35 protein-coding genes (1 of these 35 running past the window's edge) are annotated in these 57,671 nt (G+C 59.3%); 17 read left to right on the forward strand and 18 right to left on the reverse strand.

Annotated elements, in window-relative coordinates; all coding sequences use genetic code 11:
- Positions 1-359: 359 nt before the first annotated feature.
- From HNR46_RS16720 to HNR46_RS16730, 3 genes are all read left to right on the forward strand, one after another.
- Entirely contained in the window at positions 360-662 is a 303-nt protein-coding gene (locus tag HNR46_RS16720) for a hypothetical protein (protein WP_184020855.1), read from the forward strand.
- A gap of 63 nt (positions 663-725) precedes the next feature.
- Complete coding sequence (locus HNR46_RS16725; protein ID WP_184020857.1) at positions 726-2,069, forward strand: BNR-4 repeat-containing protein; 1,344 nt, start codon at positions 726-728, stop codon at positions 2,067-2,069.
- Positions 2,070-2,132: 63 nt separating this feature from the next.
- Complete coding sequence (locus tag HNR46_RS16730) at positions 2,133-3,071, forward strand: AEC family transporter (RefSeq protein WP_184020859.1); 939 nt, start codon at positions 2,133-2,135, stop codon at positions 3,069-3,071.
- An 18-nt stretch (positions 3,072-3,089) separates the two neighbouring features.
- Here the strand turns inward: HNR46_RS16730 and HNR46_RS16735 are convergent, their stop codons facing one another.
- Positions 3,090-3,725: a hypothetical protein gene (locus HNR46_RS16735; protein ID WP_221285235.1), complete on the reverse strand. Its 636-nt coding sequence runs from the start codon at positions 3,723-3,725 to the stop codon at positions 3,090-3,092.
- Positions 3,726-3,955: 230 nt separating this feature from the next.
- Here HNR46_RS16735 and HNR46_RS16740 point away from each other — a divergent pair, with 230 nt between their 5' ends.
- The 9 genes from HNR46_RS16740 to HNR46_RS16780 are packed head-to-tail and all read left to right on the forward strand — an operon-like array spanning position 3,956 to position 14,615.
- A complete protein-coding gene (locus tag HNR46_RS16740; protein WP_184020860.1) occupies positions 3,956-5,704 on the forward strand; it encodes a hypothetical protein in 1,749 nt (582 codons plus the stop codon).
- A 24-nt stretch (positions 5,705-5,728) separates the two neighbouring features.
- Complete coding sequence (locus tag HNR46_RS16745; protein WP_184020861.1) at positions 5,729-6,478, forward strand: vWA domain-containing protein; 750 nt, start codon at positions 5,729-5,731, stop codon at positions 6,476-6,478.
- 24 nt (positions 6,479-6,502) lie between these two features.
- On the forward strand, positions 6,503-8,101 hold the full coding sequence (locus HNR46_RS16750; protein ID WP_184020862.1) for a phosphate ABC transporter substrate-binding/OmpA family protein: 1,599 nt from the start codon (positions 6,503-6,505) through the stop codon (positions 8,099-8,101).
- Positions 8,102-8,126: 25 nt separating this feature from the next.
- Positions 8,127-9,020, forward strand: a complete 894-nt coding sequence (locus HNR46_RS16755) for a hypothetical protein (protein ID WP_184020863.1) — start codon at positions 8,127-8,129, stop codon at positions 9,018-9,020.
- A 12-nt stretch (positions 9,021-9,032) separates the two neighbouring features.
- Positions 9,033-9,863: a coiled-coil domain-containing protein gene (locus HNR46_RS16760; protein ID WP_184020864.1), complete on the forward strand. Its 831-nt coding sequence runs from the start codon at positions 9,033-9,035 to the stop codon at positions 9,861-9,863.
- Between the two features lie 37 nt (positions 9,864-9,900).
- Entirely contained in the window at positions 9,901-10,941 is a 1,041-nt protein-coding gene (locus HNR46_RS16765) for a type 2 periplasmic-binding domain-containing protein (RefSeq protein WP_184020865.1), read from the forward strand.
- A 37-nt stretch (positions 10,942-10,978) separates the two neighbouring features.
- Complete coding sequence (locus tag HNR46_RS16770) at positions 10,979-11,827, forward strand: ABC transporter permease (protein ID WP_184020867.1); 849 nt, start codon at positions 10,979-10,981, stop codon at positions 11,825-11,827.
- On the forward strand, positions 11,824-12,789 hold the full coding sequence (locus tag HNR46_RS16775; RefSeq protein ID WP_184020869.1) for an ABC transporter ATP-binding protein: 966 nt from the start codon (positions 11,824-11,826) through the stop codon (positions 12,787-12,789). The genes HNR46_RS16770 and HNR46_RS16775 overlap by 4 nt, the downstream gene beginning before the upstream one ends.
- A gap of 2 nt (positions 12,790-12,791) precedes the next feature.
- Positions 12,792-14,615: an AAA family ATPase gene (locus tag HNR46_RS16780; protein WP_184020871.1), complete on the forward strand. Its 1,824-nt coding sequence runs from the start codon at positions 12,792-12,794 to the stop codon at positions 14,613-14,615.
- 75 nt (positions 14,616-14,690) lie between these two features.
- Here HNR46_RS16780 and HNR46_RS16785 read toward each other — a convergent pair whose 3' ends face one another.
- The gene (locus tag HNR46_RS16785; RefSeq protein ID WP_184020873.1) at positions 14,691-16,754 is read right to left on the reverse strand and encodes a Calx-beta domain-containing protein; all 2,064 of its coding nucleotides are present in this window, start codon (positions 16,752-16,754) and stop codon (positions 14,691-14,693) included.
- Positions 16,755-16,929: 175 nt separating this feature from the next.
- Positions 16,930-18,507 carry a SulP family inorganic anion transporter gene (locus HNR46_RS16790; RefSeq protein ID WP_184020875.1) on the reverse strand — a complete coding sequence of 526 codons (1,578 nt, stop codon included), beginning with the start codon at positions 18,505-18,507 and terminating at the stop codon, positions 16,930-16,932.
- 150 nt (positions 18,508-18,657) lie between these two features.
- On the opposite strand from HNR46_RS16790, the gene HNR46_RS16795 reads away from it, so the two are divergent.
- The 3 genes from HNR46_RS16795 to HNR46_RS16805 all read left to right on the forward strand — a co-directional run bounded on the left by HNR46_RS16795 (position 18,658) and on the right by HNR46_RS16805 (position 22,166).
- Positions 18,658-19,911, forward strand: coding sequence for a hypothetical protein (locus tag HNR46_RS16795; RefSeq protein WP_184020876.1), 1,254 nt, complete (start codon positions 18,658-18,660; stop codon positions 19,909-19,911).
- 81 nt (positions 19,912-19,992) lie between these two features.
- Positions 19,993-20,952 (forward strand): alpha/beta fold hydrolase, encoded by a 960-nt coding sequence (locus tag HNR46_RS16800; RefSeq protein ID WP_184020877.1) that lies wholly within the window; start codon positions 19,993-19,995, stop codon positions 20,950-20,952.
- A 38-nt stretch (positions 20,953-20,990) separates the two neighbouring features.
- On the forward strand, positions 20,991-22,166 hold the full coding sequence (locus HNR46_RS16805; protein WP_184020878.1) for a hypothetical protein: 1,176 nt from the start codon (positions 20,991-20,993) through the stop codon (positions 22,164-22,166).
- Positions 22,167-22,172: 6 nt separating this feature from the next.
- On the opposite strand, the gene HNR46_RS16810 is transcribed toward HNR46_RS16805, so the two are convergent.
- The 15 genes from HNR46_RS16810 to HNR46_RS16880 all read right to left on the reverse strand — a co-directional run bounded on the left by HNR46_RS16810 (position 22,173) and on the right by HNR46_RS16880 (position 43,153).
- On the reverse strand, positions 22,173-23,234 hold the full coding sequence (locus HNR46_RS16810; protein ID WP_184020880.1) for a zinc-binding metallopeptidase family protein: 1,062 nt from the start codon (positions 23,232-23,234) through the stop codon (positions 22,173-22,175).
- A gap of 57 nt (positions 23,235-23,291) precedes the next feature.
- A complete protein-coding gene (locus tag HNR46_RS16815) occupies positions 23,292-23,636 on the reverse strand; it encodes a hypothetical protein (protein ID WP_184020881.1) in 345 nt (114 codons plus the stop codon).
- A gap of 77 nt (positions 23,637-23,713) precedes the next feature.
- A complete protein-coding gene (locus tag HNR46_RS16820) occupies positions 23,714-25,546 on the reverse strand; it encodes a beta-L-arabinofuranosidase domain-containing protein (RefSeq protein WP_184020883.1) in 1,833 nt (610 codons plus the stop codon).
- Positions 25,543-27,813 (reverse strand): MGH1-like glycoside hydrolase domain-containing protein, encoded by a 2,271-nt coding sequence (locus HNR46_RS16825; RefSeq protein ID WP_184020885.1) that lies wholly within the window; start codon positions 27,811-27,813, stop codon positions 25,543-25,545. The genes HNR46_RS16820 and HNR46_RS16825 overlap by 4 nt, the downstream gene beginning before the upstream one ends.
- A gap of 148 nt (positions 27,814-27,961) precedes the next feature.
- Positions 27,962-29,230, reverse strand: coding sequence for an MFS transporter (locus tag HNR46_RS16830; RefSeq protein WP_184020886.1), 1,269 nt, complete (start codon positions 29,228-29,230; stop codon positions 27,962-27,964).
- A 162-nt stretch (positions 29,231-29,392) separates the two neighbouring features.
- Entirely contained in the window at positions 29,393-30,112 is a 720-nt protein-coding gene (locus HNR46_RS16835) for a discoidin domain-containing protein (protein ID WP_221285236.1), read from the reverse strand.
- A 49-nt stretch (positions 30,113-30,161) separates the two neighbouring features.
- Positions 30,162-31,490 (reverse strand): Gfo/Idh/MocA family oxidoreductase, encoded by a 1,329-nt coding sequence (locus tag HNR46_RS16840; RefSeq protein ID WP_184020888.1) that lies wholly within the window; start codon positions 31,488-31,490, stop codon positions 30,162-30,164.
- Positions 31,491-31,497: 7 nt separating this feature from the next.
- Entirely contained in the window at positions 31,498-32,016 is a 519-nt protein-coding gene (locus tag HNR46_RS16845) for a hypothetical protein (protein WP_184020890.1), read from the reverse strand.
- 68 nt (positions 32,017-32,084) lie between these two features.
- Entirely contained in the window at positions 32,085-33,293 is a 1,209-nt protein-coding gene (locus HNR46_RS16850; protein ID WP_184020892.1) for a GDSL-type esterase/lipase family protein, read from the reverse strand.
- A 21-nt stretch (positions 33,294-33,314) separates the two neighbouring features.
- Positions 33,315-33,845: a glutathione peroxidase gene (locus HNR46_RS16855; protein WP_184020894.1), complete on the reverse strand. Its 531-nt coding sequence runs from the start codon at positions 33,843-33,845 to the stop codon at positions 33,315-33,317.
- A gap of 52 nt (positions 33,846-33,897) precedes the next feature.
- Positions 33,898-38,955, reverse strand: a complete 5,058-nt coding sequence (locus HNR46_RS21030) for a LamG-like jellyroll fold domain-containing protein (protein ID WP_184020896.1) — start codon at positions 38,953-38,955, stop codon at positions 33,898-33,900.
- 156 nt (positions 38,956-39,111) lie between these two features.
- Positions 39,112-39,555 carry a YkgJ family cysteine cluster protein gene (locus HNR46_RS16865; protein ID WP_184020898.1) on the reverse strand — a complete coding sequence of 148 codons (444 nt, stop codon included), beginning with the start codon at positions 39,553-39,555 and terminating at the stop codon, positions 39,112-39,114.
- A gap of 362 nt (positions 39,556-39,917) precedes the next feature.
- Entirely contained in the window at positions 39,918-40,466 is a 549-nt protein-coding gene (locus HNR46_RS16870) for an SRPBCC family protein (protein WP_184020899.1), read from the reverse strand.
- A 27-nt stretch (positions 40,467-40,493) separates the two neighbouring features.
- Positions 40,494-41,168 (reverse strand): 3'-5' exonuclease, encoded by a 675-nt coding sequence (locus HNR46_RS16875; protein ID WP_184020901.1) that lies wholly within the window; start codon positions 41,166-41,168, stop codon positions 40,494-40,496.
- The gene (locus HNR46_RS16880) at positions 41,165-43,153 is read right to left on the reverse strand and encodes a DUF294 nucleotidyltransferase-like domain-containing protein (protein ID WP_184020903.1); all 1,989 of its coding nucleotides are present in this window, start codon (positions 43,151-43,153) and stop codon (positions 41,165-41,167) included. The genes HNR46_RS16875 and HNR46_RS16880 overlap by 4 nt, the downstream gene beginning before the upstream one ends.
- A gap of 56 nt (positions 43,154-43,209) precedes the next feature.
- Between HNR46_RS16880 and HNR46_RS20720 the strand changes: the two genes are divergently transcribed.
- Together HNR46_RS20720 and HNR46_RS16890 are read left to right on the forward strand one after the other, a co-directional pair.
- Positions 43,210-45,174, forward strand: a complete 1,965-nt coding sequence (locus tag HNR46_RS20720; RefSeq protein ID WP_221285237.1) for a DNA polymerase beta superfamily protein — start codon at positions 43,210-43,212, stop codon at positions 45,172-45,174.
- A 263-nt stretch (positions 45,175-45,437) separates the two neighbouring features.
- Positions 45,438-57,671, forward strand: the 5' portion of a protein-coding gene (locus tag HNR46_RS16890) for a chitobiase/beta-hexosaminidase C-terminal domain-containing protein (protein WP_184020905.1). Its footprint extends 2,634 nt past the window's final position; 12,234 of the gene's 14,868 nt are visible here — the first part of the coding sequence; it begins with the start codon at positions 45,438-45,440; its stop codon lies beyond the right edge, outside the window.

Below are 57,671 nucleotides of genomic sequence, written 5' to 3' on the forward strand. Positions count from 1 at the left end.
GCATCCATCATCGGCACCGGAAACGCAAGGCAGATATCGAGCGCCGATGGAACGGACGGACCGGAATTCCCACCAATTTAACTAAGTAGAACTAAGTGGAATGAGGAAGAGTTGGGATGGGATCGCCCTGATCATTCCTTCGAGTTGCGGGCGTGGAGCGACCAGTTCTACCAAGCTCTCAAAATCACGTCACCCACCCCCTGTCACCCATCACGATGCAACATGGTGGCCCGAATAAGAACATAGGCATTTCAAATTCCAAGGGGATGATTCATGGGGTCACTAGGCTTCGCTAGCGTGGAAATGATAACGCGTTTTGGAATGGACAAAGGAGAGATTCATTTTGGAGGATAGTTGCGATGTTGGATCGAGATCCAGATAAAGACAAACCCGATTGGGATTCCTTTGAGTGTTGGAACGGGGATGAGCGAAAGGAGCGATGGACCGACCGCTGGATTCACGGGGTGATGGTGGTGGTGGCTCTTGCGTTGGTCTTTTTCGTCACGGGCGTGCTGGGGATGCTGATGGGGCAACGACATCTATCGATTGAGCAGGTCATGAATGATACTTCATGGACGTTTTGGAGTAGGTTTGTGATCAGTGGCTTGGCAGGGGTGATTGCGACGATCTGGATCTATTTCCGTAAGATTGGGAGCTTTTGAACCTCCCCGATCGGAGGGGAATGAGTCGTGGACGGTTGAGGTGAGGCGCGGCATGCTGCGTGCATGACTCGTTGGATTCTCGGATGGTTGGTGGCGCCCTGGTCGATGGCGCAGCCGGTGGAAATCGCGCCGGATGGGGCATGGACGTTTTTCAACGATGAACGGGGCGTGTTTCACGAGGGTCTGCTGTATTTGGGATACGTGAAGGGTGATGGTGATGTGGGGGTGACTCGCTTTGACCCGAAGTCGGGGAGTGCTTCTCATGTGGTGTTGGGAAGTGAGGCGGCCCGGCAGCGTGACGATCACAACAATCCATCGCTGACGGTCATGCCGGACGGGCATTTGTTGGCGATGTATGCCCGACATATTGCCGACCCGTTCTATTTTCATCGGCGCTCCAAGGTGAGTTCGCCGGTATCGCTTGAGGACTGGGGGGAGGAAATGCGCGAGCCGGTTGCGGACAAGGTAACCTATTCGAATACGTTCTTTCTCAAGGATGAAGGTCGGGTGTGGGATTTTCAGCGCAGCCTGAATTTCAATCCGGCTTATACAACCAGCGAGGATGGAGGGCGAAGCTGGGCAACGGTGAAACCCTTGGTGAAGACTGGCGGTGGATCTGTGAGGCCTTACTTTCACTACAGTTCCAATGGCTTGGGTCGGATTGACCTCGCCTACACGGATGGGCATCCGCGGAACGTGAAGAATTCTCTTTACCACATCTACTATGAGAAGGGTGCATTTCATCGCACGGATGGGACCGTGATCAAGAAAGAGGAAGAGTTACCTCTGGACCATGACGGGGGTGAACGAGGGACGGTGATCTATTCCTATTTCGAAGGAGAGGAACCGGAATCACGGGACGAGGGTGTGGCCAATGGTCGCGCATGGGTTTGGGACTTGGAATACGATGCAGAGGGGCATCCGGTGTGTGTGTTCCAGCTGCATCCCCACGCGACGAATGATTTTGATCGAACGATTTCAGGGTGGCCGGACAGTCGGATCCGCTACTATTGGGCCCGTTGGGACGGCTCGGGATGGCAGGTCCACTTCATTGCGGAGGCAGGGCGTGGGAAATATCGGAATGAGGACGACTATGCCGGCGGCATCTGTCTCGATCCGGAAGATCCTCGCGTGGTGTATTTGTCGTCGAATGCACAAAAGCCCTTTGATCTGAATCAGCAAGAGGTGCCGCTGTCCGCCCACGATCGCTACGAAATCTATCGGGGAACGACTAGCGATGATGGAGCAACCTTTTCCTGGGAGGCATTGACGGAGAACTCGTCGGAGGATCACCTGCGCCCGTTCGTCGCCAAAGGGCATCCGGGCAAGCGGCACGTGGTGTGGTTCAGCGGCGATTACCGCACGTACATGGACTACCGCTGTCGCGTGCTAGGGATTTTTGAATGAGGAGATCGCTGGGTCGGTGGTCGCACTCTCGACAATTGCAGGCAGCGGGCTAAGGCTGGCGATGTGTCCGCATTGGAGGTACTCACGCAGGTTTTCCCGGTCTATCTACTCATCATTGGGGGGGCACTGGCTCGGTGGGTGGGCTTGGTCAAGCGGGGGAATGACGATGCGATCCTGCATCTGGTTTTCCACGTGATGTATCCCTGCTTCATCCTGGATAAGGTGCTGGGATCGGACAGTGTGCGGGACTTCGGCTCGGTGGCCTGGGGTCTGGGGATGGGCTTCGGGATGACGGTCGTGGGGTTCGGGATTGCCTGGCTGGCAGCCAGTGCTTTGCGCTACCAAAAAGGCCATGGGAAGCGGACCTTCGCGGTGGGGGCCGGGGTGCAGAATTTTGGGTACACGGCGATCCCAGTGGTCGAACGCATGTGGGCGGGAACGGGTGCCATTGCCATGCTGTTCGTGCACAACCTTGGAGTGGAGCTGGCGGTGTGGTCGGTGGGGGTGATGCTGATGTCTGGAGATAAGCGGGTGCCTTGGCGGCGTATCGTCAATGGTCCGACGGTTTCGGTGGTGGTTGGATTGACGTTGGTGGGACTGGGCTGGGATCGTGAGGTGACCGGGCCACCGAGAGAAGCGATGAAGTGGCTGGGTGCTGGGGCCTTTCCGTTGGCGATCTTTGTGACGGGTGCGGTGATGATGGATTTGATCGGCAAGGAGCGGCCCACGTGGAAAGCTTCGTTGGGAGGATCGGTGGTGAGGTTGGCGCTGGTGCCCGTGGTGATGTTGGCTGCAGCGAAGTGGCTGCCGCTGCCGGTGACGTTGAAGCAAGTGATGGTGGTTCAGGCGGCGATGCCGGCGGCGATGACGCCGATTCTTTTGGCGAAGCTTTATGGGGGGCGCCCGGCGGTGGCCGTGGAGGTGGTGGTGGCGACGACTCTGGCGAGCCTCATCACGCTGCCTTTCGTTTTGCTATGGGGACGAGCATGGGTGGGTTTGTAGCGTTTTCAGGGCGGCTCGTTAGGAGATCAATCGTTGGCTAGCAGCGCAATGAGGATAGCGTCTTGCCTCGATGCGGTAGTAGGCTTTCAAGAGATCGATCTCAAGGTTCACGGCCTGGCGCACTTCACGCAGAGGGAGGTCGAGGAGAGGTTGGAAATCCACCTCTTCGAGCGGCAGACAATCGGAGACGTATGCGAGTGCGATGGCATCCTTGAAGACCCTCGCGCCATCTTCGGTGAAGCGATAGGGCTTTGGGTAGAGGAATTGATTGATGAGGTTGAAGAGGGAGCTTTCCTGAGTGGAAACTCGATCCGTGGTGCCCATGGTGAAGCCTAAGACAAAGGCTTCATCCATGAGGGTGAGGCCACGGCCGAGGAGGATGTGGATGTAGTCGTGCTGCTCAAGCGTGACGCGGCCTTTGAAAAACCCGAATCCGCCGAAGTGAAATTTCGGGTTTTCAGTGAGTTGGACGATGAGAGGGACTTGGTCCTGCGAATTGCCGATTTCCATGAGGCTCTCGTAGGCCTCCCGCAGGGTTTTCTGGTCGTCGTCCAGATAGGTGATCCAAGTTTTCAGGAACTCACTGAATTTCTTCTTCTCCGGAATGCCGGGGCGTTCGGCGGGGTTCGAGGAGTCGTCGCAGGAATCAGTCATGAGATTTCGGGCAGGTGGAACGATGAGTTTGACCTACCACGGAGCCTCACTGGAGTGAAGGAAATGCATCGCTATGGGCGCTCCAATCGCCGTCGAATGCTGTAATGGCAGTTGGCGGAGATTTTTCCCAGATTCGCCACCGTGTCATCCCGCCAGCCCGCCCGATTTTGGTTTGTTTTCGATGCGGATCCCGATTGGGTGGGGTGAAAAGTTTGAGACAAACGAAAGCCATGAATATCCCGAACCTTCCTGTGGCCCTCTTGGCCCTGCTCGGTGGTGTCGCCACCTTGTCCGCTCAGCAGGCCGAAATCCTGACTTACAAGCCTTTGGCGGAGGCGGTTCCCGCTCGTTTGAAGCCGGTGGGTGATGCGCATCAGATCCCTGTGATTGCCTGGGGGGCGGATGTGGCGACTCAACTGGCGGCGATGGAAGGTTGGTTGCCCGGGGCGAAGCTTGAGCGGGAGGATAATTTTCCGAAGCAGGTGGAAGCCTGTCTTTCCGGGGAGAGCCCCTATCTTCGTGGTACTCTGCCGATGATTTTACAGGCGCGGAAGGCGTTTCAAAGTGCGGGGACGGATCTGGCGGTGATTTATCAACTCTCTTGGAGCAACGGTGGGGATTGTTTGGTGGTCCGTGACCGCGTGAAATCGATCCGTGATATCAAGTCGGTGGCGGTGCAACTGTATGGTCCCCATGAACATCCGGCCATCAAAGTGTTGCAGGACGCCGGAGTGAATCCGGCTGAGGTCAAATTCTTCTACTTGCCCGAGCTGGCGGCTCCGGTCGATGGAAAGGGTGACAAGATCGCGTCACCGCCGGAGCTGTTCGAAGCTCGTGAGGATGTGGATGCGGTGTGGGTGATCTCTCCCGATGCGGCTGCGTTGACCGAGGGTGACTATGCGGTGAAAGGCGCGAGGGTCTTGTTCACTTCCAAGCAGGCGAGCCGGATCATTCCGGATGTGTATGCGGTGCGTAAGGACTATTTGGACGCCCACCGCAAGGAGGTGGAATCCTTCGTTTCCAGCTTGTTGAAAGCGGAGGAAGCATTGCGTGATCGGGTGGCGAAAAAAGATGAACAGGCGGCGGAGTTCCGCAAGTTGATGGCGTCGTCCGCCGAGTTGTTGCTAGGGGATGCTGGTCTCGTCGGTGATACGGAGGGCATGCTTTCTGAAGCTGAGCTGGTCGGCCATTCGGGGAACGTGGCATTTTTCACCGGTCAGGGGACGACCCGCAGTCTGGAAACGCTGACGGAGGAAATTGAGGTGGCCTTTGAAAAGGCAGGCCGTGGAATCGGTCGGTTCGACATGCCGACGGCCGGATGGGACTGGGTGAAGCTTGGTGCGGGCTTGCGATATGCCGGCGAGGTGAAGGTGGCCAAGTCGGTGTTCAAGTCATCGGAACAGGCACAGCAAAAAGTGGAGGAGTTTCTGTTGGAGAACCCGGAGTTGAGCGAGCGCGACACGGCCTTGTTTGACTTTACGGTGCCCTTTGAGGCGAATCAGGACGACTTCGATCTCAACGATGCCGGACTGCAAAGTTACTTCGGTCACGCCATGGAGATGGTCGATGCATACGCGGGGACGACGATGATCATTGAAGCGCACGCCGACGGATATTTGCTGATGCGACTCCGTGAAGCTCTGGTGAGCAATGATCGGGAGTTGTTGGGCAAAATCCAGAAGGTGCTCCGGCTTGGAGCTTCGCCGACCCAGCAGACGGCGACCTTGTTGGAGCGATCCTTGAAGACCAAATCGGCAGAGCGGGCGGAAGCTCTACGGAATGCCTTCATCCGTTTTTGTGATGGCAAGGGACTGAAGCTCGACGAGAACCGCATTGTAGCGGTGGGGCGTGGGTCGACTGCTCCGATTTATGAAAATGCGGACACGCCTCAAAAGCGCGCTGAGAACCGCCGTGGTGTCATCATCCTCGAACGGCTGGAGGTGCTGGAGGTCGGGGATGATGTGAAGATCGATTTCTAACTACCTAACATTTTTTCAACGATCATGTGCAAAACCATTTGTTTCATGACCCTTGTGGCGGTCTCCTTGGGGGTGACCAGTTGCGACCGTCCGCGCAGTGGAGCGAATCCACCCCCATCGCGGGAGCAAGATTTTGCCAGCCCGTTGGTGTCTTCCGAGGTCTCGGGAAAGGGGGATCCTGAACCGATTCCCAGCACTACGCCGCCGGGATCGCATATGGATCCAAGTTCGAATGCTTACATTGTCTTCGATGGGAGCGGTAGCATGGCAGGGGAGCCGATTGAGGAAGCGAGGCGTGCTGTGACAGCTTTTGTTCAGGCGGCACCGACCGATTTGAATTTGGGACTGTATGTTTTTGATCAGAACCACCAGGGAGGTTCGGAGTTGGTGCCGCTGGGCCGTGGAGAAAAGCAGCGTGCGCAGCTCCGCCAGCAAATTGCGGGGATCTCCGCCGGCGGAGGCACTCCTCTCGGCGCTGCATTGCGTGCGGGGACCGAGTCGCTGATGGCTCGCTTCCAACAGCAGCTGCGCTATGGAGACATTCGCCTGATTGTGGTGACGGACGGGGAGGCCACCGATCCACGAACTTTCGACAAGAGCATCCGCTACGCCCGGGATTACCATGTGCCGATTTACACGGTGGGCTTTCGAGTCCGAGAGGAACATGCATTGCGGCGTTTCTCCGAGGCCTATCTGACGGCCAATGATGAACAGCAGCTGCTCAACGCTATGCAGGAAACGCTGGCCGAGCTGGACGACGATGCGGATTTTTAGCCATCCTCCGACTGACGAAGCGATATGAATGCGGCCACCAAGCTTGCCATCCTGCTGTTTGCGGTTTGCGCCGTGATTGCCGGAGCATGGTTCGCGCTCAAGCCGATGTTCCATGAACATCAGCAGGAGGAAGCTCGTCGCAAAGCCGAAGCTTTTGAGCGTGAGATTTCGGAGGCCAAGGTGGATTCGACCCTGCGGATTGCTGGTGATGGCTATCTTGGGTATTTCTTTGCGTCGTCTTTGGAGACCCGAAAGCTCGCGGTTCGCCAAGGAGTGGGAGTCGAATGGGTGGACGATGGAGGCACGATTTCTGATCGGGTTGAGAAGCTCGCTTCGGGAGAGTATGACATCATCGCGATTCCAGCTGCGGAGTATCTCGTGCAAGGACAGCGCACGGGGTTTCCGGGAGTCATTGCGGTGGCGATTGCCCGTTCCAATGGTGGGGATGGGGTTCTGGCCCGTCGCGACGTGTTGACATCGGGGAACGTCTCGGACCTCAACGACGCTTCTTTGAAATGGGTGTATACCGGAGGAAGTCCGAGTGAGTTCCTCGTCGAAATCACGGTCAAAGACCTCGATTTTTACCAACTGCGTGGGGCGGATGAGTCGGCGGGAGGCTGGCGAGTGCCTGTAAATTCGTCGGAAGAAGTTTATCGGCGGGCGATGAATGGCCGCGGAGATGTTTTCGTGCTCTGGGAGCCCGACATTTCCCGGGCGCTGAAGGAGAATCCGAATCTGACGTATGTGTGGGGATCGGACAAATTTGCTGGCTACATCGTTGACTATTTTGTGGTGAACAAACGCACCTTGGCAGAGCGAGAAGGGGAGGTGTTGGACTATTTCAAGGCCTACTTCCGGGCCTTGGATCATTACCGTCGGAATGCGTCGGAATGCATCGCCGAGATGGCTCGTTGGGGGGGAGTCAGCCGCGAGGCAGTCGAGGAGATCGTGAATCAGCGAAAGATCGACTGGATCGACCTCAGTGACAATTGCCTTCAGCAGTTTGGAATCGAAGGGGTCGACGATGCGGTGCCCGCGCAAGAAGGTGTCATCGACACTCTCCTGTCGTGTGCCGATGTGCTTGCGGATACGGGAAAGCTAGGAACTGGAGACCTGCGGGATCCCTATCGTCTCATCAACACCTCGGTTTTGCAGGCGCTGAAAAACTCGGCTCCACGATCGCTCGGCCAAAGTGATCATGGAGCAACGGACTTCGAGGCGATGACCGAAGCGCAATGGGCTCAGCTCCGGGAGGTGGCCAAGTTGCAGGTGAGACCGGTTCGGTTTCGCAATGGCACCGAGCTGGAAGTCGGAGCGGCAGAGGAAATCGACAAGATCGCCAAGTTGCTTTCTGTCAACTACCCCAACTACCGGGTAAAGATCCGGGGTCATACTGGTGGCGAAGACACCGAGGCGAATCGTGAGCTTTCGAAGCTGCGTGCGGAGGTTGTTCGCAAGCGATTGGTGCTGGTCCACGGCTTTGACGAGGATCGCCTGCAAGTTGAGGGGGTGGGTTCCTCCGAGCCGCCTGAGGTGCGACCGGGGGAGAATCCTCGTTCGCGTGCTTACCGAGGTCGTGTGCCCCGGGTGGAGGCCATTCTTCTGGAGCGAGGAGGACTTTAACCTTGGATCGGATTTTGCCCAACGCATGAGCCCCGAAAATGGTCGACCGCCCCGCCTGAGTTTGCAGGACCTCACTGACGAAGAAGCCATCTTTCAAGCCGTCCGTAATCAATGCATTCAATCCCCTTTTACCATTCTGCCTTTGGCCTTGGCGGCGGGAATGTTGCTGCTGACGGGAGCTTTCAGTTGGGGCTTCTTCGGGGTTTTTGCTGCGGTGGTGCTGGGAGTCGTGGGAGTGGCTGCTTTCGTTTTCAATTTGTGGATCCGCGGCGAAACGTTGGCCAGGCGGCACGTGAAAGGCCTGATGGAGCGGATGAAGAACGAGCGGCAAGCGGCATTGAGCGACGTCGAAAACATGTGCGCGAGCATCGGGCTGGGCGAGGCGGCCAAGGAGGCGCGGGAACTGGGCGAGGCCATCGCGCTGTACACCGGATTTCTCGAAACGCGAGCTGGAGCCACGCTGGGCGATGCCGTGGGCCAACGTTTGGAATTGGTCGAGTCCGCGCGGGCGGCAGGTGTGGCGCACTTGCGAAGGGCTGCCGAAATTCACATGGCGCTCCGTGGCATCGACATGGCTCAGTTGCGAGCGGAGGTGACCGAGTGGGAGGCAGCACTTCACTCGCCATCCGCCCATCGTTCGGTGCTGGAAAGCAAGTTGTTTGCCCATGCTCAGCAGATCGAGCGGTATGGAAAATTGTCCGGCGTCAGGGACGAGCTGATTGCGCGTTCCAACGAGCTCGAGGCGGCGATCAAGAATGCGTATTTGTCGGATGCCGGCCGTTCCGATCTTACCCGCGATGGGGAAATCGACAATCCCGCCCATCGCTTGTCGCGAGTGATCTCCGCCGCCGAGGTGGCCGAGGCGGAACTGCGTGAGTTCCTCCACGAAACCTCATCTCTCTCCCACGAAAGTACCTAACCCACCAACGATATGGACCTGTTCAAAGCAATCGCCCGGTTTTTCACCTTCAAATGGCTGTGGGCCGGCGGCAAGGTCAACAAGGCTGCCGAAGAGACCTTCACCTCCTCTGCTGAGGGAGTGGGGATGGCCTTCGACATTCAAAAGGACAAGGAGATCAAAGACCACGCCGAGTTCATCAAGGCGGTGGCGACCTTGGCTGCCAATGTCGAATCTTCTCGCGAGCGCTTGGAAGAAAGCCTCGAGCGTGAGGAAGCTGCCATCAAGATGCGCGATGCTGCCAAAATTCAGCTCGCTAAGGTGCTCAAGTCTGCAGGGCTTTCCCGCGAGGAAGCGCAGACCCACCCAGAGGTGATGAAGTGGCAGCAAGCTTTCATCGACTACCAGGGCAAGATTCGAACGGAAGATGAACTTCAGGCACGATTGGAGCCGGAGCTAGCCGAGCGCCAGGCGCGGCTCGATCAGCTGAAAACTCAACTCGCGAAGCGGCAGCGGGAGATCAAAGGGCTCGACGATCAAAAAGCTCAAGCGATTGCCGACTTTGTCGATGCCAAGACGACCTCTGAACTCATGGATCGACTCAGTGGTCTTGAGGCCTCCTCGGACCGCTCGGCGATCAACACGGTGACCTCGCGGATTTCCCAAATGAAGCAGCAAGCCCGTATCAAGTCCGAGCTTGAAGGGGCATCTGCCGATTCGATTGAAGTCGAGTTGGAGAAGACCCTGGCTGATCAGGCAGGTCTTGATTTGCTCGACGAAATGCTCGCTGCGGACACTCCGGAATCCGTTTCCGACAAAGCGGCTGCGGACCAGCCCGATTCCGAAGGCGAACTCAAGGCCTGAGTCGCGGCACTCAACCCACTCTCAAATCCAGTAACTCATGAAATCCACTTTTGCATCCCTCGCTTTGGCGGCGGGCCTGTTGACCCCTGCGGTTGCTTCGGCTCAGGCCGATGGAGAATACACCTTCGGTTGGAGCAACTACATTGGCTGGTGTCCGGTGAAATACCTCGCTGATACTGGACTGCTCGAAAAGCATGCGAAGAAGAACGGCATCTCCATTCATGTGGAGGAGTTCGGCTATGTTGCGTCGATTGACGCATTCAAAGCGAAGAGCATCGACGTGGTGCCCGTCACAACGATGGATGCCCTGACTTTGATCAGCCAGGCGGGCATCGATACTTCATTCTTCGTGGTGGGTGATTACTCGAACGGCAACGACATGTGGCTCGCGAAAGGGGCACGCTCGGTGGCGGACCTCAAGGGAACGACGGTTTACGGGGAAGAGTTCACGGTCAGTCACTACTTGGTTTACCGTGGTATCGTGCTCGGAGGGCAAAAGGAATCGGACTACAAGTTTGCCCACCGGGCAGAGAAAGGGATCGTGAGTGGATTTACCACCGATGATGCTGCGAAGAAATCGACGGCGACCTGGAATCCTCATGCCCTAGGCTTGCTGCAGCAACCCGGGGTGGTTTCGGTCTTCGATTCCTCGAAGATTCCGGGGGAGATCCTGGATGGATTCGTGATGCGGAGTGATTTGCTGAAGGCCGATCCGAAGCTGGCCACGGCGATATCAGGGGCGTGGTTTGAGGCCATGGCAACTCTGAGCGGCGGCGGCCAGGACGCGGAGGATCTTATTGCCACGATCGCGCAAGCCGCGAATGTCACGGTGGCGGAGGCCAAGGCGCAGTTGAAGACCACCCACTTCTACACCACTCCAGAATCGATGACGGCTGAACTGAAATCGAAGGCTCATCAGCAAGCGACGACCTTGGTGCGGGACTTCTGTTTTGATCAGGGACTGCTCGGTGAAGATGCCGAAGAGGCAGGATACTTGGGCATCCAATTCGCCGACGGGAAGGTCCTTGGTGATTCAGGAAATGTGAAACTCCGATTTCAGCCGGTGGCTGCGGAGTGAGCGTCCCATTTGAGTTCTCTCCAGCCCGATCACTCGCTTGAATTTTCTTCGCACTGATGCCCGCATTCCCTGGTACGGGCGGCTTGCCTTGATGCTGCTGCCCGTGCTGCTGCTGGGGTTCACCTATGTCCGGAAATCAAGCGAGCTGGAGGCCACCGATCGCGCCCGCCTGATGCCAACCGTGGATAAGTTGGTGGATGCCGCCAAGAAGGTCGCATTGCCGATTCCTGCTCCGGATCGAGAAAGTGAGCGGCGCAAAGAGCTGCGCTTGGAGCGGCAGTTTCTCATCTATAAGGATACGGTTGCCAGCTTCAAGCGGATGGGTTGGGCCGCGATGGTGATTCTCCTGGCCGTGCCGATAGGGGTGATGATGGGGAGCTATCCCTGGGCGGAGAATCTGGGTCGGACGGTGATGGTAATCCTGAGTATGATCCCGGCGCTGGCCCTGCTCTCGATCTTGTTTCTGACCCTTGGCACGGGAGAGGTCGCCAAAGTGGCGTTGATCGTTCTAGGTGTGTTTCCTGTGGTTTGTTTGGACACCTATCTGAGAGCTAAAGCTTTGCCCCGGGAGCAATTCTTCAAGGCGCAGAGTCTCGGTGCCTGTGAGCTGGAGCTTCCCTGGAGGGTGGTATTTCCGCAGATCTGGCCGGAAGTGCTCAATACGATCCGGCTCAATTTGGGAGTGATGGCGGTGTTGATGATTGCCGGGGAATCGATCTCTGCCGAGGCGGGAATCGGCTATCGGATTTTCATCAAATTCTATCGGACGACAGCGATGAATTCGACGATTGTCTATGTGATCTGGCTCACTCTTCTGATGTTTCTCCTCGATGCGGCGATCAGCCAGTGGATCAAGCAACGATACAAATGGCTGGCGGGGCAATGAGTGATCCGATCGAACGCAAAGTGGTGGTGGAAATCCGCGACGCGGAAGTGACCTACCGATCGCGCCCCAAGTTCCGGTGGCGGGATGGGCCAGGAATCGAGCGAGAGAGCTTCACGGTGTTCAGAAATCTGAATCTTCGGATTCGTGAGGGAGAGTTCGCGACGATTGTCGGCCCGAGTGGCTGCGGGAAATCGACGCTCTTCCGCTTGATTCTCGGGTCCCAGTTTCCCACGGCGGGAGAAGTATGGGTGGATGGGGAGCCAGTGCGGCATGTGACTCCGAAGACGGGCATCGTTTATCAGCGGTATTCGCTGTTTCCTCATCTTACGGTCGCGGACAATATCGCTTTGGGTCCTTTGCTGCGACAGACCGGGCCTCTGGAATCGACGGTCCGTGGTCTTGGCCCGCGGTACCGGAGGGTGCAGCGTGAAGCACGCGCCGAAGCCCGTGGATTGCTCGGGCGCATCGGTTTGACGAACAAGGATGGGGATAAGTATCCGCAGGAACTTTCCGGTGGCATGCAACAGCGGGTGGCCATTGCTCAGGCCATGATCGTGAAGCCCAAGGTACTGATGATGGACGAGCCCTTCGGTGCGCTGGATCCAAGTACTCGCGAGGACATGCAGCTGTTCATTCTGGAGCAAGCGGCGGCGCACGGTCTGACGGTGATTTTTGTGACCCATGATCTCGACGAGGCGGTGTTTTTGGGCACGCGTTGCATCGGAATCTCCCAGTACTATACTTGTCGGGATAACGAACCTAAGGTGGGAGCGAAGATCGTCACGGACCGGGATATCTCGGCGGCACTGGATCTGCCCCATCCCCGTCCACCGAAGGTGGTCGATTCTCCAGCTTTTCGGGAGCTTCGAAGGAAGATTCACGAGGATGTTCTCGATCCTGAAAGGTGTCAGAGGGTCGACGCCTTCGATCACGATCATCCCGACAGTCAGCCGATTCATTGATCATGCATGACACGACGCCGGGGCCGACGCCCCCATTCATGGAAGCCCTGGTCGATGGGGTGAAGTTCCGCGGTAAGCGGGTATTTGTCCTCACCGGTGATACTCTTGGGACTTTTCCTAACCGGGATGATGCCGGGTACTCCACGCTGGAGGAGCGGCTTTGCCAGAGTTTTGGTGAAAGGTTCACGATGGTGAGGCTCGATCTGGCGATGGGCGTCGGGTTCTACGACCGAGGTCAGCGTCGAGAGTTGTTCGACGCGATCGGATGGAAGTCTCCTGAGGAGGTTCAGACATCCGCAGACCCATTGGGCGGGTTGATCGACTTTGGCTCGGAGATGGTGAACCGCCATCTGCGTGGCCGCCAGGGCTCTCCGGCCCCTCCGCCTGCTCCGACACCGGCCCAGCTTCTTGAGCGAACACGCCAAAGGCCGGGAGCGGCATTGGTTTTGCTACGGGAGCTTTCGGAGTCGGTAAGAGAGGCGATGGACCGCGGAGTACGCGTGAAGCCGCTGGCAACGATCATCCGGCTCGCAGGGGCATTTTTTCCACCGGGGGAATTGGGGCGATTGTCGGAGTTGGATCGGAACCGGCTGGCGACGCTACTGAGTTGGATGGGAGATTCCGGGTATGCGGCGGGGGGGCATGTGACGTTCCTGGTGGCGGATACTCGCGCGGAATTGAATACTCGGATTCCGGCGCTGCCTCTATGCCAGGTGGTGGAAGTGGGTTTTCCTGATGAGGCGACGCGACGCCATTTCATTGAGCAGTGGACGATTCCGAGCCGAGGGGAGGGTGAACTTTCGACTCCGACGTTTGAGCGGGGGATGAACGACTTCATTGAGGAATCTGCGGGTTTAGGGCTTCCTGCGGTGGCTTCGTTGTTGGAGGAGAGCGCCAGTTCGGGGCGATCGGTGACGAGGGAGTCCGTCAGCCAATTGCTGAATGAGCTTTTGCGTGCGCAGTTGGACGGAGTGGTGACGATCAAACGACCCCGTCATGGCGATCGCGACCTTTGTGGTTATGGGGGCCAGAGGGAAGCGATTCGGCGAATTTTTCGTGATGCTGAGGATCCAGAAACCGCGATTGCTGCGTTTGTGGTTTCGGGACCGAATGGAGTGGGGAAGACCTTCAATGTGGAAGCGCACGCCGCGGACTCGGGAAGAATTGTGATCGAGTTGTCGCGCATCCGTTCGTCGGATTTTGGCGGCACGGATCGATTGTTTGAGACGGTTCGGCGCTATGTGGAGATTTACGGGAAGGTGGCGATTTTGGTCGATGAGGCGCATGCTGCTTTCGGAAGCATCCACTCGGGTGATACCCACGAGACGGAGAAGCGATTGATGGCGAACATCATCAAGATGATGTCAGACAAGGATTTGCTTTCCAAGGTGGTGTGGTGCCTGATGACGACGCGGCCCGACCTTTTGGATCCCGACGTGTTGAGCCGGGCGCCCAAGCAGATTCCCCTCTTTGATCTTGAGGGAGAAGAGCGGCAGGATTTTTATGCCGCGATGTTGTCTCGGCGAGGAATCCAGGTGGAGGCCGGGGAACTGGAATCTGTCGTCGCGGCAACTTCTTGGTATTCGAATCGAGATCTCGATTCGCTGATTCGAGAGGTCAAGAGCATGCGGCGAGAAGATCCGGGGATTTCTTTGCTGGAGGTGCTTGAAACCTGGTCGGCTTCGAAGGGCATTGTGGCGAAGCGCGAGGCGCAAGCCTGGGTGGCAGCGGCGACGAGCAGCTATCCTGGCTTGGTGCCGGATCGGTTCAAGGTGCCCGATTTGGACGACCGATTGCGTCGGGAGAAGGGGGTATTGGGAGGCTGAGCGAAGAGAAAGATCAGGGACAAAAAAGGCCCCGGCGGATGGAATTCCGCAGGGGCCGGTGCCGATAGGAGACGATCAGGGTGTCTGACCGTTGATGGTGTAGGATCCGAGCGAACCATAATCGCTGTAACCGTTGGCGAGTGGATCTCCTTTGCCGACACCGCTCACGTGCAGGTAGTAGGTTCCGGGACCGAGGTTTGCGATAGGATGAGCGTAGGTGAGCTCACTGGGGTTGTCGCTGGTGACGAGGTTGCCCTGAGCATCGCGGATCTCGGCGAGGAGATCGAGATTGGTGCTGGGGAAGGCTCCTTCAATCAAGAACTCGGCGGTTCCTGTGGCGCCGACCGTGAAGCTGAAGACATCGACATCCGCGGTGGTTTGGAGAAGACCAGAGGCGGTGAGGGTTCCACCCTGGCTCTGCAGGGAGGTCGCGCTGGTCAAGGTGTCGCCATGGTCGTCGCTACGGTAGCTGAAGCCATTTTGGCCGGTGATGATGGCAAGGTCATCTTCAGGGTTGTCGGCATTCAGGTATTCGCCCTTCGACCACTGGGTTAGGGATTGGTAGTAGCCGACGCCCATGATCGGAGCCCAACCGGTTTCACCGTTGCCATGGCCCTGGTAGTAGCCTTCGACAGGATTGGTACGTCCATCGTGGCGAAGTCCCAAGGTATGCCCGATTTCGTGAGATGCTGCCTCTGCGATGTAGCGGCTGCTATTGGCCAACATGTCGGAAAAGATCCAGCAAGGAGTGTCGCCGGTCCAAGTGAAGGAGTTCACGTAGGCGACTCCTCCAGCGCTGCCGTACCATTCGTTGTCGGGGGTGACAATGCATCGGATGCGGCGGTTTGAGGGCGCGGCGAGGTAGACATTTTCGTCGGTGGTGACGTTGATCTGAAAGGGAGCGTAGTCTTCGACTACACGGGTCCAGATTTCGGTCATGGCTCCGGTGGAGAAGGTCTCGCTGATGCCCCGAGCGGTGATGGTGGCGCCGTTGGCCCAGTAAGTTCCCGAGACCGTCTGGCCGTCAAAGTCGAGGTAGGCCACCGCAGTGGCTCCGGGGAGACTATGAAGCAAGGGTATCTTGGAAGGCTCGATATCGTCGTTGAGAATGGTGCCGACGGCCGTGGCGTCTCCCAGGCTGGCGCCTGCCGGTTGGGATAGAGTCAGAGTGAGGGTCTCATCGGATTCCAGCAAGGTGTCGCCGACCACTGGGACGCTGATGCTGGTGGAGGCGGTGTTCTTGGCGAAAGTGGCGACGCCTTGGGTGGATGCGTAGTCGCTGGGACTGGTGGCGGAGCCATCGGACGTCGCGTATTGGACGGTAATGATGTTCTTCCGGTCTTTGGCGCTGAGGGTGAGGGGAAAGATGAGGTAGGTGGTTCCACTTTGGCCTTCGGAGACGGTGGCGTCTCCGACAGAAATGGTGATACCGGAACCTCCGCTGGTGCCTCCGCTCCCGTCCGTGGTTCCTCCTCCTTTGCCTCCGCCGCTGGTTCCCCCCGTGGATCCGGGCTTGGCTTCTGCGATCTCCAATTGAGGCAGTCCCATGGCGACGGTGGTTCCGTGGTCTTCGATGGAGGAGCAGATCAGATCGCTTACAGCGTGCCGTTCCGCGATGAGGTCGGAACCCGAGGGGCGGAATTCGTAGGCGATCGGTTCGCCCGGGTAGTAGAGCTGCGCGAGGAAGAAATCAGCTTCCGGGTTTTCCTGGATGAGGAGGTCTCCAGCAGGATCGCCTTCCAACTGGAGGTGCATCATGCGGGTGCCGTCGTCCTGCACGGCCATGCGCGTGACCACTCCACGGAGGGTAGGAATGGAGCGTGCCAGAGAGAGGGAAATCCGATTTCCCTGAGTGGCATTGCGAAGAGATTCGAAGGCGTCCTTGCGAATCGGAATGGAGCTGCGGCGGGCTTCTCTGGGGTGGGTGGCCGTCGTTTCCCAAAGGTGACCTGTTGAGGTGACTTTGGTGAGTGCCTGGAGATTTCGAGCCGCTGTGTGGTTGATCGCTTGGCGAGCGGGGGGCGCGGTGGACACCTCTGGGGATTCAGTGGGCTGAGGTTGGAGGGATGTCGAGGCGATCCAAGTGGTCGCGACGAGCAGGCCTCCAGAGATCCAGAGCAGAGTTGGGCGAGTTTTCATGGGGATGGGGTTGGGGTGAGAACGAGTTCAAAATCCCAAAAGGGCTTTCGAAAATCGTCCTTTATCAACCTGATCTCCTCGCCCTTTCGCAATGGAAATGTGCGGTCCTCCCTCATCACGGGCCCGCAATTGGGGGGACCGGATTTCAGCTCGTGAGGGCAACGAAGCGGGTCTGTTAGGCCCGCGATTTCAGCCGAGCCACTGAGTAGGCAGGATCATCGGGGAGTACTTCGACCTGCACGATGGAGCCTGCGCGTTCCAGCATTTGGCGGCAGTCCGGCGAGAGGTGGCGGAGGCGCAGAGTCTTTCCTGCTTTGCGGTAGCGTTCGGCGAGGGAATGGAGGGATTCCAAGCCAGAGAGGTCGCAGACCCGCGCTTTGGCGAAATCGAGAACGATCTCTGGGACGTCGGAGCGTGCCTGGAAGTGTTCGGCGAAATCCCGGACCGACCCGAAGTAGAGGAGGCCTTCAATCGAGTAGATTCTTTCGTGGCCGGTATCGTGGACGAGCTCGACGTGAACGTGCTTTGAGCTCTGCCAAGCGAAAACGAGGGCGGAAACGATGATGCCGATGAAGACGGCGGTGGCAAGATCGTGGAGGAATACGGTGACGAGGGTGACGGTGAGAATCACCAGGACGTCGCTATGGGGGACCCGGCCAAAGGTGCGGAGCGATGACCACTCGAAGGTTCCGATGACGACCATGAACATGACCCCGACGAGGGCTGCGATCGGGATCTTTTCGATGACCGGTCCGCCGATCATGATAAATAGGGCGAGAGCGACAGCAGCGGTGATGCCGGAGGTGCGACCCCGCCCGCCCGATTTGATGTTGATCAGGGATTGGCCGATCATGGCGCAGCCTCCCATGCCCCCGAACAGGCCCGAGAGGAAATTGGCGGATCCTTGAGCGACGCATTCGCGGTTGCCTTGTCCGCGGGTTTCGGTGATTTCATCGATGAGCTGGAGAGTCATCAAGGATTCGATGATGCCGACCATGGCGACGATAAAGGCCGTCTTGAGGAGGAAAGGCCACTCGGCTGCCCAATCGATGCCGGTGGGCAGGTGAGGGAGAGGAAAGCTACCTGCGAGCTTGCCCTCGGGATTTCCTTTGGCCTGTGCCAAGACATCGGAGACGGTGGGGCTATCCTTGAATACGAGGAAGGCGAGGAGCCCGACGCTGACGATGGCGACCAGCGAGGAAGGCACGGCTTTGGTAAGCTTGGGGAAGAATTGAATGATCGACATCGTCAGAAGGACGAGTCCGACCATGATCGCCAGAGCTTGTCCGCTCAGCCACTCTCCGCTGGCAGGATTTCGAAAGGATGGAAACTGAGCCATCAGGATGACGATGGCCAATCCGTTGACGAAACCGATCATGACCGGATGAGGGACGAGGCGGATGAAGCGTCCGAGTTTGAGCAGGCCGAATAGGATTTGGACTCCCCCGGCGATCATGATGACGGCGAAGAGGTACTGCAGACCGAGGCCTTCGCCGAGGGCGTCGCCGTGTTGGACGGCTTTGCCGACGACGACGGCGATCGCGCCCGTGGCTCCGGAGATCATCCCGGGTCGGCCCCCGAAGGCGGCGGTGATGAAGCCCATGAAAACGGCAGCCCAGAGGCCGACCAATGGATCCACCCCGGCGGCAAAGGCGAAGGCGATGGCCTCTGGAACGAGGGCGAGGGCGACGGTGAGGCCAGAGAGAAAATCGTCTTTGTAGGTGCCTTGCTTGCGCTGGAAGAGGTCGAACATAGGAGCGGTGAGGCGATTCAGGTCGACGGGGGGTTGGGGGAATCTGCGAGGAATGACAAGGAGGGAATCGGATTCCCTGGTCAGGAGGGCTCCCGGAAAAACGCCTCATTCCCTGAAAAATGGGAAAGGTTTCCCGCGTTACCGAGTTTCATGAGTGGATCCAAAAACGCGGTGTTGCAGGGAGGCGGCATGCTGTTGGCCTTGGGAGCAGGGATCATCCTTGGCCGAGCAGGGAAAGGTGGCGCCGCCGACGATGCTGCGGGTGCGGGTGGAGAAGTTCCTTCGCGATGGGGCGCGAATGGTGGGGTGGCGGGGTCCGAGGGCGGACCCGGGGTCGGGAAGGTGAGTGCGCGGGATGGTGAAGGTCAGGGCTCCCTTGCGGGGCAGGGTCTGCAGTCGATTCTCGATTCCCCCAGTCGATTGGAGCGCATCCAACGATTGCTGGCGTACTTGGATCGATTGCCGACGGATCAGTTTGCAGAGGTGTATGCGGAGTTGGCGAATTCCCCGCAGGCGGATCTTCATGGATCCGAGCGTTCATTGATTTTGCAGGCCTGGGGTGAGCGCGATCCAGCATCGGCCATCGCTTACATCCAGGACCACGAAGGCAATGACTGGGAGCGCGAGACGGTGCTTTCGAGTTGGGCGGCGATCGATCCTGAAGGGGCTTTTGCCTGGGCAGCGGGAGCCGATGACGAAGGTCAGGTAAATAATTGGATTTTGGGAGCTTTGCGTGGTGTCGCGGCGACCAGTCCGGAGTTGGCACGGGATTTTTTGGTGGGATTGGAAGACGGGCGAACCCGGTCGCGGGCACTGCGGGATATCCAGCGCAACATCACCCAATTTGGATACGATTACACGGAGAGCTGGATCGGGGGAATCGGGGATGATGGGTTGCGCAATGAAGCGGCCCGTCGGATGGCAGGGGAAATGGCGGAGATGGATCCGGAGAGGGCAGCGGCGTGGAATACGGCGATTGCGGATCGCGACACCCGACGGGATGTTTCGGAGGATGTGTCCGACCGGTGGGCGCGGCAGGATTTGGACGGTGCCCGACAGTGGGTCGAATCATTGCCAGCGGACACCCAGAGTGAGGCGGCGGAAGGAGTGGCTCGGCAGTTTGCCAGGATGGATACGATTGGAGCTGCCGAATGGTTGGTCGGGCTGGGTGACAATCCGGATCTTGACGGGGCGCGGCAGGTCTACATTCAGGAAGCTTTTCGCGACAACCCCCAAGCTTCGCTTGAGTTTGTGGGATATCTTTCCGACGAGAGATCGCGGAATCGCAATTATTTCCGGCTGATGCGGGACTGGATGCGACGTGATGAGGCCTCGGCTCGGGCATGGGCCTCGGCCAATGCGGATTATCTGCCCGAGCCTTTGGTGGAGCGGGTGCAGCGCTGAGACTGGTTGGTTTTGTCAATGTTTTGCCCCAAGGATTCGATAGTGCGGATTCGTTCGCTGGGTGCATGATACCGGCGCAAAATGAAGGAGAACGAACGGGTCGAGTTGCCGGACGGGCGCCACTTGGGATTTGCGGAATACGGGGATCCTGACGGGAAGCCGGTGATGTATTTCCATGGATGGCCGAGTAGTCGCTATCAAGCGGCGTTCACGGACGGTCCGGCGCGCGAGCGTGGCTTGCGAATACTTGCACCGGATCGACCGGGTGTGGGGTTATCGGATCCTCTTCCTGGTAGGCATTTCTCGGATTGGCCTGGGGACGTGGCGGCATTTGCGGATGCCCTTGGAATTGGATCGTTCTCGATTCTCGGGATTTCCGGGGGGGGGCCCTATGCGTTGGCCAGCTGTGTGGCGCTGCCCGAGAGGATTGAACGGGCGGCGATGATTTGTGGGGCGCCGCCTCTGGCGGAAAAGTCCGACCGCTCTCACATGCATTGGGCATACCGAAGTTTGGCGGGATTGAAGTCGTTCCGCCGCCATGCGGTGCCATGGGTGATTCCTTTGAGTGAGTGGATGATTGGACGCGGGGCTCAACACCCGCCGATGTCTTGGATGCTGAAGAGCGTGCCGCCACGCGATCGGGAGGCTCTCTTCACCAGTGGGGGCTGGGACATGGTCACGCGCAGCTATCTTGAGGCTGTGAGAAATGGTTGCGACGCGATGCTCACCGAGGGAGAGCTCTATCTTGAGCCATGGGACTTTCGTCCGGAGGAGATTCGGGTGCCGATGGAGATTTGGCACGGAACCCAGGATGCGAATCTGCCGTGCGAAGTCGCTCAGCGTCTGTGTCAGAGAATTCCCACAGCCCATGGAAATTGGATCGAAGGTGAGGGGCATTACTCGATCGCTGTGTTCTATTCGAATGCTGCGCTCGATTGGTTGGCGGCGGGATCGGGAATCGTTTCTTTATCCGAGGGAGTAGGAGATGAGCCGGCATCTTTGGGGTCTGAAATGTCGGAGGTGGCCCCCATTTCCTCCTAAGCGTCTTCCCGGCAGCTGCGTTACTGGGGGCGAATTCTATGAGCATTCACGCCCAGCAAACCCCCGAAGTTCTTCACAAGCTGAAAGCGCAGAAGCGCATGGCGACTTTCAGTTCGATCGGCATTGCGATCCTCGTGCTGGTCTTGGTGGGGTTGATTCTCGCCTTCTTCATGATCGCCCCTTTCCTCCGGGAAACGCCGGTGATCGTGACGTATGCCTCCCCCGCGACGGCGGAGCAGGACACGCCCAAGCCGGTGACGAAGATGACGCGATCGAAACCGCAGGCGCCATCATCGGCGGCGACCAAGGTGATCACGGCGGCGACCTCGGCACCATTGGCGATTCCCACGGTGGATGTGGAGGTGGACATGCCGAGCATGGATTTCGGCTCAGGGGATGATTTTGGTGAGGGCTTGTTTGATTCTGGTGGTGATGGCGGAATGGGCGGTGGCGGTGGCAGCATGGGTTTTGGCAGTACGACACGGATTTCCGGGGCGCTGCGTGGCCATCTCTATGACTTCAAACAGAATCGCCGAGGTCGTGAAAGTGATGAGCAGGATCCGATGTTGTTCAGCGGCATCGTCGATCGCATCCAACGCCGGGATTTCTCGGAGGGGGTGCTGGGTCGCTATTTTCAGGCTCCCAATGAATTGTCGCTCACCAACTTGGCGATCCCGAGTCAGAATGCCTCGGAGGGTCCACGGTTTTTCGGTGCGGAGAAGGTGATGGAACCGAAGATGTGGATGGCGCACTATTCGGGAAATGTGGTCGCTCTTCAGCCAGGGACCTATCGTTTCGTGGCCATGGGCGACGACTATGTCTCCGTGTTTTTGAATGGGGATCCGAAGATGATTGCCCACCGCCCGGACATGGGGAACGAGGTGCTGGGTAATTGGAAGCCAGCAGCGGAAAGTGGAAAATGGGCGGCACCTTCGGGGGGGATTCCCCTGGTGGTGGGAGATTGGGTGGAGTTCAAGGCAGGGGAGCCCCAAAAGCTCGACTTGGCGATTGGTGAGCGGCCGGGTGGCTATCTGTTCTTCATCCTGATGGTGGAGAAAAAGGGTGAGACCTATCGCAAAGCCCCGGATGGGCGACCGATTCTTCCGTTGTTCACGACCTCGATGTTCTCAGACGAGGATAAGAAATCCATTTCCGGTCGTTTCGGAGGATACGAGCTGGAGTGGGACAAAGTACCGGTGTTTCCGGCCCAATGATGGATTTCAACCAGCAGCGGCGCGAATCGTTCGGTGGATGAAGCGAAGCTTTGCTTCGACTGGTTTCGAGAGAACGAACGGGTAGGCATCTTGGAGGCCCATGCTGCGATTGAGCGCATTCATCGCATAGGTCACCGGAACCCAGCTTTCGATGAGGGTGCGGAAGGTGCTTTCGCTTGGATCGTCAGGAAGCTGGGTTGCTTCAAGGGACGGGCGGTTCACGTCGCTGGGCCGAAGGCTCAGCCCGCAGCTGGATGCCGTTTCGAGGACGGCAGACATGTGGAGGTAGTGCGCCCAAGTTTCGGCCCAGTCCTCCCATGGGTGGGAGGCGGCGTAGGGGCTGATGTGCTGATTTTCCCATCCCATTGGAGGCCCCGCGGCGTAGTGGCGTTCGAGGGCCTCGGTGTAGTCGATCCGTTCGTCTCCAAAGTGCTCGCGAAACGCGTCGAGCCGACCTCCATCGCGGATGATACGGTCCCAGTAGTAGTGACCTACCTCATGGCGGAAGTGCCCAAGCAAGGTGCGATAACGTTCGCCCATTTGTTCGCGGCGTTCTTCACGCTCGGCGTCGTCTGCCTCAGCGATGTTGAGGGTGATGATGCCATTTTCATGTCCAGTGAGGACGGTGCTGGTGGTGTCGGCAAGAAACCGGAAGGCGAGGCCGGATGCGGGATCGTCATGACGATCGGCGAGGGGCAGCTCCAGCCGGGTGAGAGCATAGAGAAGGCGGCGTTGGGCCAGCTGCAGGCGGCGCCATCGATCGAGGTTCTGGGGTAGGGATAAGTCAGGGATGACTTCGGTGAACAAGCACCAGCGGCAAAGGGAAGAAGAGGAGTCCGCGGGAACGGCCTCATTGCAGAGCGCGTGATCGACTCCATTTTGGCAAAGGCGATAGCCGGATGGAGAGGTCCGTTCGCGCGGCGAGCGCCAGAGGCCACCCTCCATGGGATAAAGGCTACCGACTTCCATGCGTTCGGGGAGGAACGCGAGGTGCGTGCCACAGGTCACACAGATGTCGTTCTCGAAGTAGACTGGAGAAGCGCATTCGTCGCATCGGAAGATTTGCATGCAGAACCCATTCTAACGCGAATTTGGCGTGTGGGAATCCGCATCTTTTCCCGGAGCTTAGCGCCTGAGGTGGTCGTCAAAGGGCGGCGAATAGAGCATCCAATGAAGCAGGGAGAGGACGGATCCAACCATGGCAACCACCACCACGATGAACCATGGAGTGACTGCAAGGGCATTGGAAGCGGGGGTCGGTGGGACGATGAAGGACATGGCCATCCAGCCGGCGAGGGCGAGGTAGTGGACCACGAACACCCAGTTGGCAGCCACTCGGGCTCCGGGAAGACTGAGGAACAGTGCGATGCCCACTGGAAGAAAGAGGGCGCCAAGATGAGGGTGAATCTGTCCTCGGATGGATGAATTTAGGGAATCGAATGCGCCGCCGATCCCCAGCAGGAGGATCATGGTGCAGGTGAAACACACGCGTATCGACATCGCTCTCAGTAAGGCTCGGTGCCAAACGATCGGCAAGCTTCGGTGGATTACGGAGCTGGTGACCTTAATGGAAAATAGACGGAGTAGCGTTCGTCCCCGACTTGGTAGAAGGGTTTGATTTCGATCTCTCCCTGGTCGGTTTTGAGCAAGGCGTGTCCTCCCTTGAGTGGGCGAAGTGCTACCCTAGGGTCATTCCGGGGAGTGAGGAGTCCCGGGGCCTTTTCGAGATCCATGCGCTTTCGTCCGAGTTGCTCGAAATCGACCTCTCCCCCGGCTCGAAAATCCTGCTTTTCCAAGTCCTGGTCGCCCAAAGGTGCGGCGAGGAGCAGGGGTCCGTCAAAGAAGGAGGCAAAGTGACCGCCTGGAGTGATGACGGATCGGAGGGAGGAGGGAAGGTGCAGTTCAATCTGGTCGCCCGATGACCAAAGGCGACGGATCTCCATGCGGTCACCATGGCCTGGGTCAATCTCCTGTTGATTGACACGGACCCGAACTTCTCCGGCCCAGAATGGTCGGCGGAGGCTGAGGGTGAACTCCGCGGGTTGATCGAGCTTGAGGTCAAAGAGATGGAGGTCTGAGTCGGGGAAGGTGGATTTCTGGGTGAGAGTCAGGCCCTTTTCCGGCCACCGAGCGGCGGAATTGAGATAGAGATTCACCCAAAATCGATCGGAATCTTTTGCATAGGCGTCGCTGCCGTACCACGCGTGGTTTTCCATTCCGCTGCCGACGCAGCACCAGAAGGCGTCGAAGGGGCGGGAGAAGCGACGGTAGTGTCCAGGTCTCGTGGGAGTGTAGTAGGTGAAAGCGCCCTGAGAGCGAATGGTGGTGAGGATGTGATTATGGAGGGCGAGCTCCATGTAGTCGAGGTAGCGTGGCTCGGGGTTGGCTTCCCACAGGGAGCGAGTGAGTTTGAGGAGATTGAAGGTGTTGCAGGTCTCCGGGCCACAATCATCGAGGAGTTTGGTTTCGGCTTCGGTTGGTGGGATGAAGGCCTCCCAGATGCTGTTTCCTCCGAAGACGAAGGTTTGGTGTTGGATCACTTCATTCCAGAAGTGGACGGCAGCGTCTTCCCAGACAGGGTTTCCGTCGATGTTGCCAATTTTGTAATACCCGAGAAATAGCGGAATCTCAGTATTGGCGTGTCGGCCAGCGAGGATGTCGCCCTGGCCTGTGGCCAGGGAGTCTCGGGTTTCGAATTTGGTGAAACGCTTGGCAAGTTCGCCGTAACGAAGGTCTCCCGTTTGTCGCCAAAGATCGGCCAAGACTTCGCCGGGAGCTCCGAATTCTTTGGTGGTGAGTTCTTTCCACTGGGACTCAGTGAGCTTTGCGGTGACGTCGATGCAGCTGTCGGCCAGACGTCGCAGGACTTCGTCCGCGGTTGGGTTGCCTGCGACCAGCCATGCGTCGCGCAGTCCAGCCATGGTTTTGTGGAGGGTGTACCAAGGCACCACGTTGGAAAGTCGGAGATCCCCGCGAGAGAGCGGTTCAAACCATTCGCGGCGCTCCCAGGGGGATGCAAAGAGGATCCCTTGCCCCGAGTGTTTCTGGTATTCTGCCATTTCTGCGACGATGGCATCGAGGCGTGCACGCAGGGCGTCGTCGCCGGTGGTTTGAGACATCCAGGCCAAGGCACTGAGGTAGTGGCCGATCATGCCGGATCCACGCTTCTCCCAGCCACCGTAGCGAGAGGCCTTCGGGTCGAGCCCGGCGGCCTCGCGCATGCCGGCGAGCAATCGGTCGGGATCGAGCTCGTGGAGGAAGGCGCGATCCATTTCCTGGGCATCGAAGAAGGGGCCGGGAGTGAGTCGGACGTCTTCAGGGGGCAGCCAGGTGGCAGCCTGGAGGGCGCCCACAAGGAGGGTGAGGAAGAGACGAGTCATGGCTCGATGAGCAAGGTGAGCTGGCCGGTGCCGGATGCCAGTTCGCGGCCCTCGGCATCGAGGATGGATCGGCGACCGTCCGATTGAATGAAAGTCAGCTCGCGACCCCCAGCCGGGACGTGCTCCAAGCGGAAGTTCTCAGAAGTGAAGGGGTCGAACCTCAATGCATCGCGGGCATCCGTGATGGATATTCCTGCCCAGAAGGAGAAGAGGGGATCAAGCCAAGCACTATGGAAGTAGTCGACAACCTGACGGCGGAAGTTGGAGCCATCGGTAGGACGAAGGTGCTCGAGTGCGCACGGAACGGAACGGTCTCCATAGATGAAATGACTGTCGGTCCAGCGGAGGAAAAACTCAAGCCAGCCGGCTCGATATCGGCTGCCTTCATCGGTCGCGGCGACGGACCCGAGAGCGTTGGCCATGGCGCTGTTGTTGTAGTTCCACATGGGTCCATTCCAGCAGCAGGGGTAGATGTGTGGATTTTCCACCGAGGCGGCCGTGGGTCCAGTCAGGCTGTTGCCGCTCCAGTACATGGGGCACTGCTTGGAAACCGTGGTGATGGGGAAGTCTGCCCAGAACCACTGGGGGTCGAAGAAACGATCGAAAGCGCGGAAGTACTGCGGTTCCTGAACCATGCCGAAGAGGAAGGGTAGGAAGCCATCGTAGCAGGCAGCTTGCTCGGCGAGGGCACCGGTTTCCGGATCGGAGGCGTAGAAGAATCCGTCCTTCCAGTGGTGAGATTCCAGGGTGGCGAGCATACGGTCCGCCTGGGCACGAGAGTCGTCAGCGCTGGCGATGTTTCCAGTTTCGGCCATGAGACGGGAGGCGCCGTAAAGGTTGGCGATGGTGAAGGCCGCCTTGTCGAGCCGGACGGATCGGGCGTAGGGGAAGCCCTCCTGATGGCCTTCGACGTCGTGCCGCCAGTCCCAGGGTTCCGGTTGGGTGAAGGCATAGAAGTTCGGCTGGTACTCCGCACCGGTGGGCCAGCTGCCTTCTTGAATGGGAAGTTCGGCCGAGCCATGAACGGGAACGTTTTTCCATGCTTCATCGGTGGCGGGCTGGGCAGCTGCGTCGCGAATCTCGGGATCGGGGTGGATTTTGTAGAAGTTCCAGATCGCTGCGGAAGTGAACTGCAGGTAGTCGCGGTATTGGTAGTGGGCATGGTCGGCCCAGTTGAGGATGTGGTTCTTCCCAGCCGTGACGTCGCGGGACCAGCGGATTTCCTGAATTTGCACGGGCACCGGAAGACCAATGACCCCACAGAACCAATCGCCGATGGGGCTTTCGTAGATGGCGGGGCGTGGGTAGGGGTGTTGGGGAATGAATCGACCTGGATTGTGAACGGCCCGTTTGGTGAGGAACCATCGATAGTAGTAGAGTTTGGAGAGATCCGGATCTTCGGTGGTGAAGGCGGGTACGTTCGACTCGAACCAAGCATTGAAGGCTTTTTCGTGATCCTTGAAGGGATGGTCGGACTGAAGGATCTGGGAGGTCCGAGTGGTGGCGTTGGTGGTGCCGACCTCGTCGACGGCAAACGCAAGGGTGAGGGTGGCGGTGTGATGGGGGGCGAGGGAGGTGGGAGCTCCGGGCGTCAGCTCTCCTTGGCTTGAGAGGGTGCCGGTGCCCTGGATCGGCCATCCTCCGTGGGGACCGGGAGCTCCGCCGGAGATGCCGCCGACATGGGTTTCAGCAGAGAAGGTGACTCGACCTCCGTCGGCCATGGTGAAAAACGGAGTCTCCATCTGGAGGATCACTTCTGTGGCCTGGCGGGAATCGTTGGTGATCTCAAGAGTCGAAACAAAAACGTCGGACTCGGTGATCGTCTTGGTCTCTTTGATCGAAAGCGTTCCTGAAAACGGGTAAGTCCCGGGACGGCCGCTGGGGAGAGGTCGGTAATAGGTTTCCGTCCAGGCGGGCGTCCACTGATGGCGGGTGGGAACGAGGGTGAGGGGGATGGCTTGGCCGTCGAGGGTTTGCAGGAGGCGAAGTTGGATGACGTTCTCCAAGGAGGTCTGGTGGCCAACGGCCCAGACGCCGGGCATGCCCAAGGCGGGACGGGGCCAATTTTGGGCGGGAACCTGGGGGACTTCGGAGAGGTCGGGTTGAGAAACTCGGTCGTCGTGGATTTCCTTTTGGGTGGTCCACATGTCCCGGCCGATCAGATCGGTCCGAGCGGAGTTTGAGAGGAAGCGGTTGACGTTGCCGACGGGGTGACCGAGGGCGACGGAAAGTGGGATCGCAGAGGCGATCGCAAGCATGGGTTTCATGGGTTGATAGAAGCTTGGGTGGGCTTCGGAGCGCAGCTGCGCCCCACCATGAAACGTTGGAGTATGTTCGGATCTTACACGAAACCAAGGACTTGAGTGTCGCGATTTTACCCAAGTGGATGACGCTTTTCGCCATCCGAGGCGAGGGTCAAACGGCGTTGTCCGGATGGCGCAGACTTGGGTCGATCAGCAATCGACGTAGGCGCCAGAGCAGGATCCCTGAGCCGAGGAATGCGAGGCCTCCGGCGATGAGGAAGATTCGGTTGGGTTCCATGCCGGCGAAGCGGCGGGCGAAAAGGTAGATGAGGTTGCCAACGCTTGAGGCGATGAATGAGAGGGCGTTGGCGGTGCCGAGGAAGCGGCCTCTTTCATCGGCGGGTGAGAGGTGCTGGAGGAGAGCTTGAAGGGGCACGATGTAGAAACCGGCGAAGAAGCCCGCTCCGGCGAGGAGGGAAGCAACAAGGCCGTAGTGGAGGGGGGTCAGGCCGAGGGCTCCGAGAAAAATTGCCAGTCCGACAGCTCCGACGGGGACGAGGCGAGGTTCGATGTGCTTTCCGGAGATGAGCCCGGCGGTCACACTTCCGATGCCGATGGCGATGCCCAGAATGCCGAGAAGAACACTGGCTTTGGTGGGGGTCACTTGGAGGAGGTCGCGATAATCCGGGAGGATCAGAATGGCGAGCATGCCAACGAGGTAGAATCCGGCCCAAGCGGTGGCGACAAGCAGGAGTGGGCCCCGAGCCATGTCACGCAGGGCGACCCAGTAGGTGTCGACGAGGTTGAAACTGAGTTTCACGGAGGGATCGACCGCTTTGAGTTTGGGGATGGGCAAGCTGGTGACGTAGCCGATGAGAGCCACGGTGAGGAGCGCGACCCCGGGAATCCAAGGGCGGGGTGCGGCACCATTTTCTGGAACCATGGCGGAGTAGACGGGTCCGGCGAGCAGGGTTCCGAAGATCACTGCTAGGTTGGTGAACATGTTGATGGTGCCATTGGCCTGGCTGAGCTGGGAGTCTTCGACCAATTCGGGGATGATGCCGTATTTGGCGGGGCCGAAGAAGGTGCTCTGAATCGCCAGCAATAGCATGACGGCAAGGCCGAGCCAGAGGTTGCCGGCGAGGAAGGCGACGAGGCCGACGAGGGCGATGGCGATTTCTGCCGCTTTCATGGCGACGGAAACGGTGCGTTTGCTGGTGCGATCCGCGACTTGTCCCGCGAGGCCGGAGAGAAGAATGAAGGGGACCGTCAGGCAGAGGCCGACGTAGCTTTGGCCGCCTGGGCCTAATTTGTCCGCCCAAATGCCGCCGGTGGCGACGGCGAATGAAAGCACTCCTTTGAGGAGGTTGTCATTCACGGCTCCGAAGAACTGAGTGAACATCAGGGCGGTGAACCCCTTGTTGAAGACGCGCCCTGGCATGGCGAGGGATCTACCAGTGAACGGAGCCCATGGGGAGGCCGAAGAACGGAGAATTGGCGGGGGAGCTGGCGGAGGGAGTGCCGAGGGGAAATGAAAGGCGCCTGCATCCGTGGCGGATGCAGGCGCGAAAGTTGAGGAATGAATGGATCCTCGGACTCGAAATCAGGGAGTTTCGGCGCCGAGAGCCTTACCGAAGACTTCCACTTCGATGTAGTGATTCATTTCGTCGGAGGTGTTGCCGTTCGAGTAGAGACGAACGTACCGGCCCTTGGTGTTTTGGCCATCGATGACTTTACCAAAGCGGGTCTCCACGTAGGGGCGATTGGAACCTTGGCCGATTCCGGAGGAGTTGTCGTAGTCGTTGTTGAAGACGGTGGTGACTCCTTCATTGAATTCCGGATCGTCGGAAATCTGGACGATAACATCGTGATAGGCGCGCTTCTGGGAGTGGAAGTGCCAGACGTAGATGGCACTGATGTCCGCTTCCTGCTCGAGGTCGATTTGGATCCATTGGAGCTCATTGGTGAGTTCCAGGAAGTAGCCTTCGCCAGCTTGCTTGTCGCCGTCGGTGATCAGATCGAGGCTGCCGATGAGCGGGTAGGGATCGCTGGAGGTGACGGTTTTACCGGCGGAGAGCAGTTCGGTGCCCTCGGGGACGAGGAAGGTCGGAGCCTCGGTGGGAGCTTGCTCCAGGTTGGGAACTTGGATGGGCTTCGGTGTGCCTTCGATGAGTTCAGGCGGGAGCTCGGTGACGAGTGGAACGCCGCCGGGAGTGCCACCGGGGCCGGAACTGGCAGCGGAGTCGCTGGTGCCCTCTTTGCTGCCGCAGGAGGCGAGGAAAGCGGTGGCAGGAACGAAGAGAAGGAGGTGACGGAATTTCATGGAATGAGTGCAAGTTGCGCGCCGGACCGGGTGAGGTCCGGCGTCAGGTTCAAACAGTGAGGTGTTCTTCGGTGAGTTCGATGCGTTGTTTTTGGATGGCGGACGGATTGACCCAGTAGATGGGGGCCTCGCTTTCGAAAGCGTGGCGGGCGTCGCAATTCAGAGTGGCCTCACCACGCACCGAGGCGAAGAAGTTTTCGAGGTGGGGCTGGTGGGGCGGTTTGTTGAGATCGCCAGGGAGTTGGTAGACTTCCGGAGCGGCGGACTCGTAGGATTTGATCGCGTCGCCACTGTCGGCCTTGGCGGCCGGAGCGGTGCCTTTTTTGAGGTATCCTCGGGAGACGAGCTCGTCCCAGGAAGGGGCGGAGGATTCGCGGAAGATGTTGGTGTAGGCGGAGCGTTCGGAGATGTCGATGGTCGCCTCGGTGCCCATGAAGGACTCGAAGTAGCCACCGCCGGCGCTGGTGGTGGTGAGCACCTGATAGAAGGCGCGCACTTGACCCTGAGGGGTGTCGTAGTCGAAGAGCGCCATGACGTTGTCGAAGTGCTCCCGTTCTTTGAAGAAGGAGTGCCCCCCTGTGGCGAAGACGGACTTGGGTGCGACACCGAGGAACCAGTTGAAAATATCGATCTGGTGGGCACCCAGGTCGGAGATGGGTCCGCCGGAGAGGTCGCGGTAAGTGCGCCAGTTCATGAACTGGTGCATGTTGGCGAATCCGTATTTTTCGAGGACTTCCGGGGCGATTGAGAGCTTTGGATTGTAGCCGATGTCTTGGGAAGCGGTGACAGCCCGGTTCCACTGGCCGTTGATGTTGACGATCTGGCCGCAGATTTTCTTGCCCTGAATGAGTTCGTGCAGGGTGTAGAGGTAGCGGGGATTGGAGCGCCGTTGGTGGCCGATTTGGCAGAGCTTGCCCGTACGTTCCATCGCGCGGACCATGTCTCGGGCGCCGTCGATGGTATTCGACATCATTTTCTCGCAGTAGACGTTGAGGCCGGCTTCGAGGCATTTCACGGTGTGGGGTGAGTGCCAGAAGTCGGGAGTGGCGACGACGGCAGCATCGAGGCCCTTCTCGGTGGCGAGCATTTCGTCGATGTCCGAGTAGCCCTTGGGGACCGAGCCTTGGCGGGCGCGGACTTTGGCCATGGCGGCCTTGAGGTTGTAGTCCCAAATATCGCACACGGCCTGGAAATGGAGGCCGGGGATGTTGGACATTGCCTCGAAGAGGACCTTGCCCTGTTTGCCGAAGCCGACGAGGGCAACATTGATTTTTTGGGAACCTCCTTCGGCGGCCCGGAGAATCGCGGGCGCACCGAGAACGAGCCCGGCACCAGCGGTGCGGGTGAGAAAGTTCCGGCGATTGAGCGGTGCGTTCATGGCAGGATTACCACTTTTTCAGGATTCGCAGGCGATCGTAGCGAACGAGCGCGAGTGCGGCGATGATGAGGATCATGTGGGCGGCCAACCAGGCGACGCCGCTGTCCTCACGGATCAGAATGAGTCCCCAGGTGAGGCCGATGTAGAGGAGGCCCAGGGCGAAGAGGGAAATGCGGCTGGCAACGCCGAGCAGGATGGTCACCCCGAGCAAGATGAGGGCGGGGCCGAGGGTTTTGTCAAAAAGCTTGAGGGCCCAGCCGGCCATGAAGGGCTCTCCGGCGAATTTGTCGTAGAGGGCTGCCGGGACGCCATGGTAGTTGGCGAGGGCATATCCCTTGGTGGCAGCCCCGTCCGTCAGCCCATAAGTGTTGGGCTGGCCGTTGATGGAGACGGCGGTTTCGGACAGGGTGGAGCCAGCGTATTTTTCAATCCCGGTTTGGATGGCGCGGGCTGCCAGCCAAAAGCGGGCGAGCATGGCGCCAAGGGAGAGGGCGAGGGTGTCAGGCTTGGGTTCTTCCGCGTTCATGAATGAGTTGATACGCCGAAACTACGGATGGGCCGGGCGCAGTCTCTCACGGAACCTGCCACGATGCCTCATTTCGCGGCTGAGCCAAGGTGAATTTCCACCGAGCTCAGCGCGGTGCGGTTGCCGGCGAGCAGGTTGAGATCGATCCAGATGCGCCCGTGGGCATCCGGCCAGAGTTGGGGAAGGATGCCGGTTTTTCCTGTTCCGGTTGCGAGAGAAAGTGTGTCGATCCCTCTGCCATAAGCAGTCACGTCGGTGACGGCATCGGCGGATCCCCCGTGACCGGTGAGGCGGATTTCGCAGGGCAGGGCAGGATCGAGCCCGGTGAGGAGGAATGCTCCGGGAAGGTCGTCGTTGCCGGCACCTTTCAGGTGATCGCCCGTGGAAAAAATGCCGGCACCGTCGGGATCGGAGTGAAAATCACCGGTGAGGGTGAGGCGCACCCCGGTGGGGTTTCCTTCGCGATCCACGAGTACGGCCTGATGTTCGCCGGCGCGCAAGGTCGCCCCAGGGCGATCCGGGAACAGGGCGTTGCGGTGGGGAGTGTCGGTGGCGGTCGGTGGTGGACCGAAGTCGAGGTAGAGCGTGGCGCCCGGGGCGGGGGCCTCGGGATTGGAAAATGCGGGAAGGTTCGGTGCCACCGTGGCGGCAAGTTCTGGGGCCAGCATGCGGACCCATTCGGCGTAGCCATCGGGATTCAGATGAACGGGATCCACATAGAGGGCATCGAGGGTGGTGGGCCCCAGAGCATCGAAGAATGCAGGGAAGTCGATGAAGCGGGCGTGAGGATCTTTCTCCAGAGTTTCGCGGATGAGGCGATTGGCGGTGTCCCTGGCTGCCGTCGTGGAGCCATTGGCTGGAGTCCGAGTCATCCCGAGAAACAGGAACGGCAGCTCCGGTGAAGTTTGGCGCAGGAGTCGATGAAAGCGGAGGAAGTCTTCGTGGACCTCTTCTCCGCTGTGCCCGTTGGTAAGATCGTTGGTTCCGGCCCACATGACGATGGCCGACGGCTGGAGGGGAAAGAGGATGAACGGTGCGGCATCATCCATTTCCGCTAACCAGGAGCCCCCCCACCCGCGTTGGACGATTCGGTATTGAGGGAAGTCCCGATGCAGGGATTCCCAGCGGCGGATGCTGGAGCTGCCGATGAAGACGACGGCACCCGGTTCGAGGGGATCCGCTTGGTCCTGCCGCACCCAGTCGGCGAGGTGGGCAGGAGGTTCCTGAGCGGCGAGGAGGGAAGTGAGAGAGGCTAAAGCGAACAGGGTGCGGGACATGGAGCAGGCGTCGGGCGACGGTCATTGGAGGGCGGCCTCAATCGCAGAGGTGACCTCAGGTGAATCGGGGGTGGTGCGGGGTTCGAATCGTTGGAGCGGCTTCCCGTCCTTGGAAATCAGGAATTTGCCAAAGTTCCAGGCGACGTCGCCGGGGAAAGCTCCCTCTTTGCCGGTGAGGGCGGTGTAGAGAGGGTGTTGTTCAGGGCCCTTCACGTGGATTTTCTCCATGAGGGGAAAAGTGACGTCGTACTTCGTTTTGCAGAAGGTGACGATTTCATCCGCAGTTCCAGGTTCCTGGCCGGCGAAGTCGTTGCAGGGGAACCCGATGACGACGAGGCCTTGATCCTTGAAGCGCTGATAGAGAGCTTCGAGGGCTTCGTACTGAGGGGTGAGTCCGCACTTCGAGGCGGTATTGACGACCAGAACGACCTTGCCGTGGTAGGCGGCGAGGGAGGTTTCTTTGCCTTCGATCGTTTTGAAAGGGATCGCGGCGAGGTCGGCAGCAGAGGCGGGGATCACAGCGGCGGCAATGAGGGAAACGAGCGGTTTCATCCCGCGCACCCTAGGTTCATTTCCCGGGTGCGCAAGATGTCCGGAGCGGGACTCAGGGCAAGGGACCCTCGACGAGGCGGAAGAAGCGCCTGGGATCGTCAATCGTGGAGACCGGCCATTCGATCGAATGGATCGAGTTGGGAGCGGTGAATTCGGAGTCTTCGAGCGGTGCGAGGTCGGTCAGGCTGGTTCCGGCTTCGAGGTGGTAGACTGAGCCAATGAGAAGTCCGTCGAAGCCGAGGGTGATCGAATCATGCGTTTCCGAAAGCGTCACCGAAACCGACCGCGGGGTCGCGGGGGGTGGCGTCGAGTTCGGGTCATTGGGATCTGTTCCTGCGAGGTATTCGTAGCCATCGCTGGCGCCATCGCCATCCGAATCCGGGTTGACCGGGTTGGTGCCGGTGGTGAGGTATTCCTCGAGGTTGGTGAGGCCATCGGCATCGGCGTCCCCGTCGGCGGTGAGATCGTCGAGGTTGTTGACGCCTGTGAAGGATAGTTCCCAAGCATCGTCGAGTCCATCCCCGTCGATATCGCCGGAAGGCATTCCTTGGCCGGCTTTGAAGTTGGCCTTGATGGTGGCGGTATCGAGGGTGCCGTTCCAAATCCGGAACTCCGAGATCCGACCGTTGAAGTCGGGATCGGTGAATTCGACCGAGGCGCCGAGGGCGAATTGGTTGATTTGGATTTCCTCCAGGGACATGCCACCGAGGGAGGTGGTGTAGGTGGACAGGGTGGATCCGGGGATACCGATGTGGAAGGTGAGTTCGTCGTTCACCGGGTCCCAGACGCCCGCCACGTAGTAGTTATTGCCCGTGGTAAGGGGGGCGTTGCGGTATTTGCCGGTGGCGTAGGCTTCGGTTTCTCCGTTGTTGAAGGAGATGCTGGTGCCGAGACCATCGGTGCCGCGACGTGGGGTGAGGTCGAGGTAACCTCCTCCGGCACCGTGGCCTGCCATGAAGACCTTCGACCAGTTGGCGACATTGATCTGACTGAACCAAGCTTCGATGGTGATGCCGTAGGGGCTGCGCAGGGTGGTGGCGAGTTCGCTGAGGCCGGTGCCGGAAGCGGCAGCGTAGTTGGCGCGAATTCCGCCGCCGGGAAGCATGAGGTTGCCCGAGGCCAGGTAGGCATCGCCCACGAGGTTGAGGTTGGCATGTCCCACGGAGTCGAAGGCATTGTCATCGAAACCCCAACGGTGACTCAGCACGGGATCGGGGATGGCAGGGATGCTGCCGGGATCGGTGGGATCGGATCCCTTTTCCACTTCGAATCCATCGCTGAAATTGTCGCCATCCGAATCCGCCTCCAGCGGGTTGGTTCCGGTTTGATATTCGACGAGGTTGGTGAGGCCATCGTTGTCGTCATCAATCCCCGGAGCGAGATCATCGAGGTGATTGACGCCGGTGAAGGAGAACTCCCAATCGTCGGGCATGCCGTCGAGATCGAGGTCGCCTGGAGGTTGGCCCGGTCCGGCGGCGAAGCTGGCTGCGATTTCTTCTTCAGAAAGGGCGCCGCTCCAGATGCGCAATTCGTGGATCCTACCATCGAAGTCGATCTGAGAGGTGAGCTGAACGGAGCGGCCCAGGTAGAACTCGTTGATGACGAGATCGGAGAGCTTTTTGCCATCCATGCTCTGGGTGAAGCTTTGCAGCGGGGCACCCACATCGGCCATGTGGAGGGTCATTTGATCCCGCACCGGATCCCAAATGCAGGCGATGTAGGTATCTTGGTATTCGTAGTCGGGGTGGGTGAGGCCAGGGACAAAGGCTCCCATGAGCGAGGTCTCCGAGGTTCCATCTTGGATGGCGATGTCACTGAGGTTTTCCCCATCACCACGTTTCGGCGTCATGGAAAGGTAGCTGCCGTTGTAGCCGCGGCCTGCCATGAAGAGTTTCGCCCAATTCCGTGCCCAACCTTGCTGGACCCAGAACTCGATGGTCACGGCATAGGATTGATTGATGGTAGCGGCGAGTTCCGTGAGGTTGGTGCCGGTTGCGGTGGCATAGTCGCGTTGATAGCCGGCACCGGGGAGGTCCAGAGAGCCGGAGTTGACGGAGGCATTGCCCACCAATTCGAAGTCGGCGGAGCCGACGTTGTCGGAGGTGTCGACGTCGAACGAGTAACGGTGGGCAAGCACCGCGCTGGGGACGCTATTTGGATCGGTCGGATCGGTGTTGCGAAGCCGTTCGATGTAATCGGAGAACAGATCGTCGTCGGTGTCAGTGTCGGTGGGATCGGAGCTGAGTTCTCCGTCATTGTATTCGTCGGCGTCGGACAGGCCATCGCCGTCGAAGTCGCCAGTGCCCGGCCCCGGACCATTGCCGGCGGAAAGATTGCCATCGAGGTCGGCCAGTGAGGTGATGCCGTCGAAGGACAGCTCCCAGGCGTCGGGCAATCCATCGAGGTCTTCATCCCCTGGTGGATTGGGTCCTGCGGCGAAGTTGGCGGCGACGCGGTTGTCATCGAGGGCCCCTCGCCAGATGCGGAATTCATTGATCCATCCTTCGAAGTCTTGATCGTCGAAGGAAACGGCAGCGCCGAGGAGGAATTGATCGATATTGAGATCTCCCAACTCAAGTCCGCCGAGGGAGCCAACGGGGAACTTGGAAAGGGTTCCGCCGACCGGGCCCATGTGGAGCACCAGTTGGTTGTCGGATTCATTCCAGATGGCGGCAAAGTAGTAGGGGGTGCCGTCGGGCACGGTGGCCCCCGTGGTCATCACATTGGTTTCGGTTCCTCCGTTGGTGCGGAGGGAGATGCTGCTGACGTTGTCATTCGAGCCCCGTCGGGGGGTGAAGTCGAGGTAGTCGGCCGCATCGGCTTGTCCGGCCATGAAGACCTTGGCCCAATTGCGAGCAGCTGTTTGGTTGAACCAACCCTCGATGGTGATGGCGTTGTTGTCCGAAAGAGTCTCTGCCACGGCGGTCAGCGATTCGTTCTCGGCGGCTGCGTAATGGGTGCGCACGCCCCCGCCGCCGGGAAGGTTGAGGTATCCATCGGCCACTGTCGCATTGCCGTGGAGGGTCAGCTCGGCGTCGCTGACCGTATCCGTGCTGTCTTCATTGAAGGAGAAGCGGTGGGCGAGGCTGACTGGAGGGCGAGCCCCGGTGTCGAGGACGGTGACGACGACTCGGATGGTCTCGTTGAGAGCGGCATTGGTCGAGTCGGTGACAAGGACGTAGAATTCGAGCTCGGCAGGATCATTCCAGCCGGAGGTGAGGGCGGAGTAATCGATGACTGATGGCCGGGCGACGGTGATGATGCCATTGGCGTCGATCGCGAAGGCTCCATTTTCGTTGCCGGATGCGATTGAGAATCCAAGGGTGGCCGCGCCGTGATCGGCATACGGGAGGATCTGACCCACGTCGGTGCCGATCGGCGAGAATTCGCCGACGCTGAAGCGTTTCGGAGCTAAAGCACCTTGGATCAGGCCGTTGATTTCGTAGTGACCGAGCGAGGCGTAGTCGGAGTAGCCGTTGCTGGGAGGGCTACCGAAGCCGACGCCATCGACATGGATGGTATAGGATCCGGCAGGCAGGACGTCCATGTAGAGCGTGGCACCCAGAGTGGTGGCTGAATTGGAGGTCAAGATGGCGGTGCCGGAGCTGTCTCGGAGCACCACGGAAAGATCGAGATTCGGCCCTTCCGCCACGGGGTTGATGACCAGATTCAGGCGGCCACCGGTGGTCGTGAAGGAGAAAACGTCGACGTCCGCGCGGGTCGTGATGATGCCGTCGTCATCGACGGCGGAGCCATAGAGTTCGAGGGCGCTGGCAGCGGCCACCGTATCGCCGTGATCGTCAGCGCGCAGGTCGACGGCATTGAAAGTGTCCATCACGGCTAGGTCATCCTCGGTGTTGTTGGCATCGGGATATTCGCCCTTGGACCATTGGGTGACGTTTTCATAGTAGCCGGCACCCATGATGGGGGCCCAGCCGGTGTCTCCCGATCCGTGGCCGGTGTAGTAACCGACATCGGGGGTTTGGCCATCATGGCTGAGACCGAGAGTGTGTCCGATCTCGTGGGAAATCACCTCAGCAGAGGTTTTCCCCGTGGTATAGAAGGCCCAGCAAACAACCTCCGCAGCCGAGTTCCATGAACCGAGGTAGGCGACCCCACCAGCTGTCGGAGCAGCGGTGTTGGTGGGGGTGATCATGATGCGCTGGCGATTGGTGGCGTTGGCGTCCAGGTAGACCTGGAGGTCAGTGGTCACGTTGATGTTGAAGGGCGCGAAGTCTTCGGCGACGCGGGCCCAAACTTGCATGATTTGGGCATTGCTGGCGCCAGAGGGTTCGGCATCGAAATCGCCCCAACCGTCGAAGGGGCCTTCTCCTCCATCGAAGTCGAGGTAGATGACCCCGGCCTGGCCGGGCTGGCTGTTGAGAGGGATGACGCCATTCTGATAGGCGGGAATGTCGACGTCGGTGGGGTGCTCCAGCGGAACCAACGGTTCGGGTTCCCAATCGCTAGGTGCCTGAGGAAGGGTCACGCAGCTAACTTTATCAGCGGCGGCGAGTTGGAGTTGGGGCTCGCCATCGGGGCCTTCCTTGAGCAACCAACCATCTTTCAGGGTGGGGATTCGGATCGCGCCTTCGTAGGCGCCGGAGGCAATGCCTTCGGGTTGTTTGACGAAGAAGAAGGTGCCTTCATCCGGTGCGACGACGGCGCCGGTGATCATTTCCCATGAGCCATCGGGCTTGGTCGTGGCTCGCTGGATGTGCAGCTGGGCGATTTTGCCGCCGGGAAGTCGGAGGTCCACAGTGCCTTGATCCTTCGCCCATCGATCGAAGGTGGCATCGTCGAAGCTGATCTTGGGCTCGCGGATGGCGACCGTCATGGGAAGGTCGGGACGATCATGGAGTTTGCCAGGGGTGGCTGAGGTCGCCGCGGTGGATCCAGGGGGAGTCGTGTTTGTGGCAGGATTTGCTGGATCAGACTGCGAGGATCCAGACGCACTTTCAGACGCCAAGTGAGGATCCGTCGAAGAGGTCTGGGACGGCGAGATGGAGGTCGTGTCTTGACGGGCTCCCCGATGGATCAGGGTGGGCACCGAAACGACGCCGACTCCCAGCGCCGTGAGGGCAAGGAGAGAGGTTTTTTTGGAGGGCATCTTGGGTGGATTTTTTATCGTCCGAATTTTTTCTTACAGCTGTTAGGAAATAAAACCGGGCTCATCTTACGTAGACCGCGGCGAAAACCTTGTGTGAAAATTGCCTCAGATGAGGAATGTCACCGAATGCAATTCCATGGATAGTGGATAAGGGATTCATTTCAAATGACGTAATGCGTCAGCCACGGCGATAGGGAGGCTGACAGGTCCTTGGCCACCGAGTCGATGGTCGATTTCTTCGAGGCGCTGGATCAGATCGCGGACGTCATTTCGCTTCGCGGGTCCACCGGCTGCTGGGCAATAGTGGGTGCGACAGCCGAAGGGTCGGCCTTCGTAGATGCGACAACGTGCGGTCCGCGGATCGAGGAAAGGGCAGGCGCCGTCGGGAGGGTTTTCCAGAGTTTTTCTTCCGGCGGCTCGCCACGCTTTGGCGGCAACAAAGGCTTCGCCACGAGTGAGATAGGGGGTGTGCCCGACGAGGCGAAAGCGGCAGCAATCGGCCAGGCCGGTGCATTGTCGTTCGATGGGACGCTGCTGCCACTCGGCATAGATTTCACGCACTTCGCGGAGTGCTTGGGGCAGGTCAGGATGGCGTTTCATGGCATCCACGGAGTTCCCCACTCTCGGATCGAAGACAAGTTTTCAAACATGGAGATAAGGGCGTTGATCCGAGTTAGGGACTTAGGGATAGGGAAGTCCAAACGGATCCTCGGAATCACCTTGCTTCCAAGGAACCTTTCTTGGAACCGAGGTGATGAGGATTCGAGTGATGATGGAGTGCCCTATCGTTGCCATGTTTCCCCGGTTTCTAGAGACGCGGGTGGGCGGGATTGATCGAATCCTTTGGCTTGTTTTCAGAGGGTGAAAGTGTTGGGGGTCTGACGGTTGGATCGGGTGTGCGGAGATCGGGTCGTGAAGCTCTTCTTATGCATGATCTTGGGGGGAATCGTGATGGGTTCGCTTCATTCGTGGTCCTGTAAATCTCTCTTTGTAAAGGAAATCGGAGGATTTTGAAGGGTGCCGTGGGTGGAGTTGGGTGACGGGGAAGAAACCGGAGGGGATAGACTGAGCTGGCTTTTCCAGTTTTTGAAGACGTAGAAATGGATGCGTTTGAGCCCAAGGGAAAAGCCCCATTCTTTGATCAGAGAAAAGGGAGAGGTGGCTTTGAGTTGGGTGGAGCGGGTGACGCGAAGTCCATGGGACAGGGGAATGATGTGAAAGGTCTCGCGGAGTGATTGAACTTGATGGGCCCAGCAGTGATCGGTGGAGACCATTTCGAAGGTGAGTCGGGATGGCGGTGACCACTCGGTGATGCGCTGAATGATGTGGCCTCGGTCGGAATGGCAGTGCCGTATCGATCCCACGCCACCCTCAGAGTCGGGGAGTTCGCAGGAGAGAGGTTGTGGAAGCCCCAGGCAGAAGCATCCGGGGAGGTTCATCGAAGATCGGGTGAGGAGCGGCCAGAGCTGCTCAGGGGAAGCGGGAATGGTGATGGCGGTTTGGATGCGCATCCGAGGATCTCCGGGTGGGAGGGTGGTTCAATTGAAGGGAAGATCGCCGAGAACGAGGTCGCGGCCGAGCTTTCGACGCAGGCGGGCGCAGAGGAGAAGGAAGATTTGGGCGGTGGCGAAGGTGTCGCCATCTGCGGTGTGGCGTTCCCAGATCGAGAGTCCGAGGTGGGCGCACACTTCATCGAGTCCGGGAGGGCGTTGGTTCGAATAGCCGGTGCGGCGGAAGGCATCGAGAACCCGCATGGAGAGGAGCGCGGTGTCGAGGGTTCGATTGCGCAGAGGGGTATGAAAGTGTCGGCGCATGGCAGCGTTGAGCATGCCGATGTCGAAGCCAATGTGATGGCCGACGATGAGGGCTCCGGTCGCTGCGGGGAGGAGTTCTTGAAGGACCTGTCTTTCGGGGGTTCCCCCTACGGAATCGGAGGGGAGAATGGTGTGGATTCGCGTGGCGGCGGTGATTGCGACGTCGGGTTGGTGGAAAAGCCAGGAGCGCAGCCCTCCCGCTTCCGCACGGCCGTGGCGGACGGGCATGGCGGCAACGGAGAGAAGCCGGTCGGTGGAAAGGTTGAAGCCGGTCGTTTCCGCGTCGAGGACGAGGAAGGAAAGTTCAGAGAAAGGGGTGTTTCGGGAAAGGCGGCGCGGGGTGCCGGCGAGGTAGCGGGCGACTTCGGGCTCCGGATGTTGGAAGAAGGGCCATTTCATCGCAGGCGGAGTTCGAGGCCAAATTCGGTGCGGACTTGGTTTTGGACCATACGGATGACATCGAAAACGTTGGAGAGCCGGGCGCGGTCGAGCTTGGTGAGTTTTTCAGGATCGACGAAGCGGCCGGAGTCGCCGTTGGCGAGACCATTGAGGACACGCATGCGCATGAGTTCGTCGTAGCTCTGCCGGGCGAGTTGAGCGAGTTCGGCGAGTTCAGGGACGTTGTTTTGAAGGTCGACCCAACGGGAGCCGGTGGAATAGTGATGGCTGAGGCCGTGTTTGAGGACCCAGAGGCGTGCCGCATCGCGAAGAGGGGCGATGGCGCGGCCTTTGAGGTCGAATTCTTCTTCTTTGCGCCCTTTGCGTTCGATGACGAAGCGGCCGGAGAAGTTGAGTGGAGGCTGGGCGTTGACGACGAGTTCGGCGAGGCGGCGCATCACGCCCGGGGACTTAGGAACCCGGGTGAAGATGGTTTCACGGAGCGGCCCGACGAGGGATTCATCGCCGGAGACGAAGCGCATGTCGTAGAGGACGATGGCGCGCAGCATGGTGGCGGGGGCGGGATTGAGTTCGGCGAGCTGAAGTTCTTCGAGCCATTCGTCGAGGGAACGGCACCAGCGGGGATTGGAGGCCATGACGCCGCCTTGGCAGCGGGAAATGCCGCAATCGACGAGCATGGCGACGACACGTTGGGTGAGGCGAAGGAGTTTCTCGCGCAGGGCTTCGTCGTGTTCCGAGTCTCCGGTTCCAGCAAAGACGATGGCATTGTCCATGTCGGTGCGGAGAATCTGCTCGCGGCGGCCGTCGCTGCCGACGGAGAGCCAGGCCCAGCGGACGTCATCGTAGTTTTCGCCGCCGCGGGCGAGTTCGGCCAGGGCGAGCTGAAGGAGACGGTGGAGGAGTTCGTCAAAAAGTTCGGCGCAGATTTGGCCGACGACGACGGAGGAAACTCCGGCGCTGAGGTACAGCCCGGCGAGTCGTTCGATTTCGTCGGAGAGTTCGCGGGCACGGCCGAGGGTGGTGACGTGGCCGAGGTCGCGCATCAAGCCGGCGGGGTGGTAGCCGCTTTGTTTCATGAGGGCGCGGTCGGACCAGATATCGAGGACGGGGCTGTTGGTGGTGCCGTCTTCGGTGATGCAGAGTTGCGGTACGCGTTTTTGCATCATGAGAAGGGTGGCCGCGATGGCGCTGGAGAATTCGGGCACGGCGAGGACGGGCGAGGACATGATGGCCTCGACCGCGGTGGAGGGGGGTAGGCCATCGACGAGGATGTGGCGAACCAAATCCGTGGCGTGGACGAAGCCGAGGGGATGCCGGGACTCGTCGATCACGACAATGGACTCGAGCTGATGATGGGTCATCAAGGTGGCGGCCTCGGTGGCGGTGGCGGAGGGGGCGCAGGTGACGAGGTTGTGATTGCGGGCGACGACGACCTGCGCGCTGTCGAGATGGGCTTGAAGGATGCCTTTGGCGCGGCCTGCGGAGCCCGCAGGGGTGGTGACTCCATCGGCGGAGGTGGCTGGGGTGATGGCGGTGCCGACGCGGGTCAGCCAAAAGAGGTGGCGGCGCACGTAGTTGCGGGCGTCGTCGGCATTTTCAATTTCGGCCCCCACCTCCTTCCATGGAAGCGAGTAGATGAGGCAATCGTCGGCGGCGATGGCCGAGACTTGATAGGGGACCCCTTCGGCCAGGGCAGTCAGACCGAGGAGATCGCCGACGTCGCGGACATCCACCAATTCGGAGTGACCTTCCCGATTCCAGTGGTATTCGACGCGCCCCTTGGCGAGGAAGTGGAGCTGGCCTTCGGGGATGACGCCTTGGCGCCAGATGGCTTCGTTTTTGACCCAGACCTGCACGGTCGCGTGGGTGGCGAGGGAGGCGACGACGTCGGGATTGAGGAGAGAAAAGGGGGGGAATCGCCGGAGTTCCTCGGCGATGCGGAGGGGGATGCGGTTGACCGGTTCAGCAGGTTGGGACGGTTTCATGGTCGGGCAGAGACACTCCGATCATGAATCGTGCCATGGGGAAAGACGGATCCCCTATGCGAAGGATTGAAAAGGGTCGCGAGGAAGCCAGGTGGCGGATCGGACGGGAGGGCAACGGAGACGGGCGAGGGGCGAGGGTTCGGGCTTCCGATGAGGCGAAAGGTGGTGAAGGATCGCTGGCGATGCAGGTAGGGGAGATTCGTCGGCGCTTGGAGGAGATCGAAGCAGAAGAAGGGGTGCGGATTGTGTATGCATGCGAGTCGGGGAGCCGGGCTTGGGGATTTGCCTCGCCGGATAGCGACTACGATGTGCGGTTTTTGTATGTGAGGGGGGAGCGGAGTTATGGATCGTTGCGGCAGGCCGCCGATACGATTGAGCGACCCGTCGACGGCGATTTCGACGCAGGAGGTTGGGATGTTCGGAAAGCGGCGGCGTTGCTGGGTGTTTCGAATGGTGCGTTGGTAGAATGGTTGCATTCTCCGTTGGTCTATCATGCGGTTCCAGGCTTCTTGGACCGATGGAGGGAGGTGGCGAGGCGGGTGTTTGGGCCGAAGGCATCGGCCAACCACTACCGTGGGCTGGCGAAGCAGATGGTGCATGGGAAGTTGGTGGGTGATGCCGTGCGGGCGAAAGACTACCTGTATGCGCTGCGGGCATTGTTGTGCGCTCAGTGGGTTCTGGAGGGTCGCGGGATTCCCCCCGTGCGATTTGAGGAATTGCTGGAGCTGATGCCGCCAGCGGTCGGAGCTGCGATTCCGGGGTTGCTGGACCACAAGGCGTCGACGGGTGAAGGCCAGAAGATGGAGCGCTGGCCGATGATCGATGGGTGGATTGAGGAAGGGCTCGATCGATTGGATGGAGCCTTGGCAGAGCTCCCGAAGGTTCATCCTGACGTGGATGGGCTCGATCGGCTGTGGCGGGGCGAAGTCCGGAGGTCCGGACCGAAGTTGCGGGCGGTTGATTTCACGCTTCAGCGCATCCGCCAGCCGGATTGTTTGTTTTTTGACGCTGTGGCAGGGAGCCGTGCCTATGGAACAGCGATTGAAAGATCGGATGAGGATCGGCGGGGGGTTTTCGTGGTACCTGCTGGGTTTCTAGGAGGCTTGGAAAAGATCGAGAGGGTGGCGGATGAGCGGAATGACCAAACGTATGAAGAGTTGGGGCGGTGGTTTGAGCTGCTATTGAAGAACAACCCTCACGCTCTTGAGCTGTTGGGCATGCCGGAGGATTGTGTGCGCTGGAAGCACCCTTTGTTTGATCGCGTGAAGCCGGAAGATTTTCTGTCGAAACGGTGCGCCACGACGTTTGGGGAGTATGCGATGGCTCAGGTTCGGAAGGCCCGGGGATTGAACAAGAAGATCGTGAACCCCCAACCGGAGATCCGCCAATCGTTGCTGCATTTCTGTCGGATTCTCGAAGGTCAGGGGAGTGTGCCGGTCGAGGACTGGCTGAAGGCACGGAGTTGGCGCCAGGAGGAGTGTGGGTTGACGGCCATCCGGGGTGCAGTGGGCCTCTATGCCCTCTATCACGATGGGGGATCGGAGGGGAAAGGTCTGCGGGGTTTGATTTCGGCCAAGGATCCGGGAGCCTTGGTGACCAGCAGCGTGGCGCGGAATGAGCGGCCCGTGGCGTGGCTGTCGGTCCATCACGATGCCTTTCAGGCCCATTGCAAAGCCCACCGGGAGTATTGGGAGTGGGTGGAGCTTCGGAACGAAGAACGCTATGCGACGAACGCGCAGCATGGGCGCGGGTATGATTCGAAGAATCTGCTCCACACCTTGAGGTTGTTGGACATGGCCGAGGAAATTGCCCGGGACCGAGTGATTCAGGTGAGGCGTCCGAATCGGGATTTTTTGCTGAAGGTGCGCGCCGGCGAATTCGAGTATGAAGACCTCGTCGCCCGTGCAGAGGACAAGCTGGAATCCGTGAAGGCGGCATTTGCGGCCTCCGCGCTTCCCCATTTCCCCGATCGCGATGCGGCGAGTGAGTTGCTGCAGGAGTTGAGGTCGGAGTTCGATTGACGCTCGGTGAGGTGCAGAATGATTCGGGGTGATTAAGTATTTTCTCGCAGCATTTTTTCCGAATGAACGAGAGAGCGAGCGTCGACGGTTTGCCGCACTTTCACGCCCGAGGTCGAGAGATAAGTCGTGCTTGATAAGCTGCTTAAGCGGGGAGGTGAGTTGGGAATCTCGCCTCGGGAACACCACAGGCTTACGTAATATCATGAAGGTTCGATCCGGAATGGATTGAATCGGCCGCCGACTCAGATTGAAGACTCCTTGCAATGAGACATGTTTCGCGCACTTGCCTCTTGGCCGCAGCGACGGCGGGCCTTTTGTTGTCGAGAGGATACGGCCAGCTGCCCGTGGCCGATCCGGAGGTGTGGCTTAGGGCCGATGTCGGGGTCGTAGAGGACGGCGCGGGGGGGATCGAACGGTGGGAAGACCAATCGGGGAATGGGCATGATTTCGAGCAAACCCAAGCGGACAAGCGTCCGATTCTTGAGGCGGAAGGGTGGATCTTGGGCGAGGGAGAGTTGGTGGGGTTGGAGCCGCTTAGGAATGGCAATTCGACCTATTCAGGCGTGCTCTCGATCGATTTCGTGGTGGATGAAGAAGTCGAGATCCGTGAGTTGGCGGCCTTCGATCATTTGCGGGATGGGATCACCGGTGAAATTACGGTGAAGCTATGGAGCCGCCCTGACAACGGCACGCCCCGTACGGCGGAGGATGACTTGGAGGGAACGGTACTGGAGCAGCTCACCTTCAATGCGGGAGATCCGGGAGAGTTGATCGGGAGCTATCGGTGGAAGCCGTTGGCGGCTCCGCGAACTTTATCGCCAGGTTCCTATTCGCTCACTGCATCAGGCTTCACCGGATCTGATTATTACTATTCGACCACGAGTTCGACTGGAATTCACGGTCCGACTTGGCGTGGGATCCAGCTGCCGCCGCAGACACGTTACGGTTCGAATGCAGGGGCCTGGCCGACGACTTTGACGTCTCCGGGGTTCCGTTATGGAGGATCTGCGAATCTACGGTTTTCTCCGACAGGGGACACACCGGATCATCGGCCAGCGGTGGTGTTCGATGGGGTGGACGATGGCCTGCTGGGAGGGGAGACTCTGAACCTCGCGCGGCCGAGTACGGTGTGGGTGGTGAGCCGGATCGACGATAGCAGTTTTGGCTATCTTCTTCAAAACACGTCGGGGAATCCGTGGACTATTCGGAGTGATGGCTACTATTCGCAGGGTTGGGTGAGGTTCTCTGCGCCGGGCTGGGGAGTCCCCTGGGTGGCGGGAATGGTTTCCACGGCCACGGATACGCGGGCGATTTGGAATCTGGATGATGTGACGAGCGGCGAAGGCTTGGTGAATGCGAATCCGGGGCGGTTGGCACTGGGGGGAGGAGAGGGCCGATCGAATGATCCGGTGGCGGCACGAGTGGTGGAGGTGGTGGCCTTTGATCGACAGTTGTCGACGGCAGAGCTGCGCTCGATGCAAAAGTATTTCGGGGATCGATACGGGATCTATGAGACTCCTGCGGCGACGCCGGAAATGGTTCCCCCAGGGGATTTTGGAACGGGGGACGTCGATGTGACGCTGAGCTCGGACACTGTCGGGGCTGAGATCCGCTACACGCTGGATGGCAGTGATCCGGATGGATCGTCGGCATTGTATGGGGCGGCGATTCGTGTGCCACGAGGGACCGAAGTGCGTGCGCGGGCCTATCTCGCCGGGACGGAAGCTAGTGGAGTGGCTGCGCAATTTTATGGAGACGAGGGCTCTGGAGACCTGCCTCCTGGAGATCCGGTGGCTTGGTTGAAGGGGGATTCCGGCTTGGCACTCGATTCTTCAGGAGGGGTGCTGCGATGGAGTGACCTCACGGGAAATGGCAACGATTTCCTGCAAGGTACGGCCTCGGTGAGGCCAAAAGTGGAAGGCTTAAGCGGTTCGGATGGTGTCGCCATTCGGACCATCCATGGGGATGAAGGCAGCTACAATCACACGGGGACGCTGGGATCGGATTTTGTGGTGACGGAGGAGATCGAGGTGAGTGCATTGGCGGCTTTTGACCATCGGAGCGATGGTTTTGCGTCTCCAGTGACGGTGCAATTGCTCGTGCGGGACGATCACGGAACGCCGGTGACGCCGGGAGATGACTCGCCGGGAACGGTCTTGGCGGAAATGGAATTTAGTCCATCCGAGCCGGGTGACCTGAGCGGACCCTTTCGGGTGAAGTCGTTGGCGGCTCCAGTGACGCTGGCTCCCGGGAGTTATTCGATTCTCGCCTGGGGGTATACCGGTGCCAATTTCTATGCAAATTCGAGTGATGGCGGATGGCGCGAAGATGGGATCGAGTTTGTCCAACAGTCCCGATATGGATCGACCCCCGGAGTGTGGCCGACGAGTTTGGATAGCCACCCGGTGAAGTACAATGGAGCGGGCAACTTCGTTTATCAACCGACGGCGGGATCGAGCTCGCTGCCTGCTGTTTCGTTTGACGGAACGGACGACGGAATGCTCGCGCGGGCGACTTCGGTGGTGGGGCGACCGTCATCGGTTTTCTTCACGTTGGAATATGAGGATGACGGGCGATTTTTGCAGAGTGCATCGGGGAGTTGGTGGGTTCGAGGCACGGATCGATATGCCAATGGAACGGTGAGCGGCGTGGATCTGCCGCGCTTCCGGACCTTGGTGGGTGGGATGACAAGCAGTTCCGAGGGAACGCGCTTTTACGTCGATGGTGAAGAATGGACGGAAAACCCAGGGCTGACGACTCCGGACCCGGGCCGCTTGGCTCTCGGTGGAGGCGTGGGATATGGGTTTGATCCGGCAAAGGTGCGAATTGCGGAGGTGTTGGCTTATGAACGGGTGCTGGATGCAGGCGAGCGGTGGGAGGTGCAGCAGTATTTGGCGGAACGCCAGGGTCAGCCCGTGGTTCCACTGCCGGAGGTGGCGATTGAGCCCCCTTCCCATTACGGGACCGGAAATGTGACGGTGAGTCTGGATCATGCCGTCGAGGGGGTTGAAATTCACTACACGCTTGATGGTACCGCGCCGACGGTGGGGTCGCCGCTGTTTGGTAGTTCGTTGGAGGTGCCTCGTGGAACTCGAGTGCGGGCTCGGGCCTATGCTGCCGGAGGCGAGGCGAGTGGCATTTCGGAGGCTTTCTACGGTTTGGCGGAGGGCGAGGATGATCTTCCTGTCGCAGGGGCGGGCTTGTGGTTGCGGGCTGATGCTGGGGTGACGACTGATTCGGAGGGGCGAGTGGCTCGATGGGCAGACCTTTCGGGCGGGGGACGAGATTTGGTGCAGACGGTGTTGTCGAAACGTCCGGCGATGCTGGCGGAACCGATGGCACGAGGTGTGGATCAGGCGATCGTGATCGACGACATTGCCGGGGCGTCCACTTGGGCGGGAACCCTGGGCGAAGATTTCGTCGTCGAGGCGGAGCTCGAAGTCACTCATCTTGGAGCCTTTGATCATTTGAAGGATGGTTTTGCAGGCACCGTGACCGTGGAGCTTTGGAGCCGTGACGATGGAGGCACCCCCCAAACACCTGGCGACGATTCTCCGGGGGTGATGTTGGCGCAGCGAATCTTTACCCAAGGGAATTCGGGGGAGCTTTCGGGCGGGATTCGATATCAGGCGCTGGATGCTCCGATCTCCCTGGAGCCGGGAGACTACACCGTGTTGGCCTACGGTTATAGCGGACAGGATCTGTATCGTGAGGGCAGCTACAGCGTGGCAGGCGGAGATGGGAGATTTGAATTTGTGAATGTTTCGCGCTACAGTACTTCGCTGGGAAGTTGGCCCGGATCTCTTGACAATCGGGCTCTCGACTACACGGGCGCGGCGACGTTCCGATTCACTCCGGTGGTTCCCACGGCAGCTGGCGTGGTGGCTTTCGACGGAGTGGACGATGGGATGTTGGCGGTCGATTCGGTGAACTTCGGGCGGCCCTCCACGGTGTTGATGGCGTTCGAGTTGGCAGGCTCACAGTTCGGCTACTTGCTCCAAAATCAGGTGGGCAATCCCTGGCAGCTTCGCACGGATGGGTACTATGTGAATGGTTGGGTTCTATATGAGAATTTTGGTTTCGGGCACCCGTTGATTGCCGGAGTCGTGAATGACGGTACCGAAACACGGGTTTACCGAAATGGGGACGAGGTGACCGTTTCTCCGAGTTTGGTGAATGCGAACCCTGGTCGCTTGACATTGGGAGGCGGAGAGGGGAGGAACATCGATCCTTCCAGTCTACGGGTGGCCGAGGTGATCGCCTTCGATCGGGTGTTGGATGCGGAAGAACTGGAGAGGATGAGTGCGTATCTGAGCCGTCGCCATCGCAACGAGGTTCCGATGGCACCGGAGCCGAGAATCGATCCGCTATCCAACTATGGCAGCGGCGAGGTGACGGTCACGCTTTCGACTTCGTCTGATTCCGTTCAGATTCGCTATACCACTGACGGCGGTGAGCCTGACGGTTCTTCTTCCCTGTATTCGGGGCCGTTTGTGGTGGCCCGTGGGACGGAGGTGAAGGCGCTGGCGATGGGTTCAGGTTGGCAGCCGAGTGATACGGTTTCCACCTACTATGGAGATGCGAGTCAACATCCTTTGCCGGTGACGGATCCCGGCTTTTGGATCCGTGCAGACCGGGGCATCGAGCTCGATGGAAATGGAGGTGTTCGGAGGTGGCGCGATCTTTCTGGTCACGGGAGGGACGTGGTGCAGGCCGATGGTGGACAAGCTCCCCGGTGGGTGGAGCATGGGTTTGGCGGCTCGGAAATTGAAGTGGCCCCCAAGGAATCGGGGAGATCGGTGACAGGGGTCTACTCGGGCTGGATTGGGACGGATTTCATCGTGGAGGAAACCATTGAGCTGATGGGGTTCTCTGTGTTTGACAGCGCGGGCGACGGATTCGCGGAGGACATCGTGGTCCGACTCCACCGCTTGGATGATGGAGGCACCCCGGACCAGCCGGCGGACGACTCGAGCGCGGAAGTGATGGCGACGCTGACGTTTACTCCTGGAGAGCCTGGGTTCCTGGATCGAGGAAAGCGCCGATTGAATTTCGGATCTCCCCTAAGCTTGGTGCCGGGGAGGTATTTCCTGGAGTCGCAAGGGTGGAACGGAGCGAATACCTACGAAAGCTCCGAGAATTTCTCAGTGGCGTTGCATCCCTCTCTAACCTTTCCGGCCGTCAGCCGCTACGGGACGAGTACGGCGATTCCGGGAAGTCGGGTGGGCGACAATCGATACTTGGGCTCGGCGGGTTTTGTTTTCCGGGTTCCGGGAACCGATGACCCTGCGGTGCCCAGCGTTCGATTTGATGGTGACGACGACGGGATGCTGGGTCCGGTGGATTATCTGGTGGGGCGACCGTCTACGGTCTTCATGGTTTATCAACAGGCCCCGGGAACACGTGGGCGGTTGTTGCAAAGTGGCTCGGGAAACAACTGGCTGCTTGGGCTCCATGGAAGTCCGCAGGGTTACTATGCGGATGGTTGGATCACCCAGCATTCGATCCGCGCGAACGTGCCGTCTTTGTCCGTGGCCGTTCAGGAGACTTCGGATTCTCGGTATTTTTACAATGGAGTGGATCTGACGACGGATGCGAATCCGTTGGGGAATCTAGGCAGGATTGCGGTGGGGGGGGGTGAGGGGACCTACTTCCAGCCGACCGATGCGGATTTGGTGGAGTTGATTGTTTATGATCGGGTGCTCGAGCCGGAGGAGAGACAAGCGGTGTCGGCTTCGATCGGCGTTCGCTACGGTCTGTCCGGTGAGCCGCTTTTGCCGGTAGTGATGTCGCCTGCTGGGGGTTTGTTTGCTTCTGGGCGGAGTGTGACGCTAAGCCACCCGACGCCGGGGGTAGAAATCCGCTACACGTTGGATGGTAGTGATCCAGATGAATCCTCTGCTCTGTATGGAGCTCCTTTCTTGGTGAATCAGGATCGTCTGGTGCTGGCGCGGGCATTCGCCCCCGGTCAAATCGCAAGCGAGATCACGGAAGGTGCGTTTTTCATCGATGCTGGTGCTCCGACTCCGCCGCAGCGGGAGTCGATGCTGGTGTGGTTGCGTGGGGCGGTCGGTGCAGAAGTGGATGGATCTTCGGGCGTCGAAGTATGGAGGGATTTGTCCGGGAAAGGTCACGATGCGGCTCAATCGGCGGAAGCCCAGCGACCACTGTGGATGGTGGACGGAGTTGGTGGGGCTCCCGGGTTGGAGTTCGACGGCGCCAACGATTTTCTGCAGCTGCCCGAGGGTTTTGATGACTTCGACGATGGATTCACCGCGATGTTTGTGGTGAGGCCAAATGAAGTGGGCAACTGGCAACGGTTTGTCGATCTGAGCCGGGGGGTGAACTTCGCCAATATTTTTGTCGGGAGGTACGGAACCACCGGGGATTTCACTTATGATCTCCGTGGAAGTAATGGGTCGGGCAATCTTCGGGCCGCGGACACCATTCAGCCTCTGGGGAATGCGATCTTCACGGTGAGTCAGCTAGCTGATGGGTCGGTGAAGCTTTATAAAAATGGTTCTCTGGTGGCAGAGGATGCGACTTTTCCCCTGCCACAGAACATCCTGCGGACCGTGAACCTGATCGGGAAGAGTCCTTGGAGTTCCGATGCCTACTATTCGGGAACGATGGCGGAGGTTGTGATCTACCAAACGGCGCTTGGGGATCTGGAGCGGGAAACCTTTGAGCAGGAGATTCGGGCAGTGTATGGCATTGCTAGTACCTCGGCAGGCACGGTGGCGTTCTCCCCGTCTCCTGCGAGCTTGTATCCAAGTGGTGTGGAGGTGGTTCTGAGCTCAGTGACGGAGGGTGCCGAGATCCGCTACACACTGGACGGGAGTACGCCCGATGAGTTATCGGCACTCTATGTTGGCCCGATCTCCTTGAGTGGATCAGCGAGGGTTCGTGCAAGGGCGTTTGCGGAGGGATTCAATGCGAGCGCATTCAGTGAAGCGACTTATCTGATCGGCCAGCCTCCCTCGAGTGGCGATGGATTGCTGGGGACTTACTTCGATAATGAGGATTTCACGGGCTCATCGCTGACCCGGGTCGATCCGAATATCGATTTTGCATTTTCGACGGGGTCACCGGATCCGGCGATCCAGCCGGATACGTTCTCGGTTCGCTGGACGGGGAGGTTGATTCCGCGTTTCAGTGAGGATTACACATTCTTTACCTCTCAGGACGATGGCATGCGGGTCTGGGTGGATCTCGATCGCAGCGGAACGTTTGAAGACGGGAGCGAGTTGCTGATCAATGATTTCAATGCCGGTGGGACACGGGAGCGGGTTTCGGCAGCCGTGGCGTTGGAAGCGGGCCAGCTCTATGAGGTGAAGGTGGAGTATTGGGAAAGCACGGGAAATGCTGTCGCGAGGTTGCTGTGGAGTTCGTTCAGCGAACCGAAGGCGGCGATTCCGCAGAGCCAGTGGTTCTCGGATGCAGAGTTTTCGCAAACGGTTGCGACTCCGGTGATCACCCCGACGGCGGGCACTTACAATGAAGCGGTGGAGGTTTCCATGGCGACGGCGACGAGTGGTGCGACGCTTTACTTTACGACGGATGGGAGTGAGCCGACCACGGCGTCGCAGGTTTACACGGGATCTTTCATGGTGGGAGCGAGCACCACGGTTCGCGCTCGCGGGTTCAAGGCGGGTTTCAACCCGAGTGGCGTGGCGAATTCCGCGTTCACGATCGATGCTCAGCCGCCAGTCATTGAGACGTTCACGTGGGATGGGATTGAAATCACGCCGGGGGAAACATTTACGGCAGCGGGAGTATTGGAAACGACGGCCACGGACAATCAGGGCGTGGTTTCGGCATCGTTCTACTATCTTCCGGAGGGAACGAGCACGCCGATCCTGATTGGCACCGATACCAGTCCGTCGAATGGACTGCGGGCGAGTTGGAACATCGGGAACGTTTCCGATGGTTCCTACTCAGTGCGGGTTCGTGTCTACGATACTTCTGGGACTTTCTCTGAGGTGACGCGAGCTGTGGACGTGGCCCTGGCGGTGCCGGATGCTCCGACGATCACGGAGCCGCTCACTGGGGTGACGATTGAGGAGCCAGTGGTGAATTTGCGAGTGAGTTCGCTTCCGAATGCCAACTTGAGGGTTTACCGCGACGATGTCTTCCTTTTCTCGGGATACGCCAATAGCTCGGGGGTGATGACTTACGCGGCTTCGTTGCCCACCGGTACGAGTCAGTTCCACGCAGTTGCTCGCAATCGTGCGGGGAATAGCGATGCCTCAAATCGGGTGCAGGTGACCCGTGTTCGGGAGTTCCCTGCCTTGGGCTTGAGTTTCGACAACAACACGGTGGGCGAAGGCGTGCCGGTGACGGGGACGGTGTCGATTCCGGTGGCGGAGGCCAGTGATGTGACAGTACAGATCACGACGAGCATTCCTTCGCGAATGGAAAGTGTTCCGCCAGTGGTGATCCCGGCAGGTTCCACGCAGGCAAATTTCACGTTGGTGGGCCGTGTGGATGCGGTGATTCAGTTGTTGCCCACACTGTATGTCACGGCGACGGCGTCTGAGCACCAGGATGCGGTGGCTGCTTTGTATCTCGCCGATTCCCCGTACCCGGAGATTTCTCTGGAGCTGGATGAGGTGTCGGTATCTGAGGATGTTGGATCGGTGATTGGCCGAGTGCGGAGAGCGGCGGTGCAAAATGTTCCACTGCGGGTCTATCTGACTCGTACGGGGACTTCGAAAGTTCAGGTCCCGAGCTATGTCACGATTCCTGGGGGAACGACGGTGACTTCGTTCACGGCTTCGATCACGGACAATGCGATGTCGGATGGGAATGCGACCGCGACGTTGGGTGCAGAGGTGCGGGTGGGGGACACGGCAGTGGCGGCGGCGACGACCGTGTCTCTGGAGGTCCGCGATGATGATGGGCCCGTGCTGAGTTTTGCATCGCCGAAGCCGTTGTTGAATGAAGGAGCGGCGGTGAATTTCACCCTCCGGCGGCAGGGTGGGGATCCGACCTCGGGGCTCACGGTGAGCCTTTCCCAATCCCCGGGGAGTGATTTGAGTTTGCCTGCATCGGTGCAGTTTTCCGCGAATGTGACGGAGATGCAGGTCCCGGTGAGTGTTCCGGTTTCGAGCACTTCGGGAACTCGCCTGGTGACGGCACGGGCCTCCGCAGCGGGGTATGTCGATGGACTGGCACAAGTTTCAGTGAGCGATGTGGGCTTGCCGGATTTGGTGCCGGCGGCCTTGAGTGGTCCGACTCGGGTGCTTACGGAGCAAAGTTTCACCGTCAATTATACGATCCACAATTACGGGCCGGCAGCGATTGAGCAGCCGTTCTTGGAAAGAGTGTTGCTCTCCCTCGATCCCACTCCGAGTGCGGATGATATTGTCGTGCGGCAGGTGGAGCAGAATGGGACGGTATTGGCGGAGGGAAGTTACGGCCGGAACCTATCGATTTTCGCGCCTCGTGCCGTGGGTGACTACTATCTGGTGGTGACAGTGGATCCGGGGCTCTCGGTGACGGAGATTTCCGAGACGAACAACACCGCGGTATCGGCGTTGCCGATTCAGGTGAGGGCGGCGTATTCCGCGACGGTTCAAACGGATGCTGAGGTGATTCCTGCAAACACGCCGGTGACCTTTTATGGTTCAGCGACGAAGGACGGTGGAACTCCTGCGGCGTTTTCGATGGTCAACATTCACATTGAGAGCAACGGCACGGAGCGGGTGATTGCCGCAGTGACCAACTCGCTGGGTGAGTTCTCGACCGTTTGGAATCCGCTCCAAAATGAAGGCGGGCTTTACACCATTGGAGCGAGCCATCCGGGTTTGCCTTCCGCCCCTCAACAAGACCATTTCGAGATCCTCACTATGGGCTTCGATCCACCGGGGACAGTGCGGTTGAATGAAGGGGAAACGGTGGTGGCGAATGCGGTGGTGCGCAACCCGAACGGTCGAGACCTCACGGACCTTCAGGTGACTCTTGGGGATTTGCCAACGGGGTTGACGGTGACTCCTCAACTTACGGCCACGACGGTTCCTGCGGGCGAGGAGTTGGTGGTGCCCCTGACGATTTCGGCGGCAAATGGCTTCTCAGGGAGTGGCCGTTTCCCGCTGACGGCCACCACGGACGAAGGCGTATCCCTGACGGTGGGGCTGAGTGTTCGGGCAGATCTTTTGGTGCCCGTATTGTCCATCCAACCGGGTACTTTGACCGCATCGGTGTTGCGTGGAGGAACTCAGTCGGTGAGCTTCACGGTGACGAATACTGGTGGGTTGGCGTCCGGATCGATTCAGGTTTTGTTGCCTGACATTCCATGGATGTCACTTGCGTCTTCCGCGACGCTTCCTTCGCTGGCTCCGGGTGCGACGGCGGGGGTCTCCTTGCAACTCGCCCCCGGTTCGGAAGTCGACCTGACCCAGTATTCTGGCAACTTGGCTTTGAATGCGCAGAATGGAGGATCACGGTCGATTCCGTATCGATTCCGGGTGGTGTCGGATTTGACGGGCGACCTTCAAGTCAAGGTGGTGGATGAGTTGTACTATTTCACGGAGGCAGCACCGGCCTTGGAGGGTGCTGAGGTGGTGCTGAGGGATGCGATCTCCTCGGCAGTGGTCGCGAGGTCGACGACGGGAGTCGATGGGACGGTCCAGTTCGACGATGTGCCTGAAGCTTGGTATCGGCTCGAGGTGAGTGCTGATCGGCACGATCGCTACTCGAACAACTACTTCTTGATGGCGGGCGAGCAGAGTGAGGAGTTGGTGTTTATCTCGAAGCAGCTGGTCAACTACACTTGGACGGTTGAGGAGGTGGAAATCGAGGACGTCTACCGGATCACCGTGGAGACGACGTTTGAGACGAATGTGCCGGCTCCTGTCGTGACGATTTCGCCGGCTCGGATCGATGTCGATGATTTGGTGGCCTTGGGTCAGAGCAAGGTCGTTAACCTCACATTGACGAATCAGGGGTTCATTGCGGCGAATGAAGGTCTCCTCGATTTCTCCGATCATCCGTTCTACGAGTTTACGCCTTTGGTCAAAAATGTGGGAACGATCCCGGCGAAGAGTTCACTGGTGGTGCCAGTGACGATTCGGAGAGTGGGGGTCTTCGACGAAGAAGGAAACATCGTGTTGCTTCCCGAGGGTGCAAAGACGGCAAAGGGAGCTAAGCTGGTTACCAAGGCAGGAGGTAGCGTGCCTTGTGGTGCGGGCGGGAAATTCAATTATTCGTATCCTTGTGGTCCGGAGAACCCGTCGAAGAGCGCACCCATTGCGGTGAGTGGGGTGCAGGGGAATTGCGGTGGCTCGGGTGGCTCGAGCGGCGGCTACATTGGTTTCCACGGCGGCTACTTCAGTGGCGGTGGTGGCGGCGGTGGTGGTGGAGGGGGGAGCGCGAGTGGCAGCGCGGTGTCGTTTGCGTCGGCGGATGCGTGCGATCCGTGCGTGCAACAAGCCATTTTGGAGTGCCTCATTGGATTCACTCCCCTTGGGTGCCCTTACAGCATCGGCAAGTGCATCTATCAGACTGGAGATGCGGTGTTTGGTGATGGGAAAGGTTCGGATGCGGGGAGCACTTGTTTGGAATCTGCGATCGGATGCGCGGCGGATGCGGTGCCGATTCCCGGGCTCGGCGCCGCGGTGAACGGCTTCTTCTGTATCAAGGCGGTGATGGGTTGTGGTACGGGAGGAGGCGGAGGTGCCGGCGGCGGGGGAGGAAGTGGAGGAGATGGAACCCGCTCGAAGGTAGCGAAGGAGGACGCGAATGATTTGTTCTTCGTGATTGGATCCCCTTGGACGGAAGCCTTGAGCACGGAAGTGCGAAGCTATGCGGCTGAGGTGGCCCCTGCGTTGTCGCGGTCCGAGGCGATCCTCGATTATTTTGCGGTGATCTTTGGGACACGTGAGCGCCTGTTGTTGGTCGAGCACGAGGAGGTGCAGCTTTGGGGTCAGCAATTCTTCGCGCGGGCGTTGGCATCGAGCGAAGGAGGCATCCGCATTACGGCAAATGAGCGAATCGATCTGGAAACCTTTGCCTCCATGCTGGAGGCAGATCAGCAAGCGCTCTTGGGATTGGTGGTGGAGCGCTGGAATCGCACCCTCGATTACGCAGAGCTGGGGATTTATGAAGTGGACGATGTCCCTGAGGGTGGAGATCTGGATTTCATTCAGGATTCTCGCTTGAAGCTGGCGGCGGAGAAGATGGTCTCGGCCTACGACACCAGTCGAGAGTTAGGGTATGCGGATCCGATGGAAGAAACTGGTGTGGCGATCCGGGCCTTCCAACAAACGATTTTGGAAGGGCAAGGTGGCGTGTGTTCGCGCGTGAAGATCGAGATCAGCCAAGATCTCGTGATGACTCGGACGGCCTTTGATGCGACCTTGGTTCTTGAGAACGAGCGCGACGACGTGGGGGTCAGCGAGATTGGTTTCGACCTGCAAATTCGCGATGCGAATGGGCTGCCATCGGACGACCTCTTCAACATTCAGGTGACGAAGCTGGTGGGTCTGGGCGCGATT

This window comes from Haloferula luteola, from assembly GCF_014201715.1.
GTDB lineage: Bacteria > Verrucomicrobiota > Verrucomicrobiia > Verrucomicrobiales > Akkermansiaceae > Haloferula > Haloferula luteola.

What these genes read in the sequence shown, in the direction of transcription:
- HNR46_RS16720 (WP_184020855.1), top strand. Translation starts at nt 360, where the DNA reads ATGTTGGATCGAGATCCAGATAAAGACAAACCCGATTGGGATTCCTTT.
- HNR46_RS16725 (WP_184020857.1), top strand. Translation starts at nt 726, where the DNA reads ATGACTCGTTGGATTCTCGGATGGTTGGTGGCGCCCTGGTCGATGGCG.
- HNR46_RS16735 (WP_221285235.1), bottom strand. Translation starts at nt 3,725, where the DNA reads ATGACTGATTCCTGCGACGACTCCTCGAACCCCGCCGAACGCCCCGGC.
- HNR46_RS16740 (WP_184020860.1), top strand. Translation starts at nt 3,956, where the DNA reads ATGAATATCCCGAACCTTCCTGTGGCCCTCTTGGCCCTGCTCGGTGGT.
- HNR46_RS16745 (WP_184020861.1), top strand. Translation starts at nt 5,729, where the DNA reads ATGTGCAAAACCATTTGTTTCATGACCCTTGTGGCGGTCTCCTTGGGG.
- HNR46_RS16750 (WP_184020862.1), top strand. Translation starts at nt 6,503, where the DNA reads ATGAATGCGGCCACCAAGCTTGCCATCCTGCTGTTTGCGGTTTGCGCC.
- HNR46_RS16755 (WP_184020863.1), top strand. Translation starts at nt 8,127, where the DNA reads ATGAGCCCCGAAAATGGTCGACCGCCCCGCCTGAGTTTGCAGGACCTC.
- HNR46_RS16760 (WP_184020864.1), top strand. Translation starts at nt 9,033, where the DNA reads ATGGACCTGTTCAAAGCAATCGCCCGGTTTTTCACCTTCAAATGGCTG.
- HNR46_RS16765 (WP_184020865.1), top strand. Translation starts at nt 9,901, where the DNA reads ATGAAATCCACTTTTGCATCCCTCGCTTTGGCGGCGGGCCTGTTGACC.
- HNR46_RS16775 (WP_184020869.1), top strand. Translation starts at nt 11,824, where the DNA reads ATGAGTGATCCGATCGAACGCAAAGTGGTGGTGGAAATCCGCGACGCG.
- HNR46_RS16780 (WP_184020871.1), top strand. Translation starts at nt 12,792, where the DNA reads ATGCATGACACGACGCCGGGGCCGACGCCCCCATTCATGGAAGCCCTG.
- HNR46_RS16785 (WP_184020873.1), bottom strand. Translation starts at nt 16,754, where the DNA reads ATGAAAACTCGCCCAACTCTGCTCTGGATCTCTGGAGGCCTGCTCGTC.
- HNR46_RS16790 (WP_184020875.1), bottom strand. Translation starts at nt 18,507, where the DNA reads ATGTTCGACCTCTTCCAGCGCAAGCAAGGCACCTACAAAGACGATTTT.
- HNR46_RS16795 (WP_184020876.1), top strand. Translation starts at nt 18,658, where the DNA reads ATGAGTGGATCCAAAAACGCGGTGTTGCAGGGAGGCGGCATGCTGTTG.
- HNR46_RS16800 (WP_184020877.1), top strand. Translation starts at nt 19,993, where the DNA reads ATGAAGGAGAACGAACGGGTCGAGTTGCCGGACGGGCGCCACTTGGGA.
- HNR46_RS16805 (WP_184020878.1), top strand. Translation starts at nt 20,991, where the DNA reads ATGAGCATTCACGCCCAGCAAACCCCCGAAGTTCTTCACAAGCTGAAA.
- HNR46_RS16810 (WP_184020880.1), bottom strand. Translation starts at nt 23,234, where the DNA reads ATGCAAATCTTCCGATGCGACGAATGCGCTTCTCCAGTCTACTTCGAG.
- HNR46_RS16815 (WP_184020881.1), bottom strand. Translation starts at nt 23,636, where the DNA reads ATGATCCTCCTGCTGGGGATCGGCGGCGCATTCGATTCCCTAAATTCA.
- HNR46_RS16820 (WP_184020883.1), bottom strand. Translation starts at nt 25,546, where the DNA reads ATGACTCGTCTCTTCCTCACCCTCCTTGTGGGCGCCCTCCAGGCTGCC.
- HNR46_RS16825 (WP_184020885.1), bottom strand. Translation starts at nt 27,813, where the DNA reads ATGAAACCCATGCTTGCGATCGCCTCTGCGATCCCACTTTCCGTCGCC.
- HNR46_RS16830 (WP_184020886.1), bottom strand. Translation starts at nt 29,230, where the DNA reads ATGCCAGGGCGCGTCTTCAACAAGGGGTTCACCGCCCTGATGTTCACT.
- HNR46_RS16835 (WP_221285236.1), bottom strand. Translation starts at nt 30,112, where the DNA reads ATGAAATTCCGTCACCTCCTTCTCTTCGTTCCTGCCACCGCTTTCCTC.
- HNR46_RS16840 (WP_184020888.1), bottom strand. Translation starts at nt 31,490, where the DNA reads ATGAACGCACCGCTCAATCGCCGGAACTTTCTCACCCGCACCGCTGGT.
- HNR46_RS16845 (WP_184020890.1), bottom strand. Translation starts at nt 32,016, where the DNA reads ATGAACGCGGAAGAACCCAAGCCTGACACCCTCGCCCTCTCCCTTGGC.
- HNR46_RS16850 (WP_184020892.1), bottom strand. Translation starts at nt 33,293, where the DNA reads ATGTCCCGCACCCTGTTCGCTTTAGCCTCTCTCACTTCCCTCCTCGCC.
- HNR46_RS16855 (WP_184020894.1), bottom strand. Translation starts at nt 33,845, where the DNA reads ATGAAACCGCTCGTTTCCCTCATTGCCGCCGCTGTGATCCCCGCCTCT.
- HNR46_RS21030 (WP_184020896.1), bottom strand. Translation starts at nt 38,955, where the DNA reads ATGCCCTCCAAAAAAACCTCTCTCCTTGCCCTCACGGCGCTGGGAGTC.
- HNR46_RS16865 (WP_184020898.1), bottom strand. Translation starts at nt 39,555, where the DNA reads ATGAAACGCCATCCTGACCTGCCCCAAGCACTCCGCGAAGTGCGTGAA.
- HNR46_RS16870 (WP_184020899.1), bottom strand. Translation starts at nt 40,466, where the DNA reads ATGCGCATCCAAACCGCCATCACCATTCCCGCTTCCCCTGAGCAGCTC.
- HNR46_RS16875 (WP_184020901.1), bottom strand. Translation starts at nt 41,168, where the DNA reads ATGAAATGGCCCTTCTTCCAACATCCGGAGCCCGAAGTCGCCCGCTAC.
- HNR46_RS16880 (WP_184020903.1), bottom strand. Translation starts at nt 43,153, where the DNA reads ATGAAACCGTCCCAACCTGCTGAACCGGTCAACCGCATCCCCCTCCGC.
- HNR46_RS20720 (WP_221285237.1), top strand. Translation starts at nt 43,210, where the DNA reads ATGCGAAGGATTGAAAAGGGTCGCGAGGAAGCCAGGTGGCGGATCGGA.